The 57671-nt window shown below is 36.8% G+C and carries 60 protein-coding genes, 3 tRNA genes, 1 pseudogene and 1 riboswitch (2 of these 65 cut by a window edge); of the genes and pseudogenes, 4 read left to right on the top strand and 60 right to left on the bottom strand.

Annotation, left to right across the window (positions count from 1 at the left end):
* The 12 genes from WMO42_RS07100 to WMO42_RS07155 form a co-directional block, all read right to left on the bottom strand.
* On the bottom strand, nt 1-351 hold the start of the coding sequence (locus tag WMO42_RS07100; RefSeq protein WP_022501486.1) for a YhfC family glutamic-type intramembrane protease. Its footprint begins 519 nt before the window's first position; the window shows 351 of its 870 coding nt (coding positions 1-351); it begins with the start codon at nt 349-351; its stop codon lies beyond the left edge, outside the window.
* A 180-nt stretch (nt 352-531) separates the two neighbouring features.
* A complete protein-coding gene (locus tag WMO42_RS07105) occupies nt 532-729 on the bottom strand; it encodes a cold shock domain-containing protein (RefSeq protein ID WP_022501487.1) in 198 nt (65 codons plus the stop codon).
* A gap of 93 nt (nt 730-822) precedes the next feature.
* Nucleotides 823-2808, bottom strand: coding sequence for an LTA synthase family protein (locus WMO42_RS07110; RefSeq protein WP_022501488.1), 1986 nt, complete (start codon nt 2806-2808; stop codon nt 823-825).
* Entirely contained in the window at nt 2801-3526 is a 726-nt protein-coding gene (locus tag WMO42_RS07115) for a DUF2225 domain-containing protein (RefSeq protein WP_172678523.1), read from the bottom strand. The genes WMO42_RS07110 and WMO42_RS07115 overlap by 8 nt, the downstream gene beginning before the upstream one ends.
* 34 nt (nt 3527-3560) lie before the next feature.
* A complete protein-coding gene (locus tag WMO42_RS07120) occupies nt 3561-5234 on the bottom strand; it encodes a glutamine--tRNA ligase/YqeY domain fusion protein (protein ID WP_349191891.1) in 1674 nt (557 codons plus the stop codon).
* A 100-nt stretch (nt 5235-5334) separates the two neighbouring features.
* Complete coding sequence (hslO, locus tag WMO42_RS07125) at nt 5335-6210, bottom strand: Hsp33 family molecular chaperone HslO (protein WP_022501491.1); 876 nt, start codon at nt 6208-6210, stop codon at nt 5335-5337.
* 120 nt (nt 6211-6330) lie between these two features.
* Nucleotides 6331-7077, bottom strand: a complete 747-nt coding sequence (locus WMO42_RS07130) for a class I SAM-dependent methyltransferase (RefSeq protein WP_022501492.1) — start codon at nt 7075-7077, stop codon at nt 6331-6333.
* An 86-nt stretch (nt 7078-7163) separates the two neighbouring features.
* Nucleotides 7164-7670, bottom strand: a complete 507-nt coding sequence (locus tag WMO42_RS07135) for an SEC-C metal-binding domain-containing protein (protein WP_349191893.1) — start codon at nt 7668-7670, stop codon at nt 7164-7166.
* Between the two features lie 17 nt (nt 7671-7687).
* Nucleotides 7688-8455 carry a hypothetical protein gene (locus WMO42_RS07140; protein ID WP_349191895.1) on the bottom strand — a complete coding sequence of 256 codons (768 nt, stop codon included), beginning with the start codon at nt 8453-8455 and terminating at the stop codon, nt 7688-7690.
* Nucleotides 8456-8578: 123 nt separating this feature from the next.
* Nucleotides 8579-8803 carry a phosphopantetheine-binding protein gene (locus WMO42_RS07145; protein ID WP_022501495.1) on the bottom strand — a complete coding sequence of 75 codons (225 nt, stop codon included), beginning with the start codon at nt 8801-8803 and terminating at the stop codon, nt 8579-8581.
* Between the two features lie 268 nt (nt 8804-9071).
* Entirely contained in the window at nt 9072-10304 is a 1233-nt protein-coding gene (locus WMO42_RS07150; protein ID WP_090140264.1) for an alanine racemase, read from the bottom strand.
* Entirely contained in the window at nt 10297-11823 is a 1527-nt protein-coding gene (locus WMO42_RS07155; RefSeq protein ID WP_022501497.1) for an amino acid adenylation domain-containing protein, read from the bottom strand. The genes WMO42_RS07150 and WMO42_RS07155 overlap by 8 nt, the downstream gene beginning before the upstream one ends.
* Before the next feature lie 182 nt (nt 11824-12005).
* Here WMO42_RS07155 and WMO42_RS07160 point away from each other — a divergent pair, with 182 nt between their 5' ends.
* Entirely contained in the window at nt 12006-12209 is a 204-nt protein-coding gene (locus WMO42_RS07160) for a hypothetical protein (protein ID WP_022502762.1), read from the top strand.
* A gap of 85 nt (nt 12210-12294) precedes the next feature.
* Here the strand turns inward: WMO42_RS07160 and WMO42_RS07165 are convergent, their stop codons facing one another.
* Nucleotides 12295-13590 carry an adenylosuccinate synthase gene (locus tag WMO42_RS07165; RefSeq protein ID WP_055176681.1) on the bottom strand — a complete coding sequence of 432 codons (1296 nt, stop codon included), beginning with the start codon at nt 13588-13590 and terminating at the stop codon, nt 12295-12297.
* A gap of 704 nt (nt 13591-14294) precedes the next feature.
* On the opposite strand from WMO42_RS07165, the gene WMO42_RS07170 reads away from it, so the two are divergent.
* On the top strand, nt 14295-14477 hold the full coding sequence (locus WMO42_RS07170; protein ID WP_349191896.1) for a hypothetical protein: 183 nt from the start codon (nt 14295-14297) through the stop codon (nt 14475-14477).
* 68 nt (nt 14478-14545) lie between these two features.
* Nucleotides 14546-15412 carry a C39 family peptidase gene (locus WMO42_RS07175; protein WP_022502764.1) on the top strand — a complete coding sequence of 289 codons (867 nt, stop codon included), beginning with the start codon at nt 14546-14548 and terminating at the stop codon, nt 15410-15412.
* 271 nt (nt 15413-15683) lie between these two features.
* Here WMO42_RS07175 and WMO42_RS07180 read toward each other — a convergent pair.
* The 17 genes from WMO42_RS07180 to WMO42_RS07260 form a co-directional block, all read right to left on the bottom strand.
* Nucleotides 15684-15755, bottom strand: a tRNA-Thr gene (locus WMO42_RS07180).
* Nucleotides 15756-15824: 69 nt separating this feature from the next.
* Nucleotides 15825-16436, bottom strand: a complete 612-nt coding sequence (locus WMO42_RS07185; protein ID WP_022502765.1) for a sigma-70 family RNA polymerase sigma factor — start codon at nt 16434-16436, stop codon at nt 15825-15827.
* Nucleotides 16433-17173: a 23S rRNA (guanosine(2251)-2'-O)-methyltransferase RlmB gene (gene rlmB / locus WMO42_RS07190; protein WP_022502766.1), complete on the bottom strand. Its 741-nt coding sequence runs from the start codon at nt 17171-17173 to the stop codon at nt 16433-16435. The genes WMO42_RS07185 and rlmB overlap by 4 nt, the downstream gene beginning before the upstream one ends.
* A 23-nt stretch (nt 17174-17196) precedes the next feature.
* Nucleotides 17197-17652 (bottom strand): ribonuclease III domain-containing protein, encoded by a 456-nt coding sequence (locus tag WMO42_RS07195; protein WP_022502767.1) that lies wholly within the window; start codon nt 17650-17652, stop codon nt 17197-17199.
* Nucleotides 17637-19055, bottom strand: a complete 1419-nt coding sequence (cysS, locus tag WMO42_RS07200; protein ID WP_022502768.1) for a cysteine--tRNA ligase — start codon at nt 19053-19055, stop codon at nt 17637-17639. Before cysS ends, WMO42_RS07195 begins: the two co-directional genes overlap by 16 nt.
* 41 nt (nt 19056-19096) lie before the next feature.
* Complete coding sequence (epsC, locus tag WMO42_RS07205; protein WP_022502769.1) at nt 19097-19765, bottom strand: serine O-acetyltransferase EpsC; 669 nt, start codon at nt 19763-19765, stop codon at nt 19097-19099.
* A gap of 108 nt (nt 19766-19873) precedes the next feature.
* Nucleotides 19874-20428: a 2-C-methyl-D-erythritol 2,4-cyclodiphosphate synthase gene (ispF, locus tag WMO42_RS07210; protein WP_022502770.1), complete on the bottom strand. Its 555-nt coding sequence runs from the start codon at nt 20426-20428 to the stop codon at nt 19874-19876.
* Nucleotides 20429-20527: 99 nt separating this feature from the next.
* Nucleotides 20528-21310: a ZIP family metal transporter gene (locus WMO42_RS07215; protein ID WP_055176386.1), complete on the bottom strand. Its 783-nt coding sequence runs from the start codon at nt 21308-21310 to the stop codon at nt 20528-20530.
* A 2-nt stretch (nt 21311-21312) separates the two neighbouring features.
* Nucleotides 21313-21690, bottom strand: a complete 378-nt coding sequence (locus tag WMO42_RS07220; protein ID WP_022502772.1) for a nitrous oxide-stimulated promoter family protein — start codon at nt 21688-21690, stop codon at nt 21313-21315.
* A 5-nt stretch (nt 21691-21695) separates the two neighbouring features.
* The gene (gene cydC / locus WMO42_RS07225) at nt 21696-23402 is read right to left on the bottom strand and encodes a thiol reductant ABC exporter subunit CydC (protein ID WP_318255826.1); all 1707 of its coding nucleotides are present in this window, start codon (nt 23400-23402) and stop codon (nt 21696-21698) included.
* Between the two features lie 2 nt (nt 23403-23404).
* On the bottom strand, nt 23405-25180 hold the full coding sequence (locus WMO42_RS07230) for an ABC transporter ATP-binding protein/permease (RefSeq protein ID WP_349191897.1): 1776 nt from the start codon (nt 25178-25180) through the stop codon (nt 23405-23407).
* Between the two features lie 578 nt (nt 25181-25758).
* Nucleotides 25759-25832 (bottom strand) — tRNA-Met (locus WMO42_RS07235).
* 50 nt (nt 25833-25882) lie between these two features.
* Nucleotides 25883-25955 (bottom strand) — tRNA-Val (locus WMO42_RS07240).
* Nucleotides 25956-26278: 323 nt separating this feature from the next.
* Nucleotides 26279-27709 carry an adenylosuccinate lyase gene (gene purB / locus WMO42_RS07245; protein ID WP_349153477.1) on the bottom strand — a complete coding sequence of 477 codons (1431 nt, stop codon included), beginning with the start codon at nt 27707-27709 and terminating at the stop codon, nt 26279-26281.
* Nucleotides 27710-27851: 142 nt separating this feature from the next.
* Nucleotides 27852-28526, bottom strand: coding sequence for an HD domain-containing protein (locus WMO42_RS07250; protein WP_349191899.1), 675 nt, complete (start codon nt 28524-28526; stop codon nt 27852-27854).
* A gap of 204 nt (nt 28527-28730) precedes the next feature.
* Complete coding sequence (gene purF, locus WMO42_RS07255) at nt 28731-30158, bottom strand: amidophosphoribosyltransferase (RefSeq protein WP_055306770.1); 1428 nt, start codon at nt 30156-30158, stop codon at nt 28731-28733.
* Nucleotides 30159-30200: 42 nt separating this feature from the next.
* Nucleotides 30201-31070 carry a phosphoribosylaminoimidazolesuccinocarboxamide synthase gene (locus WMO42_RS07260; RefSeq protein ID WP_055306771.1) on the bottom strand — a complete coding sequence of 290 codons (870 nt, stop codon included), beginning with the start codon at nt 31068-31070 and terminating at the stop codon, nt 30201-30203.
* Between the two features lie 224 nt (nt 31071-31294).
* Between WMO42_RS07260 and WMO42_RS07265 the strand changes: the two genes are divergently transcribed.
* On the top strand, nt 31295-31666 hold the full coding sequence (locus WMO42_RS07265) for a PilZ domain-containing protein (RefSeq protein WP_349191901.1): 372 nt from the start codon (nt 31295-31297) through the stop codon (nt 31664-31666).
* Nucleotides 31667-32091: 425 nt separating this feature from the next.
* Here WMO42_RS07265 and gatB read toward each other — a convergent pair whose 3' ends face one another.
* The 30 genes and pseudogenes from gatB to WMO42_RS07415 form a co-directional block, all read right to left on the bottom strand.
* Nucleotides 32092-33522, bottom strand: coding sequence for an Asp-tRNA(Asn)/Glu-tRNA(Gln) amidotransferase subunit GatB (gatB, locus tag WMO42_RS07270; protein WP_349191903.1), 1431 nt, complete (start codon nt 33520-33522; stop codon nt 32092-32094).
* A gap of 15 nt (nt 33523-33537) precedes the next feature.
* Nucleotides 33538-34983 carry an Asp-tRNA(Asn)/Glu-tRNA(Gln) amidotransferase subunit GatA gene (gene gatA, locus WMO42_RS07275; protein ID WP_116444005.1) on the bottom strand — a complete coding sequence of 482 codons (1446 nt, stop codon included), beginning with the start codon at nt 34981-34983 and terminating at the stop codon, nt 33538-33540.
* A gap of 14 nt (nt 34984-34997) precedes the next feature.
* Nucleotides 34998-35291 carry an Asp-tRNA(Asn)/Glu-tRNA(Gln) amidotransferase subunit GatC gene (gene gatC / locus WMO42_RS07280; protein ID WP_022502781.1) on the bottom strand — a complete coding sequence of 98 codons (294 nt, stop codon included), beginning with the start codon at nt 35289-35291 and terminating at the stop codon, nt 34998-35000.
* Nucleotides 35292-35392: 101 nt separating this feature from the next.
* Entirely contained in the window at nt 35393-37138 is a 1746-nt protein-coding gene (aspS, locus tag WMO42_RS07285) for an aspartate--tRNA ligase (RefSeq protein ID WP_055176409.1), read from the bottom strand.
* A 624-nt stretch (nt 37139-37762) separates the two neighbouring features.
* Nucleotides 37763-38065 (bottom strand): Dabb family protein, encoded by a 303-nt coding sequence (locus tag WMO42_RS07290; protein ID WP_055306774.1) that lies wholly within the window; start codon nt 38063-38065, stop codon nt 37763-37765.
* 121 nt (nt 38066-38186) lie between these two features.
* Nucleotides 38187-38711 (bottom strand): nitroreductase, encoded by a 525-nt coding sequence (locus WMO42_RS07295; RefSeq protein ID WP_116444006.1) that lies wholly within the window; start codon nt 38709-38711, stop codon nt 38187-38189.
* A 121-nt stretch (nt 38712-38832) separates the two neighbouring features.
* A complete protein-coding gene (mgtE, locus tag WMO42_RS07300; protein WP_349191907.1) occupies nt 38833-40254 on the bottom strand; it encodes a magnesium transporter in 1422 nt (473 codons plus the stop codon).
* A gap of 744 nt (nt 40255-40998) precedes the next feature.
* Nucleotides 40999-41427, bottom strand: a complete 429-nt coding sequence (locus WMO42_RS07305; RefSeq protein WP_349191909.1) for a GNAT family N-acetyltransferase — start codon at nt 41425-41427, stop codon at nt 40999-41001.
* Between the two features lie 18 nt (nt 41428-41445).
* Complete coding sequence (locus WMO42_RS07310) at nt 41446-42138, bottom strand: response regulator (RefSeq protein WP_318255825.1); 693 nt, start codon at nt 42136-42138, stop codon at nt 41446-41448.
* 2 nt (nt 42139-42140) lie between these two features.
* The gene (locus tag WMO42_RS07315) at nt 42141-43895 is read right to left on the bottom strand and encodes a transporter substrate-binding domain-containing protein (protein ID WP_349191911.1); all 1755 of its coding nucleotides are present in this window, start codon (nt 43893-43895) and stop codon (nt 42141-42143) included.
* 13 nt (nt 43896-43908) lie between these two features.
* Nucleotides 43909-44100 (bottom strand): hypothetical protein, encoded by a 192-nt coding sequence (locus tag WMO42_RS07320; protein ID WP_055176421.1) that lies wholly within the window; start codon nt 44098-44100, stop codon nt 43909-43911.
* A gap of 141 nt (nt 44101-44241) precedes the next feature.
* Nucleotides 44242-44317: riboswitch (cyclic di-GMP riboswitch) on the bottom strand.
* Between the two features lie 444 nt (nt 44318-44761).
* The gene (locus WMO42_RS07325; RefSeq protein ID WP_020993163.1) at nt 44762-45205 is read right to left on the bottom strand and encodes a GNAT family N-acetyltransferase; all 444 of its coding nucleotides are present in this window, start codon (nt 45203-45205) and stop codon (nt 44762-44764) included.
* Between the two features lie 70 nt (nt 45206-45275).
* Nucleotides 45276-46091, bottom strand: a complete 816-nt coding sequence (locus tag WMO42_RS07330) for a class I SAM-dependent methyltransferase (RefSeq protein WP_349191913.1) — start codon at nt 46089-46091, stop codon at nt 45276-45278.
* Between the two features lie 142 nt (nt 46092-46233).
* On the bottom strand, nt 46234-46824 hold the full coding sequence (locus tag WMO42_RS07335; protein WP_349191914.1) for a nitroreductase family protein: 591 nt from the start codon (nt 46822-46824) through the stop codon (nt 46234-46236).
* A gap of 113 nt (nt 46825-46937) precedes the next feature.
* Nucleotides 46938-47279: an arsenate reductase family protein gene (locus WMO42_RS07340; protein ID WP_055306776.1), complete on the bottom strand. Its 342-nt coding sequence runs from the start codon at nt 47277-47279 to the stop codon at nt 46938-46940.
* A 1-nt stretch (nt 47280) separates the two neighbouring features.
* A complete protein-coding gene (locus tag WMO42_RS07345) occupies nt 47281-47499 on the bottom strand; it encodes a hypothetical protein (RefSeq protein WP_055176434.1) in 219 nt (72 codons plus the stop codon).
* Between the two features lie 5 nt (nt 47500-47504).
* Nucleotides 47505-47960, bottom strand: coding sequence for a YaiI/YqxD family protein (locus WMO42_RS07350; protein ID WP_055306777.1), 456 nt, complete (start codon nt 47958-47960; stop codon nt 47505-47507).
* A gap of 18 nt (nt 47961-47978) precedes the next feature.
* The gene (locus WMO42_RS07355; protein WP_055306778.1) at nt 47979-48548 is read right to left on the bottom strand and encodes an HNH endonuclease; all 570 of its coding nucleotides are present in this window, start codon (nt 48546-48548) and stop codon (nt 47979-47981) included.
* A gap of 44 nt (nt 48549-48592) precedes the next feature.
* Complete coding sequence (locus WMO42_RS07360) at nt 48593-48757, bottom strand: hypothetical protein (protein WP_156331054.1); 165 nt, start codon at nt 48755-48757, stop codon at nt 48593-48595.
* 4 nt (nt 48758-48761) lie between these two features.
* Nucleotides 48762-49475 (bottom strand): hypothetical protein, encoded by a 714-nt coding sequence (locus WMO42_RS07365; RefSeq protein WP_242858651.1) that lies wholly within the window; start codon nt 49473-49475, stop codon nt 48762-48764.
* Nucleotides 49476-50075: 600 nt separating this feature from the next.
* Nucleotides 50076-50264, bottom strand: a complete 189-nt coding sequence (locus WMO42_RS07370; RefSeq protein ID WP_147581247.1) for a hypothetical protein — start codon at nt 50262-50264, stop codon at nt 50076-50078.
* A 73-nt stretch (nt 50265-50337) separates the two neighbouring features.
* A complete protein-coding gene (locus WMO42_RS07375) occupies nt 50338-51087 on the bottom strand; it encodes a hypothetical protein (RefSeq protein WP_055306780.1) in 750 nt (249 codons plus the stop codon).
* A 40-nt stretch (nt 51088-51127) separates the two neighbouring features.
* Nucleotides 51128-52075 carry a hypothetical protein gene (locus WMO42_RS07380; RefSeq protein WP_349191918.1) on the bottom strand — a complete coding sequence of 316 codons (948 nt, stop codon included), beginning with the start codon at nt 52073-52075 and terminating at the stop codon, nt 51128-51130.
* A 27-nt stretch (nt 52076-52102) separates the two neighbouring features.
* Entirely contained in the window at nt 52103-53002 is a 900-nt protein-coding gene (locus WMO42_RS07385) for a hypothetical protein (protein WP_349191919.1), read from the bottom strand.
* Between the two features lie 29 nt (nt 53003-53031).
* The gene (fliD, locus tag WMO42_RS07390) at nt 53032-53787 is read right to left on the bottom strand and encodes a flagellar filament capping protein FliD (RefSeq protein ID WP_242858652.1); all 756 of its coding nucleotides are present in this window, start codon (nt 53785-53787) and stop codon (nt 53032-53034) included.
* A 21-nt stretch (nt 53788-53808) separates the two neighbouring features.
* Entirely contained in the window at nt 53809-54585 is a 777-nt protein-coding gene (locus WMO42_RS07395; protein WP_349191926.1) for a FlxA-like family protein, read from the bottom strand.
* A 345-nt stretch (nt 54586-54930) separates the two neighbouring features.
* Complete coding sequence (locus WMO42_RS07400; protein ID WP_349191921.1) at nt 54931-56301, bottom strand: GHKL domain-containing protein; 1371 nt, start codon at nt 56299-56301, stop codon at nt 54931-54933.
* Nucleotides 56298-57011 (bottom strand): LytTR family DNA-binding domain-containing protein, encoded by a 714-nt coding sequence (locus tag WMO42_RS07405; RefSeq protein WP_055176448.1) that lies wholly within the window; start codon nt 57009-57011, stop codon nt 56298-56300. The genes WMO42_RS07400 and WMO42_RS07405 overlap by 4 nt, the downstream gene beginning before the upstream one ends.
* Nucleotides 57012-57229: 218 nt before the next feature.
* Nucleotides 57230-57531 (bottom strand): annotated as a pseudogene (locus WMO42_RS07410) (hypothetical protein); the annotation flags it as partial.
* Nucleotides 57510-57671 carry the 3' portion of a hypothetical protein gene (locus WMO42_RS07415; protein ID WP_349191923.1) on the bottom strand. It continues 3 nt past the right edge of the window, so the window shows 162 of its 165 coding nt (coding positions 4-165); its start codon lies beyond the right edge, outside the window; its stop codon occupies nt 57510-57512. The pseudogene WMO42_RS07410 and the gene WMO42_RS07415, both read right to left, overlap by 22 nt.

A 57671-nucleotide genomic window follows, 5' to 3' on the forward strand; every position in this document is an offset into this window, starting at 1 on the left:
TGCAAATGTCATTGCAACAGCCGCAAGAATTGAATATACAACTGTATATGCTGTACTGTTATTAGTAAATGCTTCATCTATTGATGGGATAAGTGCAAGTGCTGACATAATCAGGTTACAGCATATAAATACAAATATTGAGTATGCAAATGCACCAGCCAGCACATTAACAAAACGTCCATTCCACCTTTTAATGACAACTATAGTAAGCACTATAAATGCCGATAATAAAAGAATTCCGCCTGCTGACAGCATATTCTCTGCTCCTGCAGGTATTCCATTTTCTAAACTGATACCATATTCTTCCACAATAATTCCTCCGTAATATTTATCTGTTATTAATTCTAACATACAATGCACTTCCTATACAATTAACTATATATAAAAAAAATTATAATAATCATCTCCAATATATACAAAAGAGCAGCCACCCAGAAGCGACTGCTCTTTAATAATCTTAATTGTATAACAATATATCTTTTCAAAAATCTATATATAAATCAGGAAAAGGCACACTGCAAACCATTCGGATTATAATTTTGTTACGTTGACAGCCTGAGGACCCTTAGCACCTTCTGTTACATCAAACTCAACAGCAGCACCTTCCTCTAAAGACTTGAAACCTTCCATATTAAGTCCTGAATAATGAACAAAAACATCCTTTCCAGACTCATCACTTATAAAGCCGTAACCCTTCTGGTTATTGAACCACTTTACTGTACCTTTCATTTCAAGTACCTCCAAATTTAATATGTGGTGATTACACCTTTTTCATATTAACATTTTCAATTGTTAGTGTCAATTTATTTATTATAATTCTAATTAATTTGGCACAATATATGTGGTTCTTCCAAGCTCTATCTTATCATTGCCTCTCTGGGCTATTGCTATTTCATCTCCTGATTTGATACTGCGTTTAGGTACTCTTATCATTGTACTACTTATAAGCTCTGCATTTTCCTGCTCTTTATTATTAATGTATACAGTGCTGAAATCATTGAAATTCTTACCGCTTATACATACATAATCCTTATAATCATACACTTCATCTATTGTAATATCGTCAATTCCCATTTTTAAATCTGTGGCTACATAAGGAACTTTTCCGTCATATATCTGTTTATCACCATACAATATATCGTATTCAAGTACCTTTAACTTCTTAAGGTAATCAGCATCATTATGCTTTGCCTGATGGAACTTCATAATATAACCTTCTGATATTCCAAGCCTGTCAAACACTGCAGCTGATAGCTGATATGCCTGAAGATCAATATCTTTCTTCTCTAAACCATAATTAGACCATATAAAATACTCTGTCTGGTATATATCACCATTCTCCATAGTATCATTAGTGAAATTAAATGTTGGAAGATGATCGCCATACATAACAAGTACGGTTTCTTCATTTCTTCTGGATAACATATTAGTAAGTTCACCTATAAATGTATCCATCTCGTGAATCTGGTTAACATAATACTCGAACTGTACCTGTTCCTCTTCATCAAAAAATCCTGAAACTGTTATTCCTGGAATAAAGCCCTCTGGCATTGTCGTTGGATAATCTCCATGTCCCTGAACTGATATAGTAAATATATAATCTGCTCCTTCTGTTGAGTCAAGAGCCTTCTTTATCTGTGCTGTAAGCATTTTATCCTTAGCCCAGCCAAGTGGCGTCTTCTGATAATCACTATCCATATATTCAATAGATGTAAAAGTATCATATCCAAGATGTGAGAATACCTTATATCTGTCATAAAATGTTGCATCATTATTATGGATTGCGTGTGTTGAATAGCCAAGCTTTCTTAAATCATAAGCGGCTGACTCACACGTCTTTGACTGCATAACTGTCCTGTAAGGATATTCACCTGGTCCAAAATCATCAAGGTTAACGCCTGTCTGAACCTCAAATTCAGTATTAGCCGTACCTGCACCAAAGCAAGGCACTGACAGATATCCTGACGAATATTCTTTCATTATCCTGTCAAGATTAGGTGTTGGATTACTTGAAAATGTAACACCCTTTACAAGCTTAGGGTCAAAAAATGATTCAAGCTGTACAAATATTATATTAGGTGAAGTCTCTGATGCGTCAGGTACATTTTCATCAAGCTCATCTTTTATTCCATCAATATATTCTTCTGAATATTCCTTGGACTTGCTTATTCCACGGTCTTTAATACTGCTTGTAAAGCAATACACAAATCCATACTGCTTATATGCCTGTGCAAGATTGCCAAAATGTGTCTGTACATATCCATTAATTATAAGGCTTGCCGCAACCGCATATGTAAGCAGGAATATCACTGCAAACTTAAAGCCTGAATGTAATAACTGCTTATATAATGGCAGTTCCTGTGTATACACCTTTGTTCTTTTAAACAACATTACAAGCCCTGATATAACTGCGATTATCCCGACTACTATAAGTATCATCTGGAATACATTAATATACAGCGGTATGACCTTTATGGCATCACTTATAAGATATATATCCATTGCTGTAAATGGTGTCTTTCGTGAATACAACACTACAAAGTTAATAAATGCTAAAATAATCCACAATACAGCCATAAGCACATATACAAATATTCTTCTCTTAAAGAACAACCCTATTGATAATGTAGTCATTATTATCAAGGTGTTCATAAGAAAGATAACAGGACTTGTGAATATCTTCAAAAGTCCTGTTAATCCTCTGTTATTAAGACATTCAATCACTGCATTTAGTGCAATTGAATACATGAATATATGAAATGTCTCATATGACCATAGCTTTTGAAACACTGTCTTAATTCTATTCATTTGCTTTAATCTGTCCTAACAATCCCCTTGCCTTCTCCTTAAGACCTGCCTGTGCAGACCTGGATGTTACTATTGATGAGGCAAACTGCTTTGCTGTACCATAATCTTTGCATTTTATGCCAAGGCTGGCGAGCAGATAATTAATTGTATTCTCATCCATACCACATATAGGAGGGTATTGTGTCTGAACTGCCTCCTTAAATCCTTTATAGGCATCCTGAATATACTCCTGCTGGGATTTCAGGTGTTGGTTAATTATTTCTTCACTGGCATTCTGGCTTCTAAGTTCTTCAATCCTGCCATCATAAAGCCACGCTAATCTTAAACAAAGATACGCACTTTCACTTATATTAGTACCTGTTATCATCTCCGTAAGAAGTGCCATTTTACAACGTCTTATCGCTACATCATAAGAATAGCTGTCCTCTTCCTTCCATGTAACCTTGAATTTACCTTCAATATTATCTCTGATTAGCTGCCTCTGTTTAGGTGTCAGCTTTCCATAAGTTCTCGGAACTGCCGCATAGCCACAATGAGGACACATAATAATATCATACTTCGTACTATCTATTCCTGTATACAATGGCTTAAGTATGTCGTTAGTTCCTGTATATCTGGCTTTGCCAGTTCTTACCTGCTTAGTAGTAAACTCTTTGTTACATACATTGCATTTCATCGTCTTATCAAATATATAAGACTTTTCATCTTTGATTTCCATATCATTACCTATACTGCCATTATAATGGCATTAATTACTTCTGAAGTTTAAATGAGCTTTTCAATGAAACTATTCTATTGAACACCAATACATTCCCCTTTGAATCCTTGTTGTCAACGCAGAAATATCCATTTCTTACAAACTGGAATCTGTCCTCTGGCCTGGCATTAGCAAGCTCTGGCTCTAATACACAGTTCTTAAGAATTGTAAGTGAATTAGGATTAATGTTCATAGAACCATCTTCATTGTATACACCCTTTTCTTCGTCTACAATATTATCATACAATCTTACCTCAGCATTTATTCCCCTTGATGCTGATACCCAGTGTATAGTTCCTTTAACTTTTCTTCCAGCAAAATTGCCGCCCTTTGTCTCTGGATCGTAAGTACAATGAATACAATTAATATTGCCATTCTCATCTTTATCAACGCCTGTGCATGTTACATAATAAGCATTCATAAGTCTTACTTCATTGCCTGGGAACATTCTGAAATACTTCTTTGGAGGTTCTTCCATAAAATCTTCCCTTTCAATGTATAATTCTTTAGTAAATGGTACTTTTCTTGTTCCCATTTCTGGATTTTCCTGATTATTGGCAACGTCCATATATTCAACCTGATCTTCTGGATAATTGTCAATAACAAGTTTAACAGGATCAAGAATAGCCATCATTCTCTTAACCTTAAGCTTTAAGTCTTCTCTTATGCAGTATTCAAGCATAGGATATTCAACTGAACCCTGTGCCTTAGTAACACCTACAAGATCCACGAACATCTTTATAGATTCTGGTGTAAAACCTCTTCTTCTTAAAGCAGCTATAGATACAAGCCTTGGGTCGTCCCAGCCATCTACAACACCATCTTCTACAAGCTTCTTAATATATCTTTTACCTGTTACTACATTAGTAAGATATAACTTGGCAAACTCAATCTGCTTAGGATTTTCCTCTGGTGATGTCTTATATCCTGTCTCAATAATAACCCAGTCATATAATGGTCTGTGGTCTTCAAACTCAAGTGTACATATAGAGTGTGTTATTCCCTCAACAGCATCCTCAATAGGATGTGCAAAGTCATACATAGGATATATGCACCACTCATCACCTGTTCTGTGGTGTGTCATATGTGCAACCCTGTATATAATAGGATCTCTCATATTGATATTAGGAGAAGCCATATCAATCTTAGCTCTTAATACTTTCTCTCCGTCTTCATACTTACCTTCCTTCATCTCTTCAAAAAGCTTGAGATTTTCCTCTACAGAACGCTCTCTGTAAGGACTTTCCTTGCCCGGCTCTGTAAGTGTTCCTCTATACTGTCTTATCTCCTCTGCTGAAAGGTCATCTACATAAGCCTTTCCCTTCTTGATAAGTCTGATAGCAGCTTCATACATCTGTGGAAAATAATTAGATGCAAAAAGAACATCTCCATTCCATTTAGCACCAAGCCATTCAACATCCTTCTTAATAGAGTCTACGAACTCAACCTTTTCCTTTGTTGGGTTAGTATCATCAAATCTCATATTAAACTGACCATTATATTCCTTGGCCAGTCCATAATTAAGTAATATTGATTTGGCATGTCCTATATGAAGATATCCATTAGGTTCTGGTGGGAATCTTGTGACTACCTTCTGGCAATGTCCCTCCTCAATATCCTTATCAATAATCTGTTCAATAAAATTCTTTGAAACAGTCTCGTTATCCATTAGTAAGTTCCTCCTAAACAGTTCCTGCTTAATCAATCCATATTAAATTAATAATACAGCAATTATATAATAAATTCAAGAAATAGCTGATTTATATTCATTATCTTGCTTTAATAAGCATATCCTTTAACTCATCAACGCTGAATTTGTAGTGGCTGTTACAGAAATGGCAGTTTACCTCTATTGGTTCACCCTCATCTATCATCTTCTGAAGCTCCTCTTTACCAACACTTATTACAGCCGCACTTACTCTTTCCTTAGAGCAGTTGCAGTAGAATTCTGTAGGAACTGTATCAAGTATCTGTAAATCCATATCTCCTAATATATGCTCTAATATATCCTCTGGTGTCATACCCTCATCAAGCATATTAGTAACCGACTTAATCTCTTTAATTCTCTTTTCAAGCTTGTCTATAAACTCATCTGTTGCATTAGGCATAAGCTGTATAATAAATCCGCCAGCTTCTCTTACTGTGTTGTCCTTATTCATAAGAACACCAAGTCCTACTGATGATGGAACCTGCTCACTTGTTGCAAAATAGTATGTCAGGTCATCAGCTATCTCACTTGTTATAAGAATAGTATCTCCAACATAAGGCTCTCTTAAGCCAATATCCTTAATTACACTTAAAACACCGATACCAACTGCACCGGCTATATCCATATGTCCATTCTTTAATGGAAGCATAACCTCCGGATTGGCAACAAAGCCCTTTACATGTCCATTAGGCTCTGCTGTTACTGTCATCGCACCAATTGGTCCATTTCCCTTAATCTGGACAGTAAGTATATCTGAATCATTCTTCATCATTATTCCCATCATAGCTGCACCCGTAAGAAGTCTTCCAAGTGCCACAGTTGCTATAGGGCTTGTATTATGATCTTTTCTTGCTGTTTCAACAACACCTCTTGTAGTAGCCGCAAATGCTCTTACCTGTCCATTAGCGGCTGTTGCTCTTACTATATAGTCTTTCATAACATTCCTCTTTCCTGTGCATATTTCAGTGCACGATTCACTATCTGCGTATTACATAACTCATTATTACTTTTGTTATATAATACTTTATTGCTTATATGCGTGCATAATGGCACGCAGCTATTTTTCTATTATATAATACAGCCTTTCGGAATTATCATCAGGTGCATTATGTGAAAATGCATCATATACATTCCTGATTTTAAGTCCCGCTTTTTTTACAGCATCAGCTACTTCTCCCAAAGTAAAACCATGCTGGTAGTGTTCTTCCTCAAATCTGTCAAATGTTCCATCTTCATTTCTTACGAATACGGCAAGCTCATACTCATTATTAGAACTTTCCTCATCATAATAATTGTCCCATATAAACGCTGAATCTTCCCTATTCTCAGCATATGTATTATCAGCTAATATATCCTTAAAAAAATGTATTGTCTTTAAATCAAATATAAATACTCCTCCCTGTTTCAGGCCTTTCTTTACACATTTAAACACATCACACAAATCATCATTAGCTGTTATATAATTCATTGAGTCACCAATACTTATAAATGCATCTGTCTCATATGGAACTTCGAAATCCCTCATATCCTGACAACTGTATATTATCTGCTGTCCGCTGTCATATGTCTTGTCACTTGCTATAGAAAGCATATCCTCAGATAAATCTACTCCTATGCAGTTATACCCCTCTTTATCCAACATTCTTGTCACTGTGCCTGTACCACAGCCAAGGTCTATAACTGTATTATCTTTGTCTATACCATTCTCTTTTAATAATTCTACTAAATACTCTTCCCATTCGTCATATGGTATATTGTCCATATACTCATCATAGACATAGGCAAATCCTGTATATGCTTCCATATTATCTCCAATTCGCATAAATTCAAAAGACCTGCGGGTAGTCTTAAGACTACCTGCAGGTTAACCGACAAACTGTTTATTACCAATTAAGCGTTCTTTCCACAGCACTGTTTGTACTTCTTACCGCTTCCGCAAGGACATAGATCATTACGTCCAATCTTCTTGCCCTTAACGATAGTTCCTGATAACTTCTGCTTCTTGTATAAATCTTTTCTTGTAGCTTCATCAAGAAGGTTATCCCACTGTGGAAGCTCATATAACCAATCTGCCTTACAAGCAACCATATTGTAGTAAAGTTTTTCTTTGTCATAATCAAGACTTACTTCTGTATCCTCTTCCATTGTCTCAATTGGATTAGGAGTTTTAAGACTGTCATTGATTCCATCAAGAAATCCTGTCATAAGAAGCACTTCCACTCCATACTTATCAGCAAGTTCTTTAACAGTTCCTTTAACTACTGTATCCGGATCTGCAAGAATCTGCTCATATATAGCCTTTTCCTGTGTAAAATAGCTTCCCCAGAATTCGTTAGCTGTCTTATTATCCATCTCTGTCTGGTAAGCAAGATTTCTCCATGTATCTAATAATGCCATTATATTTAACCTCTCTTTTAAGTAAACTGATTATATACAGAAGCTGAAACATAGCTGTAGCTGCCATCAGAGCCATAAAGGTTCTGTGTCTGTAACTTAGCTAATGTAGTAGCCGAACTACTGTATATAGATGCTGCACTGTTAGCAACAGACTGTCCAAATGAGCCTGCACCAGCAAATGCCGACTTAGCAACTGACATATCCGCTGCCATAAATGTGTCTTTGTCAATAACGAGCTTGTTATTGCTGTCAACGCTTATTCCAAGTTCCTTTAATACCTTGGAATTAGCTTTGGTTGTATTAACCATATTAGATGCTGTTCTTAATACACTTGTATCAGAAGAGTCACCTGTCGCATCAATCATAGAATTATAATCTTTGACAAATGCTGATACAGCCTTATAGATTGCATCTGCGTCATACTTATTCTCTGTTGTTCCATCTTCATTAGTAACAGACTTCTTCTGCCATAAAGATGTCTTTCTTAAATCAGTTGCATCATTAACAACTGCCTTTGAAGCATCCTTAGTCTTAGTCGCATTAATCTTCTGTGATGAAATTGTTGTTGCACTGCTGTTATCTGTCTTAGATGAACCGCTGTTTGATGAAACAGGATTCTTAGCATAATAAGACTTTAATAACTGCTTGTAAGCACCTGTCTTAATTGAATTGTAAGTACTAAGATCAAGACTTCCAATTCCAAAGCTGTTATTACTGCTGCTTGAATTAAGACCAGAAAACAATGTTGAAATTGAACTGGAAGTATAAGCTGAAATTGTTGCCATAACCATTCCTCCTTGTCTGCTGACTTCGGCCTCCGTGCCTTACATACATACTAACTTCAATTAACTTATTAATGACTATCCTTAAACGTACCACGCTCTAAGAACAGCCATATATTATGTTAATTACTCAGAAAGACGCTGAATCATATCCCACATAGCTTCTGCTGAATTAAAATTCTCAGGTACAATATCAACAGGAGTAATATTGATATCAAATGTGTCATTTAATTCACCTACAATTGATACAATATCAAAAGAATCTAAAATTCCATCATCTACGAGTGTATCGCATGTTTCGTAATCCACATCTGAATTAACCTCTGTCAAAATATCCAATAACTGATCCATTATAAAAAACCTAGCCTTTCTTAATAAAAATATCGTCATGAATAGTTAAATTGTTAACTTCCACCATCTAAAATAATTCCATTATAATATAAGGCAGCTACAATTAAGCACTCTGCCCTCACTAAAAACAGGAATCCTATCAGATACAAAATATAACATATGTATATATTAAGTCAAGCATATTTTATATAAATTATTATCATATATTGTATAAGCTGCAATATCCCATACAGATTATTTCGTATCAGCCATATTTAATCCAGTAAATTTAACTCAATAAATTCTGTCTTGAATTAATTCTGTCTGAACATATTACATCTCTGTACACTTCCACGCTTCCGTCTTTATTGCAGGCTGTTATAACAGGCATCTTCCTGCTTAAGAAAAGATATATACCCTCTGTTATTGAATATGCTCCGATATTGTAAAATATTATCTTGTCATTACATTCCGGTGTGCCAATTGGAAGATTCTTAACAATGAGATCTGCAACTGTACAGAGTGAACCACATATTGTCCATTTCTCATCATCTGTTCCGTTAAGCTTTGACATTACATTTCTATCCTTAACTACTGTTCCATCTGCTTTTACATATGAATATGCCGGTATCTTCATAGCCATAGCCTGTCCATAATAATTAACATGGTTAATGCCGCCATCAACTATTACATACTGCTGTCCCTTGTTCTTCTTAATATCGGCAATTCCTGTTACATATATACCACACTCAGCTACAAGATATCTGCCCATTTCAAGTGTTATGCTGTACTTTGCCTTGTAATTTTCAAGTAAAGCTGCAAGCTCCTTTAACATATCATACTTATTATCATATGCCGCATCGCCAAAATATGATACCGGAAGTCCCGGACCATACTCTAATTCTTCTGCTTTAAAGCCATAATCTGCATAAAGGCTGTCGCAAAGTCCGTCAAGCCACTCTATTTCTGACTTTATAATATCGAACTTTTTCTTCTGTGTACCTGTATAACACTGTACACCACGAATATTAAGTTCTGGATATTTCTCCCTGTTCTTAACAATATCCTTAATATCTTCCTCATCAAGTCCGAACTGGTTGCCGCTTGTTACTCTTAAAAGCACATCTATTGTAACTTCAGCTTCCCTTGCACATTCTGATAAAAGGCTATACTGTTCCTTTGACTCTACTGTATAAACACCAACTCCGCCGCAATCATTTAAAACGTGGCATATATCAGCTTTCTCCTTATTAACACCGGATAATACAATATCTTTCATATTGACCTTCTCTCGCTCGCATATTGCAAATTCTCCCGGTGAACACACCTCATACTTAGTATTAAGATGTTTAAATGCATCTACAAAAAATGGATTAGCTTTCATAGCATAGCAGAGTGTAACCCCTTCTCCTAATATAGCCTTTATCTCATTAATTCTATTTTCAAGTGCTTCTTTATCTAATATATACAATGGTGTTGAATGTTGGTCCGCTATCTCAATAATTTTTTCTGTACTAAGCATTATATTCCTCCATTAAAGCTTTTCTGTCTATCTTTCCATTTTTAGTAAGAGGCATTGACTTTACGTTAATCATAACCTCCGGAATCATAAATTTAGGAAGTTTGGATAAAAGATAATGAGTGAGTGACTTATTATCCTGCTCCCCCTCATAAAAAGCGTATATCTTATTCTCCTCCTGCTGGTATATACAGCAGGCTCTCTGTATGTTATCCATTGAATTAATAGCCATATCAAGCTCTCCTAATTCAATTCTGTGTCCATTGTGCTTTATCTGGAAGTCCTTTCTTGACGAGAAACACATTTCCTTATTATCATTATAATATCCCAAATCACCAGTTCTATATATAATTTCATTATAACTGCCATTAAGCGGGTTCTGGACAAATGCACTGTCTGTCTTTTCTTTATTGTTAAAGTAACCCATTGTAACCGCTGTTCCTGATACACATATCTCGCCTGTCTTATCAGCTTCACTGTTCTTAATAAGTTTATCATTCTCATCTAATAAGAATACTCTCTCATTAGGAAATGCCTTGCCCATTGGAAGGACATCATCAATGGCAAATTCCCTGTCTATAATATAATATGTGCAATTGCAGGTAATCTCTGTAGGACCATATACGTTGGCAAATAACGCATCCTTATAATATTCTCTCCATATATTAAGGTGCTTTATAGGCATTACCTCACCTGAGAATATAACTTTATTAATTGCCTTTGGCACTTTATAATCAAAGCCCTTAAGTGTAGTTATTATACATAACGCTGATACAGCCCATATAAGAGTTGTAACATTGTTATCATCAAGGTAGTCTAAGAGCCTTGTCGGGAATGAGAACATACTCTTTGGTATAATCTGGAGTGTTGCTCCGCATTTTAAGCTTGAATATATATCCTTAACTGATACATCAAAGTCAAATGGTGCCTGATTACCAATTACATCCTTGTCTGTTATTCCAAATATATCTGTAAAACATTCTATAAAATCTATAACCGAACGGTGGTTTACAACAACTCCCTTAGGTACTCCTGTAGAACCTGATGTAAATATTGCATATAATGGATCTATATCAAGAGCATTTGCCTTAATATCCGAAAGCTTCTTTCTGTCCTCATCTGTAACCTGTGCTTCAAGCAGGTCTTCAATGTATACAATATTGCCTGTAAACTCGAGCTTTGCAGCCTTCTTCTCATTCTTTCTGTTAGTAACAATAATATCCGCCTGAAGAGTATCAAGTATGCTGTGAATTCTCTCTGCCGGATGTGCTGGCTCTAAAAGCACATAAAAATTGCCTGTCATTACTACACCCATAAATGCCGCAAGTGTAACACAGCTTTTATCCATATATATAGGAACTGCCTTTCTTGCTCCTGTGTACTTAAGAAGTGCAACAGCTATTGTTGTCGCATTATCTACAAGTTCTGTATATGTCATTGATGATACATTATCAGCCACTGCCGTCTTTAATGGAAACTTTTCTTTAGATGTATACAAATAATCCAATACATTCTTTGTCATAATCACTACCTCTGTTAATACCTTTCTCTCACATCTATGAGCCGCCTGATAATCACAGCACTCATATAATTATATTTCTTTATACATAACTATATATAGTTAATAATTATATCCCTTTTATATATAATAAAAATATGATAACATTTCTATATTATTAAATCCATTAGAAATGAGGATAATTTATGAAAAAATTCAAAAAAGCCGCCGCACTTATAATAGTTATAGCGTGGGGCATATTACTGCTTACAACCTTAATCACAGCATTTATTGATAATGAAACAGCACATACTTTATTCAAAGGTCTTATCTTTACAGATATTGTTCTTCCCATCGTAGCCTACGCTATGATGCTTATGTACAAATATCTGTCCGGACGAAACCATTAATTATATATAACCAATCTATTTAACGCAAATTTGCCGTATCTGATAATCTTAATGACTACAGATACGGCATTATTGTTATTATTAATTATTTGCTGTATGAGCTTACTCTGTGAATAATCTCGTGTCTTCCTGGTCCATTCGATACCATTGTTATAGGTGCTTCTATCTCTTTCTCGATAGCTTCTACATAATCACGGCATTCCTTTGGAAGATCTTCGTAATTCTTAATTCCTCTTATATCGCATTTCCAGCCTGGAAGTGTCTTTAATACTGGCTTAGCCTTCTCAAGCTCTGAAGTAGTTGGGAAGTCCTTAGTAACCTTTCCATCTATCTCATAGCCTACACACATAGGAATTTCATCAAGATATCCAAGTACATCAACTACTGTAAGAGCAACTTCTGTTGTTCCCTGCATACGCACACCATAACGTGTAGCAACTGCATCGAACCAGCCCATTCTTCTTGGACGTCCTGTTGTAGCACCGAACTCGCCGCCGTCACCACCGCGCTTTCTTAACTCGTCAGCTTCCTCTCCGAATATCTCACTTACAAATGCACCAGCACCTACTGCTGATGAGTATGCCTTAACAACTGTTACAACATCTGTAATTGAAGCTGCTGGAATACCAGCACCAATAGCACCATAAGGAGCAAGTGTTGATGAAGATGTAACCATTGGATATATTCCGTGGTCTGGGTCTTTAAGTGAACCTAACTGACCTTCAAGAAGAATCTTCTTGCCTTCCTTAAGTGCCTGATGAAGATAAGCTGATGTATCACATACATATGGCTTAACCATCTCTTTGTATTCCATAAGTGTATTAAATATATCTTCTTCATTAAGAAGTGGCTGATGATAAAGATGTTCAAGCATTACATTCTTTAATGTACATACATTGGCAATCTTCTCTTTAAGGGTATTCTCATCTCCAAATAATTCACTTACCTGAAAACCAATCTTAGCATATTTATCTGAATAGAATGGAGCAATTCCTGACTTAGTTGAACCAAATGACTTACCTGCAAGTCTGGCTTCTTCATATGTATCAAAATCTATATGATATGGCATCATAATCTGTGCTCTGTCTGATACAAGAATCTTAGGCATTGGAACATTCCTGTCTGTAAGACTTTTAAGTTCCTTTACAAGGTATGGAATATTTAATGCAACACCATTACCGATTACACTTGTAATATGATTATAAAATACTCCTGATGGCAGGAGATGTAATGCAAACTTACCATAATCATTGATGATTGTATGTCCAGCGTTACTTCCTCCCTGGAATCTTACAACGATATCAGATTCTTCGGCAAGCATATCTGTAATCTTACCTTTACCTTCATCTCCCCAGTTCGCACCAACAATAGCTTTTACCATAGCTTCCTCCATTCTGCTAGTTCCTAATATAGCATATAACATTAGTGGCCTGTAAACAGAAAACCACAACTGATATAATAACACAAGTTGGCAGTTTCAATCAATGGGTTTATGAAAGAAGTTTACAAAAGTAGTTTAATTATTCTGAAAAACAAGCAAGTTCATTATAATAATATGTTCTTGAACTTCATATGTATTCTGCATATCAAATTATAATTAGTCACACCATAAATTAGAATGATTGCTGTTTTACGATTGAGCTTTAAGGCATTTTTATATATAATTATCATAATTGTAGGCGTTTGCGAAACTCGGTTATATAGACGGCTGCATAGTGAAAAATTAACAAATCATAAGAAGACATTTTGGAGCCGCCGGCACTTAGCGACTGTATTGTAGTCACTTAGTACCGTTGCGAGCGACAAGTAGCAAAAGCGTGTCTTTGTTGATTTTGTTGATTTTTCACATATTTACAAGTGTAATACTGAGTTTCACAATTACCTATTATCATAATTGTATACGGAGGTGGCTAATGCGTAATCGTAATAACAAATATTTTTCTCCATCTTCATTTGAACAAATTCTTAACAATGGTGAAATTGAAGAATTAAAAGAATGGTTATTATTTTTAACAAAATGTCCTTTAGGCACTAAGTACTATAGTTGATTTACTTCCTCTAATTCAGGAGAACGGAAGTGTATGTGTGCTTCTTGCAGCTATGTTTGTCCAGCTTCATATTCTTGCTGTAACTGGACAGACCTCATATTTAAGATTGTCAATCAACAACTGCGAGAAAGCTGTATCACGAACGGACTACACGCTTAATAAAGACTGTCTTAACGTGCTCAGTGCGTGGTGTGCATTATATGATGACAATCGGATATAAAACCACCAAGGAACTACATATATTAAGAAATTAACATTAATTATTAATAAAGGAAAAGGATTTTATATATGGCAGGTAACAATAAAGCCGCTAAGAACAAAAAGAACAAAAAAAATAACAAGAAACGAAAAAATATATTAACAACCTTTATACTTCTTATATCTATTACTGCCCTGTGTCTGGTTATTGGCATATATTACCGTGATAACCACAAACAAAAGGAGGACGACAACACTGTTGTGTTAAATGTTGACAGCACACTTGAAACTCTTTCTGTTGACCCGGAAAGAATTAAATCAGCAATACTTGAACACACTACAAGAGCTGCAGAGAATTACGAATATCCTAATTCTTTCAGCCTTGATATTCCTTTTGTGAGCCAGTATCCTGAACTTCCAACAGGCTGTGAGATAACATCATTGACAGAGGTGCTTAATTATCTTGGCTATGGCATTGATAAAGAAACTCTTGCAAGAAATTATCTTGATATGCGTGACACTGTAACGCAAGGGTGTTTCGTTGAATATTTCTGGGGTTCTCCGTGGAAGACAACAGGCAGCGGCTGTTTCGCTCCTGCTATTGCTAATGCCGCCAACTCATTTTTAAAGAGCCAGAATTCGTCTTATTCAGCATACATAATGAGTTACTCACCGGTTGAGGATCTGTTTACCGAATTGTCACTTGGACATCCTGTTATTGTATGGACAAGCTATAATTATAATGACCCCGATGTTAAGTATAATGATGTAACACTTGATGATGGGACTGTATTTACATGGCCTCGCAATGAGCATTGTGCAGCACTTTCCGGATATGATATTGACAGAGGGGTCGTGACATTAGCTGACCCGACTTATGGGATTGTGGAGAGGTCAATGGAGGAATTTGTTACTTATTATCAGAAGTATTATTATCAGGCGGTGGTGGTTAGGTGATTTTACTTAATTTGACTGTCTGCGTGCGGCTTAAAGCATATACTTGATTTAGATATTCAAACAGCCTACGCACACGGCTAAAAGCGTGTGCATAGATTTGGTTAATTGCAACAGTAATAGCTTTGCTATTTCTGTTGTCGCGGTACTCGTCTAATACGTAGTGACACATGGAATTGGAGATATGTGAATGTTGAGGGGTGGCGAACGGACGCTTGTACAGTGTCACATTTGTGAATTATGTGACGGTGGTATTGTACTCGTTACTCGCGCAAGCTATTGAGGGGAATTGGACCCCCGACCTCTTCATTACCAATGAAGTGCTCTGCCACTGAGCTACAATAGCATAACTGCTGTATTTTACAGCAATTTTATTTATATCATTTTTGTAATGATTAATCAAGTATATTTATAGCTAATCTACAATTATTTTTATCTTGTTTCTTGAACGCTGTATTGCGTTGTCTATTGATTTGGGTGTCTTGCCTAGCTGGTCGGCTATTTTTATATAGTCGTTGCCTTCCATAAGGAGTGTTACTACCTGTTTCTCGAACGGGCTCAATGACTCGAAGGCTTTTTCTTCCAGATTGTCTGTTACTTCCCTGTCAATGTATAGTGCTTCTGGATTTTGTTCACTGTCGTGTACTAATGTATCCACAAGCTTCATATCTGACTCATCGTCTGATTTGTTCGCTGGCGTATCAAATGATACATAGGAATTAAGAGGGGTATTTTTCTTGGCATTAGAAGCTTTTACTGCATTCATAAGCTGTCCGTTAATACATAGTGAGGCAAATGTAGCAAACGAAGCTGCCTTTAGCTCATCATATGTTGTGACTGCCTTATAAAGTCCTATCATTCCCTCCTGTATAAGGTCGTCTTTATCCCCGCCGACTATATACATAGCATTCGCTTTTTTTCTAACAAGATTCTTATATCTTTCCATAATCTCGTCCACAGCTCTTGCATCTCCGTCACGATACATACTTACAAGTTCTTCATCTTTGTACAACTCATAATGCTTCATACCATTCTCTGCCTTACTATTTCAAACGCCATAACTCCTGCCGCAACCGAAGCATTAAGAGAGTCTATATCTCCCTTCATAGGAATTGAGGCAACAAAATCACATTTCTCTTTTACAAGACGGCTTACGCCATTGCCTTCATTGCCTATAACAAGGCCTATCGGTCCTTTTAAATCAAGGTTATACATAGTTTCGCCGCCCATATCTGCACATACGAACCACAAGCCCTCTTTCTTTAATGCCTCAATAGTGTTAGCTATATTAGTAACCTTGGCTACTGGTGTATAATTAATTGCACCTGCTGATGTCTTGGCTACTGTCGCTGTAAGCCCTACAGCTCTTCTCTTAGGGATAATAACACCATGTGCTCCTGCAAGATTAGCTGTTCTTATTATTGCACCAAGATTATGTGGATCTTCAATCTCATCAAGAACAAATATAAATGGTGCTTCGCCCTTGCTTCTTGCAGCTTCTAATATATCTTCAACTTCTGCATATTCGTAAGCTGCACCTATTGCAACAACGCCCTGATGGTGTCCTGTATTGGCAAGTCTGTCAAGTCTTTCCTTGTCCACATAGTTAATTATTGTTGAAGTCTTCTTAGCTTCTCTTACAATACTCTTTATAGGACCGTCCTGACAACCATCAAGAATAAACAGCTTATCAATTGTCTTTCCAGAACGAAATGCCTCAATGACTGCATTACGCCCCTCAAATGTTAATTCCTTATATCTCATATTTATGAATTCTAACCTTTCTTTTATGCCTGTTTATTATCATTTTCAAGCCAGTCAAGTGCATCTTTAATAAGCTCGCACATTCTTTCATACTGTCCTGACAAATACAGATAACCCATAAGTGCCTCAAAGCCTGTCGCCCTTCTATAATCACTTATGGAAGCATTCTTGGCTGATGTGTAGGATTTGGCATTTCTGCCTCTCTTGTATACACTTCCTTCTTCCTCAGTAAGCTTATCTTCAAGATAACCTATCATCTTAGACTGTGACTCAGCCTTGACAATACTGCTTGCAGCCCTGTTCATCTTATTAACCTGTGTATTGCCAGCAGTAACTATCTTAGTCTTTACTACTAAGTCAAATATACTGTCACCTATATACGCAAGAACAAGTGGGGAAAGCTGTCTTGGACTTACACTTTTTAGTCCAAGTACATCCCATATGTCACTTGTCAGGTTATCTTTTATGCTCTCTTCCATCTGACACCTTCTCTTGTATCCTCAAGAATAATTCCCTTAGCCGTAAGTTCATCTCTTATCTCGTCAGCTCTTGCAAAATTCTTATCTTTTCTTGCCTGCTGTCTTTCTGCGATAAGTGCTTCTATATCTTCATCAAGAAGTTCTTCTTCCTTAATAACCTTAAGTCCTAATATATCCGCAAGTGTAACAATACTTTCCTTTAGTGCTGTTATATATTCCTTAGTATTGTCCTCTGATGAATTAGAATTAGCAAGCTTAACTAATTCAAATACTGCTGATATTGCATCAGCTGTATTAAAGTCGTCATCCATAGCAGCTTCAAATTTACCATAAATGTCTTTAGTTGAATCTATTACCTTCTTCTCATCTTCTGTCATAGCACTATCTTTAGCACTCTTTTCAAGATGTGTAAGATTAGTAACTGCTGTGATTATTCTGTCAAGACCGTTCTTGGCTGCCTCCATAAGGTCATGGCTGAAATTAATAGGATTCCTGTAATGTGCTGAAAGCATAAAAAATCTTAATACCTGTAAATCATATTCCTTTGAAATATCTCTTACTGTAAAGAAATTACCTAATGACTTAGACATTTTCTTATTATCAATATTAAGGAATGCATTGTGCATCCAGTACTTGGCAAACGGAACTCCGTTAGCAGCTTCTGACTGTGCAATTTCATTCTCGTGATGCGGGAATATTAAATCCTCACCGCCTGCGTGAATATCTATCTCATCTGCAAGATACTTCTTAGACATTACAGAACACTCTATATGCCAGCCCGGACGTCCTTCACTCCAAGGTGACTCCCAATAAGGCTCTCCGTCCTTCTTTGGCTTCCATAATACGAAATCAAGTGGATCTTCCTTCTCATCTTCACCTGATACCTTAAGCTTGTGTGCATCATCTCTATGTCCAGCCTCTAAATCATCTATATTCTTCTTAGAAAGCTTTCCATAACCCTCAAAACGTCTTGTTCTGTAATATACAGTACCATTCTTCTCATAGGCATAACCTTTATCGATAAGTGTCTTTATCATATCAATCATACCGTCAATTTCCTGTGTAGCAAGAGGATGTGTTGTTGCTGGCTTAATATTCATTCCAGCCATATCCTTTTTACATTCCTTAATATAACGCTTAGAGATTTCTTCTGCTGTAACTCCTTCTTCTATAGCCTTCTTAATAATCTTATCATCCACATCTGTAAAGTTAGATACATAATTAACATCATATCCCTTGTACTCAAGATATCTCCTTACTGTATCAAACACTATCATAGGTCTTGCATTACCAATATGTATAAGGTTATACACTGTTGGTCCGCATACATACATTTTAACTTTGCCTTCTTCTAATGGCACGAATTCTTCTTTACTTCTTGAAAGTGTATTATAAATCTTCATAATAACTTTGATCCTTTCTTTATGTCGGTAAAATTAATCTTCTATTCTTCTATATTTCTTGGCTCATTAACAAGATTTTCAAGATGTGCGATACGTTTCTTAAGCTTCTTATTCTGCTCCTTAAGATATTCTATATCGCTCATAACCGGGTCTGGAAGATGTATCTGGTCAAGATCTTCAAGCACTCTTACATCACCTCTCATAACAACTCTGCCAGGGACACCTACAACTGTTGAGTTAGGTGGCACATTTTTTAATACTACTGAACCTGCACCTATCTTACAATTATCGCCTATAGTCACAGAACCTAATACCTTAGCACCTGCACCAACCATTATGTTGCTTCCAAGTGTCGGATGACGTTTGCCCTGCTCTTTGCCTGTTCCACCAAGCGTAACTCCCTGATAGAGTGTTACATTATCTCCTATAATAGCAGTTTCACCGATGACAACACCATGTCCGTGGTCAATAAATAACCCTTCGCCAATAGTTGCACCTGGGTGGATTTCTATTCCTGTCTTTCTTGCTGTTCTTTGTGACAGCTTTCTTGCTCTGTAGAAATGCCCTTTCTTATAAAGCTTATGGGCTTTTCTGTACTTTAATAATGCCCAGAAGCTTGGATAAAGGAACACTTCCATTTTACTTTTAATCGCAGGATCCCTATCCATAATGACAGCCATTTCCTGCTTTATAAAATCTAAATATTTCATATCTGATAACTTCCTAACTAATTAATCTTAATCTATTATATGATATTTAATCACAATCAGATATGCTGAATTCCTAATAATTACTCAATTGTAATCCTGTGACCAGACTTACTCCTGTGTTCTTCTTGCAGCACATCCATTACAGCCGCTGCAACAGTTAGTCATATCCGAATCACCATATATATAATTAGACACTGACACAAGACTGCATATAGCCTGTGAGGATATGCCCTCACCTGTTCCTGTAAAGCCAAGACCTTCTTCTGTTGTCGCCTTTACATTAACACAGTTGACATCAATCTTTAATGCCTTTGCAATATTCTCTCTCATTGTATCTATATAAGGACGCATTTTAGGCTTCTGTGCAATAATTGTAGCATCTATATTCTCGATTATATAATTATTCTTATCAAGAAGCACACCAACTTCCTCTAAAAGCTTAATGCTTGATATGCCCTTGTAAGCATCATCTGTATCTGGAAAATGCTTTCCTATATCTCCAAGTGCCGCGGCACCTAAAAGTGCATCCATAATTGCGTGTAATAATACATCTGCATCTGAATGACCTAATAATCCTTTCTCATAAGGAATCTCTACTCCACCGATTATAAGTTTTCTATCTTCAACTAACTTATGAACATCATAACCTAATCCAACTCTCATCTAATAACCATACCTTTCTCAGTACGCATAAGCCTATCAATATCATATCCTTATAAGTAAACCACATTTTAGTAACATTTACAAGTTCCTAATACACATTTATCCTAATGCCACATCTAACATCATCATTATTCCAAAACCTATCGCAAATGCAATTACTCCAATATTAGAATGCCTCCCCTGTGACATCTCCGGAATAAGTTCTTCTACTACAACATATATCATAGCTCCAGCCGCAAAGCTTAAAAGATATGGCATTGCAGGTGTAATTATTCCTGCTGCCAGTATCGTTACGAATGCAGCTACAGGTTCAACCACGCCTGACAGAAATCCATACAGAAATGACTTTCCCCTGCCAAGCCCGTTAGCTCTTAGCGGCATTGATATAATAGCTCCCTCTGGGAAATTCTGAATTGCTATTCCAACCGACAGCACAAGTGCCGCCATTGCTGTAATTCCTGAATTGCCAAGCAGAAAGCCCGCATACACAACACCAACTGCCATCCCCTCAGGTATATTATGAATTGTCACTGCAAGGACAAGCATAGTCGTTTTTTTTAGATTAGTTCTTGGTCCTTCCGAAACCTCACTATTAATATGCAGATGAGGCGTTATATTATCAAGCAGCAGCAAGAACAGCATACCAGCCCATAAACCGACAAGTGCCGGCACGAACGCAAATCTTCCCATACTTTCTGACTGTTCAATTGACGGAATAAGCAGACTCCATACAGAAGCTGCAACCATAACTCCGGATGCAAAGCCTGTAAGGCTTCTTTGTATCCCATCTTTCATATTCTTCCTCATAAAAAACACACAAGCTGCTCCTAGTGTTGTTCCCAATAAAGGAATTAACACCCCATATACCGCCTCAATTCTCATATTTAATATTCACTTTCCTTTCTTAGCCTTTTCTTCTCACGCATTGTTGAAACAATGTGATGAATAGCCGCAACCGGATGATGAAACATCATTCTCGGTCCTGAAAATCTCATTACTGCTTTTATCTTTCCCCTCATCTCCTGATTATAGCAATGTACCTTGCAGTTAGCACAGAATGTCTTAGTTTCCATAAATGGGCATTTATCACTTCTTAATCCTGCATACTCAGCAAGCTCCTGACACTCAGCACACAAGCCATTTTTATTGATACTGCCCTTATTATATTTATTATGATGATTTTTCTTACAATATAACGCTATCATATAAGAAACCATCTGCTTCTCTTTTTCTCTCTTTTTATTAATATCTGTCTTTTTCATAATTATTAACTCATTCGCCCATTCTCTACGGAATATATCTTATCCGTAATTCTCATAGTTGACTGTCTGTGTGACACCAGCACAACCGTCTTATTCTGTCTTTCCTCATTAAGCGATTTAAGGATAACCGCCTCGTTAAGACTGTCAAGATTGCTTGTAGGCTCATCTAAGAGTATTAAAGGTGCATTATGAAGAAATACCCTCGCAAGTCCTATACGCTGTTTCTCTCCTCCCGAAAGTGTATCTCCCAATTCTCCTACAGGTGTATCATAGCCCTGTGGAAGCGACTGTATAAAATCGTGTATGGAAGCTTTCTTGCAGGCATTCACAATTTCTTCATCTGTCGCATCAAGCTTTGCAATTCTTATATTGTTCTTTATGCTGTCGTGAAACAGATGTGTATCCTGTGTCATAAAACCTTCCATATCCCTTAAGTTAGAAGTGTTAATATTCTTAATATCACTGCCTGAAATACTTATTCTTCCTTTATCTGTATCCCAGAAACGCATAAACAGCTTAAGAAGCGTTGACTTTCCGCTTCCGCTCTTTCCTATTATTCCAGTTATTTCACCCTTCTTAATATCAATACTGAAATTATCAAGTATAGTTTCTTCTCCATAGGCAAATGTAACATCTTCCGCATTAATACCTTCAAATTCAATTTCTTTATTACCCGTAAGTTCCTCTATAACCGGTTCTTCATCTAATATATCAAGAACTCTGTTACCTGCCGCAAATGTACTCTGCAATGTACTTCCTAACGCCGCCAGCGCCACTGCCGGTCCAAATGATGAGAATAATGCAATAGTAGTAAGGAGTACACCATCAAAGCCTATAATACCGGCATAATAAAGCTTAACACCTGCAAGAAGCATAATTATGTCAAATACCAGTATACACACATTAGTAACCGCTGTATTAACACCAGACACATTCTTCATTCTTCTTGCATCTTCTGATAAATCATCTGTCCTGCCATTCATAAGTTCAAGACGTTTAGCACCATTGCCATACTGTATTGTCTCAGAAGCACCTCTTAGGCTTTCAAGCACGAAGCTGCTGAGTTCTCCCGACTTAGTTCTGTATCTTAAACCATCATCTCCGCTTGCCTTAGATGCAATAAGCGGTATCACAACACCTACACATGCATATGCTATAAGTGCAATAAGTGCCAGCGACCAGTGAAATGAGCCTATATAACAACACATAATTATTGTATACAATACAGCTATCGCAATAGGTGATATTGTATGTGCGTAGAATACCTCAAGAAGCTCTATATCCGAAGTTATTATAGATATAAGGTCGCCTCTGTCCCTGCCCTCAAGCCTGGCTGGACAAAGCTTTCTTAATGCCCTGAATACTTTATCTCTTATTATTGCAAGTAACTTAAATGCTATAAAATGATTACACGACTGTTCTGCATATCTGAAACCTGCCCTTACAAGTGCGAACACAATTACGCACACGAATATCACACCAAGTGTGAGTCCTGTATCATACCCTGATACATCGAGTATTGCATAACCACCGAATATTGTTATAAAAGAAGCACATAAATGTCCTGCAAGTCCCATAAGAATTGCCACCGCCATATAACCGGCAAGCGGTTTTACAAGACCTATAAGCCTTAACATTACATTTAATCCACTACGTCCGGATTTTCCGTCTGAACTATTAACAATATGCTTATTATTATCCACCTTACCCATATTTATGCCTCATTTCCTGATGTTCTTTTTTCAACATTATCTTTAAAACCGTAATTCTCAAGCTCATACTGTACATTCCATAATCTTGAATATACTCCATTTTTTGCTAAAAGCTCATTATGCTTTCCAGCCTCTGCAACTCTGCCAGCTTCAAGCACATATATATTGTCTGCATTAACTACATTAGCAAGTCTGTGAGATATAAGAATCACTGTTTTAGTCTTTGCAAGATTAAGCACCTCTCTCATAATATCGTCTTCGCTCTCCATATCAATGTTAGAAGTTGCCTCATCAAATATATATATATTTCTGTCATGCATAAGTGCCCTTGCAAGTGCAAGTCTTTGCCTTTGTCCACCCGAAAGATTAGAAGCCTGTTCATTAAGCTTCATATCAAGTCCGCCCTCAGACATAACAAAGTCATATAGATTAACTCTTTTAAGAACATCTAACATATGCTCATCTGTCGCTTCCGGATAAGCAACAATAAGGTTATCCCTTATCGTACCTTTAAACAGATAGCTCTGATGGCTTATATATGTAACATTTTGCATTAGTGAAGCCTCGCTTATATCAGAAAGCTTCTCACTTCCAATCCTGATATCTCCTATATAACCCTTATTGCGGTGCATAAGTATTCCTGCAAGCGTTGATTTACCACAGCCGCTCTCACCGACAATCGCTGTAAAGCTCTTATCAGAAAATGTCATATCAACACCTTTAAGAATTTCCCTGTCTTTCTCATACGAAAAATGTACATTTTTTAATTCTATATTTTCATTGGCCGGAAACTCATTGCTTCCTTTATCCTCTTCCTCAAGTGCAAGAAAATTAAATATCTTATCACTTGCCGCCATTCCATTCATAGCTATATGAAAGAATGAGCCAAGCTGTCGCATTGGAATAAAAAAATCCGCTGATAAAAGTATAATCAGAAGACAGCCTGCCAGATTAATATTACCATCACTAAACTGCGTCACAGAAAGAATAATTCCAAGAGCTGCTCCTCCATATGCAACAAAATCCATTATTGTAATAGAATTAAGCTGCATTGTAAGCACTTTCATTGTTATCTTTCTGAACTTTTCTGACTCCTTGTTCATCTGTATGTTCTTATAATCATCTGCCTGATATATCTTTAAAGTTGTAAGCCCTTCAAGATTTTCCAAAAATGTGTCGCCAAGAGCTGTATATTGTGACCAGTATTTAGATAAAAGCTTCTTGGCCCAGGTCTGCACAAATGCAATTGATATTGGTATAAGCGGTACGCATATAAGCAGAACTACTGCCGAAACCACATTTATAGTGCATATGCAAACAAATAATGTAAGCGGTGCAAGCATAGCATAAAAAAACTGGGGCATATATGCTCCAAAATATGTTTCAAGCTGGTCTACACCTTCAACTGTAACCTGTACAAGTTCTGATGTCTTAACCTTCTCATTATATGATGCTCCCATACGAAGAAGCTTTTCATATATCATCTGTCTTAAATTTCTCTTTACTGTCTTAGATGACAGATAGCTCATCTTTGATGAACCAATATTACAAACTGCCCTTACAATAACGCATACTATAAGACTTATCACCATAGCTGCCATACTAGAAAAATTATATTTTCCTATTCCACTGCCACCGTCTATAAGGCCCGCAATAAATGTTGTTATTATCGTCATAAGCACAATATTAGAAACCAGAGCCAGCCATTGGAATATGACATTTCCTGCTATATATTTTTTACTCTCAGGTATTGTCTGAATTAATTGTTTCTTTATCATCGATACGTCCTCTCTAATTACAGTTAGTGTTATTAAACTTAATTATAATTTATCTTAATATCACGCATTATGTCAAGATGCAAAGTATTACCATTTTATAAATAAAAGGAATGTGCAAAGCACATTACTGTGCCGAGCACGGTCGCTTGCGGCAAACTACTTCTTCGTGCGAGTGCTCATCATCGGCACATAGTGCCTTTTATGTAATAGGAAATTCTAATAGAATTTCCTATTACATAAAAAAATCCCCTTATGAGCCGTTCTCTCATAAGGGGCAAAATTCATAGCTGCTTATGCTATGATGAAAGGAGGGAGAATTCACCTATAATTAAAATAATTGATGAATTCGATATGAAAAAAAATAATCTTGTAAAAAGTATTTGTAATGGTGTATTTAAAATAGCATATTGTATTTGATTTTTCAAGATGTTTTATGTAATTTCACCGATATTTACAATAATAACATATTTTGATTGTGCACATTTCACAATCAATCCACAGATACTGCACAATTAAACCACTATTTTTGTAATAAAATTACATAAAAAAAAGAACGCAAACGCGTTCTTTTACAGTAGTAGCGAGAGAGGGATTTGAACCCACGACACCACGGGTATGAACCGTGTGCTCTAGCCAACTGAGCTATCTCGCCATATATTATATTGTATGCAAACCACATACATTAGGACTTAATGTCCTAAGTGGGACCTACAGGGCTCGAACCTGTGACCCTCTGCTTGTAAGGCAGATGCTCTCCCAGCTGAGCTAAGATCCCGTTCGCTTTGTTAGTGTTTCGTGTCTCACGAACACTGCTTCGCTATTATAATATTAAAATGCACTATTTGTCAACTACTTTTTTCAAAAAAACGCAAAAAAAATACAATTTTTTCTTTTTTTATTATCCGTAGAAAAAATGGCTTGTTTTGCGGCACTTACAGACTTTTATACCAGTGCATTCAATATGAATAATAATGACCGCCACATATTCATATACATTTAATGCAGCAGTCATTATTATAATTATAGTTCTTATTTAACCTGACAATGTTACTTATATATACATTTATCTGATATATACCTCAATCTGATATATACGATTTATACATTAATCTGAGCTGTAAGCCCAAGTATATCTGCGTTATCATCAAGTATTGGCTTAATAACATCTTCAAGGTATTCATCAACCTGCTCTCTTGAACGTCCAACATACTTAATTGGGTCAAGCTTAGCCTGAAGCTCTTCAAGAGTAACTCCAAACATTGGATCATCTGCAATAAGCTCAAGAAGATTATTATCAAGGCCTTCCTGCTTAACTCTCTTGCCAGCTATCATTGAAAGTTCTCTTATTCTTTCGTGAAGTTCCTGTCTGTCTCCACCAGCCTTAACTGCATCCATCATAATGTTCTCTGTAGCCATAAATGGAAGCTCTGCCATCATATGCTTAATAATAACCTTGTCATATACAACAAGTCCATCAACAACATTAAGGTAAAGATCAAGTATTCCATCAACTGCAAGGAAGCCTTCTGGTACAGAAAGTCTTTTATTAGCTGAGTCGTCAAGTGTTCTTTCAAACCACTGTGTGCTTGATACTATAGCTGGGTTAAGGGCATCACAAAGTACATAATCTGCAAGTGAAGCCATACGTTCACTTCTCATAGGATTTCTCTTATATGCCATAGCTGATGAACCTATCTGTGACTTCTCAAATGGTTCTTCAACTTCCTTAAGGTGCTGTAATAATCTTATATCATTAGAGAACTTATGTGCTGATGCAGCAATGCCTGCAAGAACATTAAGAACTCTTGTATCAACCTTTCTTGAATATGTCTGTCCTGATACTGGAACACACGCCTCAAAGCCCATCTTTGTGGCAATCTTCTTATCTATCTGACGAATCTTATCCTGATCTCCATTGAATAATTCAAGGAATGAAGCCTGTGTACCTGTTGTTCCCTTACAGCCTAAAAGCTTCATTGTTGATAATACATAGTCAAGATCTTCTAAATCCATAACTAATTCATTAAGCCATAATGTAGCTCTCTTTCCAACTGTTGTTGGCTGTGCTGGCTGAAAATGTGTGAAAGCAAGTGTAGGCTGTGCTTTATATTTGTCAGCAAACTTAGAAAGTTCGTTAATAACATTAACAAGCTTCTTACGAACAAGCTTTAAGCCCTCTGTCATAATTATGATATCTGTATTATCACCAACATAACAAGATGTAGCACCAAGATGAATTATTCCCTTAGCCTTAGGGCACTGAAGACCATAAGCATATACATGTGACATAACATCGTGACGTACTTCCTTCTCACGCTTCTTCGCATCTTCATAGTTAATGTCATCCTGATGAGCCTTAAGTTCATCAATCTGCTCCTGTGTGATTGGAAGTCCTAATTCTGCCTCTGTTTCAGCTAATGCAATCCATAACTTTCTCCATGTCTTAAACTTCATATCCGGAGAGAAAATGTACTGCATCTCTTTGCTTGCGTATCTTTCTGCAAGTGGTGTCTGATATCTGTCGTTCATTCCTGCAATCCGCCTTTCTTAAATTGTCATAATTCTTATAATTGTAGCCGGCTATTATTAACCATCAATACAGCATATATAGAATATACTGAACACTACTTATTAGATTGTACCATATATATTCTATTCATTCAATATGATGTCAGTCCTCTTTTATTTTTCCATTTTCAACATTTGGCTTGATAAAATTGTTATACGCATAATCCCACAAAGTCTCTGAACCATCTTTAGTATTCTCATTTCTTTTAAGTATCTGATTTAAGTGGACACATTTTTCTTCCCAGCTTCTTCCACCAGAAGCATTATTAAGCATTACAGGCTGTATATTATCAAGTGTCCTTGCAAACTTTGCCTCAGGTGTCTTTCTTTCCTCGAATTCGTCCCAAAGCCCTCTCATATATTCAGCCTGGTCGCTTGGAAGAAGCCCGAATATTCTGTCTGCAGCAGTTAATTCTCTCTGTCTCTGTGTCTTCTTGCCATCCTCATCATATGCGTAAGTATCACCAGCATCAATCTCTACTATATCGTGTATAAGAAGCATTGTCATAGTCTTTAACACATCAATCTTTTCATTAGAATACTCGCTTAACAGCACCGCCATAATTGCCATATGCCACGCGTGTTCAGCATCATTTTCTTTCCTTGAAGCATCTGCAAGATATGTCTGTCTTCCTATAAGTTTCTCTTTATCAATCTCCTCTATAAATTTAATCTGTTTAATTAATCTGTCCTGATTATTATTCTCTTGATTATTATTCTGTTTATCGTCTTGATTATTATTAATCTTGTAATTATTATCCTGACCGCTATTCTTCATTAATTATTCTCCCCGGTATTAATATTGAAATTTTAAAAAACGTGCAAAGCATATTCCAATAGCAAGCATAGTCGTTTGTGACAAACCATATCATCGCATGAATGTATATCATCGGCATATAGTGCTTTTTTACGTAACAGTAAATTCTACCGTGATTCCCTATTACACAAAAAGGGAGGGCTTTACCCTCCCAATCCGGTTATTTTAACCCATCTCGCCACGAATATCTATTTCTGGTGGTTCAATTGGATAATTACCTGTAAAGCAGGCATCGCAGAAGCCTGTCTGATTACATATCATTTCACTTAATTTATCTGTTTCAAGATAGCCAAGAGAATCTGCTTCTATGTACTTGCAGATTTCATCAACTGTTCTTCCTGATGCTACAAGCTGATCCTCTGATGGTATATCAGTACCAAAATAGCAAGGATGAAGGAATGCTGGAGAACTTATTCTTACATGTACCTCCTTAGCTCCTGCCTGTCTTAAAAGATTAACAATTCTGCGGCTTGTTGTTCCTCTTACAATAGAATCATCTATCATAACCACTCTCTTGCCTGCAACTTCCTCTTTCAACACGTTAAGTTTAACCTTAACGCTCGACTCTCTCTGCTCCTGCTTTGGCTTAATAAATGTTCTTCCAACATAATTATTTTTTATAAAAGCATTACCATAAGGAATACCTGACTCCATAGAATAACCAAGTGCTGCTGGATTTCCTGATTCCGGAACACCTACAACTAAGTCTGCTTCTACTGGATGTGTCTTTGCAAGTATACGACCAGCATTAACTCTTGATTCATATACTCCCATACCATCTATCCTGCTGTCAGGTCTTGCAAAATATATATATTCAAATATACATCTTGCTGTATTCTTCTGGCAGAGTGATGTATCTGACTGTATCCCATCTTTAGTTATCGTAACTATCTCTCCTGGTAATACATCTCTTATAAATTCAGCACCTACTGTATCAAGTGCACAAGTCTCTGATGATAAGAAATATGTATTGTCTCTCTTTCCTATACAAAGAGGCTTGAAACCAAATGGATCTCTTGCTCCGATAAGCTTTCTAGGACTCATCACTATAAGCGAGTATGCACCCTTAATCTTCTTCATAGCATTTTTAACAGCTTCTTCTACCGTAGGTGTATTAAGTCTTTCTCTCGCTATTAAATACGCAATAACTTCTGAATCAATTGTAGTCTGGAATATAGCACCTGTATATGAAAGTTCTTCCCTTAATTCAACCGCATTAAGAAGGTTACCATTATGTGCCATTCCAAGTGTACCCTTAACATAATTTAATACAAGTGGCTGTGCATTTTCTCTTGTAGAACTTCCTGCTGTAGAATAACGAACGTGTCCAACACCAATATTACCCTTTAACTTCTCTAAATTCTCAGAATTAAACACTTCATTCACAAGTCCCATATCCTTGTGGGAAAGAACCTTTCCCTTAGGACCTTCTGTATCACTCACAGCGATACCACAACTTTCCTGTCCTCTGTGCTGTAATGCAAACAAGCCATAATATATCGTTGACGCAATATCTCCACAATCGAAGTCATATGCGCCAAACACTCCACATTCTTCGTGAAGCTTTCTGTCATCAATATAACTGTCGTTCATATATACCTCTGTCTTAGTATTCGTATTAGCAATGTAATCAAATTAGAAATCTTCACCTGTAAGAAGCTTATATGCCTCTTTGTACTTTTCTACTGTCTTGTCAATGATATCATCTGGAAGAAGATAATCACTATCAGGGTTAGCAAGAAGCCAGTTTCTAACGAACTGCTTATCGTAAGATGGCTGTCCCTGTCCTTTCTTGTATCCTTCTAATGGCCAGAAACGTGAGCTGTCTGGTGTAAGCATTTCATCACCGATTACAACTTCGCCATTCTCATCAAGACCAAATTCAAACTTAGTATCAGCAATAATAATTCCCTTGCTTAAAGCATATTCTGCGCACTTCTTATAAAGTGCTATTGTAGCATCCTTAATCTTAGTTGCATATTCAAGACCCTTGCCTGGGAACTTCTTCTCTAATACCTCAATACTCTGCTCAAATGAGATATTCTCATCATGGTCACCGACCTCAGCCTTAGTACTTGGTGTATAGATTGGCTCAGGAAGCTTCTCTGACTCTTCAAGGCCTTCTGGAAGCTTAATTCCACAGACTGTACCATTCTTCTGATAGCTTGCCCAGCCGCTTCCTGTTATATATCCTCTAACGATGCACTCGATTGGAAGCATAGTTAACTTCTTGCACATCATACTTCTTCTTGCATACTTTTCATTCTGGAAGAATTCCGGCATATCATTAACATCAACAGATATCATATGATTAGGAATAACATCCTTAGTATAATCAAACCAGAATTTAGACATCTGAGTAAGAATTGCACCCTTATCTGTGACCTTATTCTTTAAAATGTGGTCAAATGCTGATATACGATCTGTTGCCGCTATAACAAGCTTATCTCCTATATCATACACTTCTCTTACTTTGCCTTCATAAAGTAACTTAAACTTTTCCATGATCGCATCCATCCTTTTAAATTATAGTAATAGTGAATTTAATTATACACTCAACAACTAAAAATTATATAACAGTACACTACCAAAATCAATAGACAATACTTGCATATTATTCTTAAAAATTGTATTATTATAGAAAATCTTTATACAATATGTTTTATTTATTCAACTTTTTTATGTATTCAGATTATTATTATACGCAATTGTAGATGGAGGATTGTACTATGAATGATGGAATTGAAAAAAGACGCTATAACCGCCACAAGGCGAATTTAACATTAAATGTGTCTAAGCTTTTTAAGCAGGATTACATCAATATAAGAAATCTCGACTCACCTATAAATATAACTGATATATCAAAAGGTGGAATCGGCTTTCGCTCAAAAAGCATTTTACCTTTAGATTTTTATTTTGATGCTGTGTTACAGTTAGATGATGAAAAAGACCCAATAAACTGTGTTGTCAAAATCATCCGCTGTCAGCCAGTAGATAACTCAGACCTCTACGCCTACGGCTGTGAATTCGTAGGAATGTCACCCGTCACAGGTAACACTGTAGACAACCACAGCTCACACACCGAGCCCCCACAAGCCTAATAACCCAAGTGAAATAATTCACACTAAACAGTGGAATAACCCACACAGAATAACCCCAAACATATAAATCCAAATATATATTTTAGTATATTTTTATCAAAAAAGAGAGGCGGTACACCCCTCTCTTTCTGTTTATCTGTCTATCTCCAAATACATTTAACAAAATATGTTCACCACTCCAGCCCCGCAACCATCGCAGTCCGCCAACGCACAGATTGGAGAAACCGGCGGAAGCATAAAAAGACGATGGGGAGCCGCCGGCACTTAAGCGCTGTCTTTTAGCGCTTTAGTACCGCTGCGAGCGACACTCAGTGCAAACGTGTCTTTGTTGCTTCCGCCGATTTCTCCAATCGTCCGTCCGCCGTCCGCCGCACTCTGCACCTTGCCGCTTCCCACATCGTCTTTGTTAAACATATTCCCAAAATCTACAGCAGCTCTTTTAAAAGCTTATTAACCATTCCCGGATTAGCCTTACCCTGCATAGCCTTCATAGTCTGGCCTACAAGGAATCCTATAGCCTTCTCCTTGCCTGCTCTGTAATCAGCTACTGACTGTGGATTATCAGCTATAACCTTCTCAACAGTTGCCTTAAGTGCACCTTCATCATTAACCTGCTTAAGTCCGTGTTCTTCAATATACTTATCTGGATCAATATCCTCATCAAATATCTTCTCGAATATTTCCTTAGCAACGTTACTGTTTATAGCACCCTCATCTGCAAGTTCAATAATCCTTGCAAGACTCTTAGGTGAGAATGCGATATCCTCAGGATCCATATTCTTTTCCTTTAAAATACGCATAGTCTCTGTAATAAGCCAGTTAGATACTTTCTTAGGCTTATTGCATAAAGCTGTTGTTTCTTCAAATATATCAGCAAGCTTCTTAGAATCAGTAATCATATTGATATCATAATCAGGAATTCCGAATTCTTCCTTATAACGAAGCATTTTCTCATCCTTAAACTCAGGCTGTGCTTCCTTAATAGTATCAAGCCATTCTTCGCTTATGTGGATTGGTACAAGGTCTGGGTCTGGGAAATATCTGTAATCCTGTGCATCCTCTTTAGAACGCATAGCATAAGAATATTCCTTATCATCATTCCATCTTCTTGTTTCCTGAACAACCTGTCCACCAGCTTCAATTATATCTATCTGTCTGGCTGTTTCAGCCTCAATAGCTCTCTGGATAGCTGAAAATGAGTTAAGATTCTTAGTTTCTGTTCTTGTACCGAATTCAGTGCTGCCTTTTTCTCTTACAGAAAGATTTACATCAGCTCTCATGGAACCTTCCTGTAACTTGCAGTCAGATGCTCCAAGATACTGGATAGTATTTCTTAACTTAGTAAGATAAGCAATAACCTCTTCTGCATTTCTCATATCTGGCTCAGATACGATTTCTATAAGAGGCACACCTGAACGGTTATAGTCAACATAGGATACATCCTCCCATTCATCATGTATAAGCTTACCTGCATCCTCTTCCATATGAATCTCGTGGATTCTTATAGACTTCTCTGTTCCATCTTCAAGCTTTACTTCTACATGTCCATCACGGCATATAGGCAGATAAAGCTGTGATATCTGATAATTCTGTGGATTATCAGGATAGAAATAATTCTTTCTATCAAACTTGCAGTCTCTTGTTATAGAGCAGTTAGTTGCAAGACCAACCGCCATAGCATACTCTACTACCTTCTTGTTAAGAACTGGAAGAGAGCCTGGCATACCTGTACAAACAGGGCATGTGTGTGTATTAGGTGCTCCACCAAATGCTGTTGAACAGCCGCAGAATATCTTAGTCTTTGTAGCAAGCTCAACGTGAACTTCAAGACCAATAACTACTTCATAATCTTTCATTGCCTGACCTCCTCCTTATTCAAATCTTCCTCGTGCCTGCTCATATGAGTATGCAGCACGTATTATATTATTTTCCTTAAAGCAGTCACCTATAAGCTGTACACCTATTGGAAGCCCCTTAGAGTCCTTTCCACAAGGTACACTTATTCCTGGAAGACCTGCAAGGTTAACTGATATTGTATATATATCGCCAAGATACATCTTGATAGGGTCTGCTAAAGATGAGCCTATCTTAGGTGCAGTTGTTGGTGCAACAGGTCCAAGTATTACATCATACTTTGCAAATGCTTCATCAAATGCTTTCTTAATAAGAGCCTTTACTCTTAATGCCTTTAAGTAGTAAGCATCATAATAGCCTGAGCTGAGTACGAATGAACCAAGCATTATTCTTCTCTTAACCTCAGGTCCAAAGCCCTCTGAACGTGTCTTCTTGTACATATTGTGAAGACCTTCATACTCACTTGTCCTGTAACCATACTTAACGCCATCGAATCTCTCAAGGTTAGAGCTTGCCTCAGCGGCAGCTATTGTATAATAAGTAGGTATAGCGTACTCTACAAGGCTTAAGTCGAATTCTTCAACTATGGCACCCTTTTCTTCAAGCACCTTAGCTGCCGACATAACAGCTTCCTTAACCTCAGGATCAAGTCCATCTCCAAAGTAATCTCTTGGAATACCTATCTTAAGTCCCTTAACATCATCTACTAAAGCCTTTGTAAATGCTGTATCTTCTCTCTTTACTGATGTAGAATCCTTATCATCCTTTGCTGCTATTACCTCCATAATAGTAGCACAGTCTGTTACATCCTTACATAATGGTCCTATCTGATCAAGTGATGAACCATAAGCTATAAGTCCATATCTTGAGACAGTACCATAAGTAGGCTTCATACCTACAACACCACAGTAAGATGCAGGCTGTCTTATAGAACCACCTGTATCTGAACCAAGTGCCGCAAAGCACTCATTTGCTGCAACTGCTGCAGCTGAACCACCTGATGAACCACCAGGAACGTGCTCTGTATTTCTTGGATTCTTAGTTGCTCCGAATGCACTTGTTTCTGTTGTTGAGCCCATGGCGAACTCATCCATATTAGTCTTACCGATAATAACTGCACCTGCCTCCTGAAGTCTTATAACTGCTTCAGAAGAAAATGTTGGAACAAAGTTACCGAGTATTTTAGAAGAACATGTTGTAAGCATGCCTTCTGTACACATATTATCCTTAATAGCAAAAGGTACACCAGCTAAAGGTCCCGTAAGCTTTCCAGCCTTGATATCATCGTCAGCCTTAGCTGCTGCCTGTAATGCTTTTTCCTTGTCAAATGTCACATAGCAGTTAAGCTTGTCTTCAGACTTTTCAATCTGAGCAACAACAGCCTGCATAGCTTCTACCGCTGTCACTTCACCTGCCTTAATCTTTGCAGCAAGTTCAACGGCTGTACAATCTAATAAACTCATAGCATTTCCCTTTCTTATTCAACAGTCTTTGGAACTATAAATCCATATTCGTTAGCTTCTGGTGCATTGGCAAGTGTAGCCTTGCTTCCATCGCCGTTAGTAACAACATCTTCCCTCATAACATTATTAACAGGGAATACGTGTGACATAGGCTCAACGCCTGTTGTATCAAGCTCGCCAAGCTTATCTATATAATCAAGCATACTTGCCATATCCTTCTTGGCATCCTCTTTTTCCGACTCAGAAAGCTCAAGCTTAGCAAGAATACCTACATATTCGATAGTTTCATCACTAATCACATTAGCCATAACATATCATCCTTTCTATTATGTCAGACAGGTTTGCGCCCTCACGCGCAAATCCTGTATGGAAAAATCTTTGTTTTGTTTTTATTAGTGGATTTTTTCCATTAGTCCCTGACCTTAATATGAACCTCTCTTAACTGCTGTTCTGTTACCTCATTAGGTGCTCCACACATAAGATCCTGTGCTGTACCACTCATTGGGAATGGAATAACCTCACGGATATTCTCTTCATTTCTAAGAAGCATAATCATACGGTCAACACCTGGTGCCATACCTGCATGTGGTGGTGCACCGAACTGGAATGCGTTGTAAAGTGCTCCAAACTTAGCCTTAAGTACTTCTTCATCATATCCGGCAATTTCAAATGCCTTAACCATAATCTGCATATCATGGTTACGCACAGCACCTGATGATAATTCAACACCATTACATACGATATCATACTGATAAGCAAGAATATCAAGTGGATCCATAGTATTAAGTGCTTCAAGACCACCCTGTGGCATAGAGAATGGATTGTGTGTGAAACCAATCTTCTTAGTTTCTGGGTCTCTTTCAAACATAGGGAAGTCATTTACATAACAGAATCTGTATGCATTTTTCTCTATTAAATCAAGACGTGTGCCAAGTTCGTTACGAATCTGTCCTGCAAAGAATGCAGCCTTATCTTCCTTATCAGCGATAAAGAAAATAGTATCTCCTGCCTGAAGTCCTGCAAGTTCCCTGATTTCGCCTTTAAGTTCTTCTGGAATGAACTTATCAATTGGTCCCTTATATGAAAGGTCTTCAAGAACCTCAAGGTAACCAAGTCCACCCATACCAATTCCTGTAGCGAACTTAAGAAGCTTCTCGTGCTGGCCCTTTGAAAGCTTAGCGTGAACATTGATAGCTCTTACAGTCTTATTCTGGAATGGCTTGAATGTACATTTATTGAAGAAATCGGACAAATCTATAATTCTAAGTGGGTTTCTAAGGTCTGGCTTATCTGAACCGAATTCAAGCATAGCCTGCTTGTAGCTTATAATTGGATAAGGAGCCTGTGTTACAACTGAACCCTCTGGTGCAAACTTTGCAAATGTCTCTGTAAGCACTTCTTCACCAACTGCAAATACTTCTTCCTGAGTAGCAAAGCTCATCTCGAAGTCAAGCTGATAGAATTCTCCTGGTGAACGGTCAGCTCTTGCATCTTCATCTCTGAAGCAAGGAGCTATCTGGAAATACTTATCAAAACCAGATACCATAAGAAGCTGCTTGTACTGCTGTGGTGCCTGTGGAAGTGCATAGAACTTGCCCTTATATTTTCTTGATGGAACGATATAATCTCTTGCGCCTTCTGGTGATGAAGCACAAAGAATAGGTGTCTGGATTTCAAGGAAGCCCATATCTGTCATCTTCTGACGAAGGAATGAGATAACCTTTGAACGGAATACCATATTATCCTTAACCTTAGGGTTTCTTAAGTCTAAGTATCTGTACTTAAGTCTTACATCCTCTCTTACTTCCTTAGATGTCTGGATTTCAAATGGAACCTGCTGGTAAACCTGTCCTAATACTGTAATCTTCTTAGCTTCAAGTTCAATAGTTCCTGATGGAATTTTAGGATTGTAAGTTTCCTCATCTCTCTGCTCCATAATACCATCGATACTGATACATTCTTCCTTCTTAATACCCTTTAAGAGTTCTGGTTCACGGATAACTACCTGTAATACTCCGTACATATCTCTTAAATCGATGAATGAAACTCCACCGTGATCACGGATGTTCTCAACCCATCCTGATACCTTCATCTGCTTTCCAATGTCGTTCTCACTTACATTCTGTAATGTGACATCTCTGTAAATGTTTGCCATCTTGATAATAGCTCCTTTCTGATTGCTTTATATTGTTAATGTGTGTCTTGTTGCAGCTGATAAATATATTGTTCCTGCTTTCTGCAAAGGCTGTAACGATATAACTTAGTGGCAATCGTTATCTGCACGCAAAAAATCCCGGAATGCCTTACCAGCATTCCGGGACGAATAATACATAATTATCCGCGGTACCACCCGCATTGAACGAAATCCGCTTCTGAATAGCTGTCATCTAGAAACTTGTCATCAATAACTTAACCACTCAGGCTTCTTATCATTCCTCTTTAAGTACTTAACGCGTACAACGTAATAACCTACATATATCACCTGCCTGTCTATAACAGCTGCATGCATACGCATTTCATAACATATTCCAAGGACATTGATATAATTCAGATATTCAACTCCAGAGTGTTCCTCTTGACAATTCCCTGTGTATGCTTTCAGTCGGTGGCATCACTTTCCTGTCAGGTTCCATGAAAAGAAGTCTCTTTCCCAGTCTTTAATATATTTATATAGATAAATAATAGCATATCCTTATGAATCATGTCAATCTATAACTTTATTTTTCCATTTTTAAAAATTATTATGATTCAATTTCTGAAGTCTATTCAATAATTAATTCTACACTTCATAATCAAGGCAGGATCTTACTGCCGTATATGGACGTACCTTTCCATCTGCTATGGCAACGTGAAGCGGATTAGTGCTGTATGCCTTAAGAGCATCTGCATCTGTAAATGTTGTATCAAGCATAACATCTACTGTTGATGTTGCTAAACCATTGATATTAACCTTTATATCTACAAGACCCGGTATATTTCCTGCAAGTCCTTCAAGACCTTCCTTAATACCTGCCTTTACATTTTCCTTCTCTTCTGCTGTAAGTTCTTCCTTTAACTTCCACAATATAACGTGTTTAACCATATATCTTAATCTCCTTTTCTATCAGTTTCTTTATTCTTCCATTTCTTTTTCCTGCATTTTTATCTGTTAAATATCAATTTGCAAAACTATTAAATGTATAATTTCATCAAAATATTAAAAACTATGCTCTGTATACCCAGTTATCTTTTCTTGGGTGACACTGAGGTTCTTCTCCATCTACATAACCAAGTATACAATGTCCGATTCCTTCATAATCACCTTCTATGCCGAGTGATTTAAGTATCTCTCTGCCTTCTTCGCTCTCAAATTCTTCCTTAGCTCTATGTATCCAGCAGCTATCCACACCAAGTGCGTGTGCCTCAAGCATAAGATTCCCCATAACCAGAGTACCATCATATATATATGTAGGCATACTCTTATCAGCAAGAACAACAAGCACAACTGGTGCACCATAAAATGGATCAAAATCTTCTGACTTTCCCATTATTCTAGAATTCATCTTAGAAAGCTTATCTCTTAATTCCTTGTCAGTAACTGCAAGTATAATTGGCGACTGTCTGTCCATTCCTGTAGCCGCATATGTTCCCGCTTCAATAATTTTATCTATAATCTCCGCAGGAACCATATCATTTTTATACTTTCTTACGCTTCTTCTTGTCTTAATAACATCTAATATATCACTCATAGTGCGCTTCCTTTCTATAATTATATTTATATGATGTCGGGGTCAAAAGCCCCCGACTTTGATACCTACGAATTGTTCCGTGCTACGCACTTCCATAATTCTGGTATCATTTATATATCATTTATCCTGTTATATGAAGCATACCGATAAGCACAACCGCAGCCAGTCCATAATATGTAACAACTGCAACAAGATCATTAATTGTTGTTATAAGTGGACCAGAAGCTACAGCAGGGTCTATCTTTATCTTATGGAAGAACATTGGTGTAAGCACGCCAATAAGGCTTGATATAAGCATTGCCAGCAGTAATGATACACCTACACAACCCGATATTGCAAATGCATAATGTACTGGCTTGCCCTTAACAAGGGTAATATATATTCCTAGTAATATAAATGCCATAGAACCAAGCAGTAAGCCATTAGCAAAACCAATTCTCATCTCTTTTAACACGAATTCAAGCTTCTGCTTAGCTGATATATCTTCGTCCATAAGAACTCTGATTGTAACGGCAAGTGACTGCGTTCCAACATTTCCCGCCATATCAAGTATGAGTGACTGGAAGCATACAATAATCGCAAGCTGTGACACTACATTTTCAAATATGCCAACTACAGATGATACTCCCATACCAAGGAACAGTAATAGAATAAGCCATGGAAGCCTTTTCTTCATACTTGCAAAAAGTCCCTCTGTAAGGTCATTCTCCTCTGTCAAACCGGCAAGCTTTGCATAATCATCGCTCATCTCTTCATCTACCGCTTCTATGATATCAGAAGATGTGATAGCACCTATTATTTCTTTGTCTTTATTTAATACTGGAATTGAATCTTCGCTGTAATCCTTTAAATCTTCGATACATTCGCTCATCTTTTCGTGAGCATATACATATGGATATGATGTACTTATTATATCCTCAAGCTTCTGGTAATCTCTTGCTACAATAAGATCTTTTAAATCTATTGCACCATAATATATGTTATTATCATCAACCACATATATTGTATTGACGTTATCATTTTCTTCTGCCTGTGCAACAAGCTCTTTCATAGCTTCCTTTATTGTAAGCTTATTGTTTATGCATATGAAATTAGTAGTCATCTTACTGCCAATCTCATCATCATCATATGAATAAATCAGACACACATCATCTTTGGCATCCTTTTCCATATGTGATATAAGTGCCTGTCTTTCTTCTTCTGATACATTATCAAGAATATCTACAGCATCATCAGCATCCATTTTTTCAAGGACATCTGCCGCCTCATCTACAGATAATTCTGTCATAAATTCTTCAATGTATTCAGGTGTATCTTCCAGATATGAGAAAATCTCTGCCGTCCAGTCTACACCAAGAATCTTGTAAAGCCTTATTCTTGTATCTTTGTCCAAAAGCTTAATTGCATCTGCTATATCATTCTCGTGATATTTAGATAACTTCCTGCGGATTAATTCATCAGATTTACTACTTCTAAGGACTCTAACAATATCCTTGCTATAATCCTTATGCATAACTACATTTGATAGAATCTTATTCATCATTATTCTCCTTTCATTATGGCAAGAACAATGACTAAGATTAGAAAATACGCGACTTTAACAGACTATTGCACACGTCCCTTAAGAAACGCAGACAATAGCTTTGTCGGCTTATAATCTATGTCATTGTTCCCTATTCGAGGACTATCATGCCCGTCCATTATCGTCACCTCACTTTTAATATATTGTATATTAAGAAAATATATTGAACACACCAATCTAATATACCCAATATATACTCTTAACATTTGTCGAATTAATTGTATAATCTCATTTTCTGACTGTCAACTAAAATCATTGTAAAATATTATCATATACCTCTCATATACTAGTTACAATCAACCAGGACATACTTACATTCTTTGCAAACATTATTCATTTACAGTTTTTAATTCCACTTGACGTCATATAGGTTCCTGCTAATATTACCAATACCGATATAACTGCAATAATGCCGGAAATGAAATCTCTGATGCCATTTTCTATTATATCTTTTTGCTGAACCCGCTTTATACTTTTCGCCACAGATAAGAAGTACCGGACAACTGATACGATATTGCAGGTCTGCTTTGATTGCCTCAGCAAGCATTCTGTAACCAAAACCCTTTTGCAGTTCCATATGGTTTAGGGGCTGGCGCTATTGATGCATCTGTAAACCATTATGTGGCCAATAAACTGATTAATTTTATCTTACATCAATTTGGAGGTTTACTTTATTAAATTATTGTGAGTCAGACAAATATGAATCTACTGATTCCATACCATTATAAATTCCTTTTCGCCTGTGTTATCGTCCACACTTTCGGATTGAATACTAAATTTCTCACGTAAATAAAATTTGATTGCTTTCTCATTTTCCTGATAGACACTTAATTTTAATTTTGATTTGAATTCCTTTGCATGATTTAGAAGTTGTTTTCCGATACCTTTTGATTGCATTGTTTCTTTTACAAAAACACCTTCGATATAGTCATCATTCAATCCAATGAAGCCATCTATCTGCTTTGTACAGTCATCCTCATGTACATATATTTCTGCGTGAGGAAGCATTTCTCTTACCATATTGCAGTTAGTACGCCAGTAATCGGACGGTATGAAATGATGTGCTTGAATATTCGTATCAAGCAATATCTGCATCACTGCGTCTATATCGTTATCGCTGTATTGTCTTACCAATTCTCTATCTCCTAACTACTACTTATTTCTTGTTCCAAAAGTGGAAGTATCTACATACCTTAAAATCGTTTTTATAACTTCATCAATCACAATCGGCTTTGACAAATGCGCGTTCATTCCTGCATCCAGTGATGCCTGAACATCTTCTGCAAATGAATTAGCTGTCATTGCTATAATAGGAATGTTTTTTCCATCCGGTCTGTCATTCATTGCCCTGATTACTTTTACAGCTTCATAACCATTCATTTCAGGCATCATGATATCCATCAGGATTACATCAAATGTGCCTTCCGGATGATTTCTGAAAATCTCAACGGCATTCTTTCCATCCACAGCTCTTTCTACATTCATCCCGAACTCTTCCAACTGCACGGTAGCAATCTCTGCATTCAGTTCATTATCCTCTGCAAGAAGGACATTCACACCTGTAAGATTTACCTTTTCAGAAAAACCTGTGTCTGACTTATTACATTCCTTATCTGTAATTTCCAAAGGAATATCGACAGTAAATGTAGTTCCCTTATGCTTTTTACTCTGCACGGAAATGGTTCCACCCATCATATATATATACTTCTTTACGATAGCCATCCCCAGTCCAACTCCATGGTACTGCGTTCTCACATCGGAATCTTCCTGTGCAAACTCCTCAAAAACTTCTTTTGTAAATTCCTCACTCATGCCAATACCAGTATCCGAAATGCGGTAACGCATATTTATATATCCAATGCAGAATCTGTAATGTTTTTCACATCCGCCGGTACCGGATTGTAATTCACTTTTCCACTTTCGATGCTGGTCAGATCTAATATATCATTGATCAGCGACAGTAAATGCTCTGAGCTTTCGTCAATCTTTTCCAGACAATTTTTCACTTCGTCTGACGGATTGTTTTTCATTGCAATACCGGTAAATCCTATGATTGCATTCATCGGTGTCCTCATATCATGGGACATATGTGACAGAAATGCTGTTTTTGCCTTGTTTGCAGCCTGTGCATGCTCTGCCAGTTCCGCCATTTCCTCAGTTTTCTTCTGTTCCGCCTTCTGAGCTTTTTTTCTTGCACTAAGATGCGCCATTGTCACAGCCATAGTAGTCAGCAGTAATCCAAAAATAAGAAGAACCAAAACAGTAACAACAGGATACAGACGGATCCAGTCAACAAATGTCAGATCTGTTGCTTTGTATGTGGTATACTGTGCTGCAAGATCTTCAACAAGATTTTGGGGCATGGCATACATTGCTTTCGTCAGAATACCAGCCAGCGCATGGTTCTCATTTGATGAAATTACCATACGGTAGGTGAATGTAGGCTGTTCCAGCATAGTATATGTCATGGTGCCCGTAGTGTCACTGTTCACAAACGCCTGTGCCATGTAATAGTAGACGAATGCAGCATCTGCTTTACCCTTACGGACAGCTTCCATCATTTCCTGTCGGTTACTGCACATCAGTTTTTCTGCATCGGGTGCCATTGCATCTGCAATTGAATTTGCTACTGTCTGGTCAACAGTAGCAACAGCATTAATTTTTCCATCAAAGTCACGCCGTGTCACCCTTGCCAGCTGCATCGTAATGAAAGGTGCAGTAATCCCCCATTTTTTCGTCTCAGCATAGTTATCTGTTTCCAGGCGCGCATCGATGCTAATATCTGTAGTATCCTTATTTTTCTGATAGGCAATATACTCATCTCTGGTGACAGGTGTAAGAAACTCATAGGAAATCCCGGCATAGTCTGCAATTTTCCGGAAGTAATCCGGGATTATACCCTTCATCTCACCATTTTCATTATAAGAATATGGATAACGGGTCGGATCACACAGAACATGAAGCGGATTGTCCTTGGAATACTGTGAAATAATACTTTTTTCTTTCTTGGTATATTCCAGATTCTTAGTTTCTATGCTTTCATAATTTTTATTATAAAGTGTCGTTTTCCAGTCGCCCTCAACTGCATTCATCTGGTCGATTGCATAATTGATCTCATTCAGCAATTCTGTATTACCTTTTTTAACCATGACATAGAAATCGCTGCTGTCAAATTTATCCACGATACGCTCATTGTTTGTTTTTCTCAGAGAACTAGCAGCAATAGCATCAACATTTCCACTCTGAAGAGCTTCCTCCATCTCTGCTGTCGTATCAAAATAAAATGGATCATATGTAAATCCTTTGTTGCCTGCAAAATCCGCAAAACTCTTTATCTCGGAGCTTCCATTAAAAAGTGCCACACGCATACCGTTGTAAGTACTGTAATTGCCATCCACAATCGTGCTGTTGTCACTGCGGACGGTCAGAATCCCATTATTGGTTCCGATCGGACGTGAAAAATCAAACTTTTCTTCTCTTTCCGGTGTTTTGCTGGGAGATGTTACCATATCAATCTCGCCATATTCAAGCATCTGCTGCATATCATCCCAGCTCTTATCATATCCGACATATTCGTAATCTACATCCCAATAACGGGCCATCAGCCGAAGAAAATCATAGCCATACCAAGTCCGGTTCCCTGTATTTTGTTTGTAATGGAACTTTCCGCACGGGTAAACGCATCAAAAATTCATCTGCTGCAGTCTCTGCACCGTTTCGCCATTCAATACCATCCAGGTTTGTAAACTCACCGATTGCCACAGCCTGGATGATTTCATTATTAGACCAGTCTTCACCAAGATCCATGGAATACTGACACCACTGCTATCAGACAACGTTTTGCCTTTTTCATACTTTACATATTTCTTTCCTGATAAAATCATTATTGTTACGTCTGTGAAATAACTCCGTAAAAAAAGCACTGTCAAACAGACAGTGCACGTCATTTTATGCAACTAGCTGCCATTTTAAAGGCCCTGTAGCTTTGCGTCCCAGACTTTCATCTGGTTTGCCGATTTCCTTATTATAGCTTTTAAACTTATGCAAAAAAACTGGTTTCATTATACTATAGTGCTCTACTGTACACAAGAAAAACATTACCGTTTTAACTTGTTAAGGAGCTGGGGAATGAACCCGCATATAAAAAGCCGGATAACTTCAGGATAATTCAGGACGAAAGTGACATAGCTTCTCTTACTTAGACAATATTTACCACATTTAATATGAGGAATGGAGTAACATTTAATGTGCTAAACAACAGTCAACGGCAAATTCTTTTCCGACCAATCGGCAATCAATTCGGGATGTACTTCCGCTAAGCTGTTACTCATATCAAAACCTCCACTTCCTCTGTGATTAGAGTATATGAGGTTTTGGCTTTTACTTATAGTTTACGAATGTCGGTAAAATTAAAAAGCCCTTTGAGAAAAGGATTTCTCCTCTCTCAAAGGGCTTGGTAAACTGGAAGTTATAAACATCTTTGCAAATATACCATATCTATTAACTGTACACCACACTCATAAATTGGGTGGTCATAATTGTCCGTAAAGAAATTCGGAATATTGTGAGATCGGACAAATCCGCATTTTTCATAAAACGGTACGGTCAACGGGCTGTCACCTGTTCCAACCTGCAAAATAGAATATTCATCTGCATATTTACTTACAAGGAAGTCAATCAATGCTTTCCCATAGCCCTGTCCTTGATTCTGAGGATCAACTGCAATATTTTTAATTTCAAGTATTCCATTATCTTCATCAGTAACGACACATTCAGCTTTTACATTACCATCTTCAAGTACATACATAGTACCTTTTTCAAGATAGTGATCAATCATATTTTCCTGCTCATCAGCTAATAACAATAATGCTATAAATTGCTTTTTATTCTCATTCACTTCTCGGATTTTCATATCTATTACTCCGTCAAATTCCAATTTTAACATCAGACGTGTGGTTTTACATTCACGTATAAAGATTCTTTCACATGCTTTGTTCGTCCTTTTCAAATATCAGAATCTTCTGCGTAACCTTTTTTGCAATAGGTAATAACGCCAAAAGTCTGTATGCAGATGAAAATAACTCCATGCCACGAAGAATATTATCATCTTTTATTTTATGATACCCTGTTGTCATATTCCCAAGGTCTTCAAAATGATCTGCACCGAAGACAAATTTTGAGCCTGTTTGCTGTATGGATTTTTCTGTTCCTTCTTTCTTTACCCATGACTTTGCCAGACATTCCATAAGAATACAGGCATTATCAAAGTTGTCCTTTATTATTTTTAATATCTTACCGTTTTCTTCTGCTGTCAGATACATTGATAATCCTTCAATGATAAAAAGCATTTTCCCCCGCACTTTTACTTCTTTTGACCATGCAGGGTCAAGTGCAGAAATTCCTATCGTAGAAACACGTCCTGATTCCTCGAAAATCTGATTGCGGATTGCTATCGTTTCTGGCAGGTCCAGATTGTACCATGTAATTTTACCATTATCCATACGATAAAATCTCGTATCCAGACCACAGGCAATATTAACCACCGTACAATCAGGATTTTTCTCTATAAAATTCTTTACTAATTCATCAAAAACTACCGTTCTGGCAATTACCCCTTTCCCCATCGTAGAATCCCTAGCCGCTGTAGAAAAATCATAATCAATTTTATCGACTAATTCTACCGCCTTTGCATCATAGAATTTATTATGTTTACTTTTGGAATATTGGGCTCTGGCATAAAAGCTCTGGAGCATTGTCTCAGCACTGCCACTGATAGTAGGTTTTATTCTTTCACTCATATATTTACCTTTTTTACAATATAATTAGTTGCGGCTAACTTGATTGTAACACATTTTATGAAAATAAACAATTCAAATTAACGTGTCTTGGAGTGTCTTGGAGACAGGCCCCATAAACTTCTTAAACTGAGAAATCTCTCATCTACCTGAATTCAATTATATCTTCAAATGGTTTTCTTGGTCTTTTATCTGGAGATTCATCCGCAATTCCAACCGCAACCAATCCAGTCAGTTGGCAGTCAGTTCCAATAAAATCAACAAGATCATTGTATGCAAAGCATGTATTTGCAATCCACAAAGTACCTAATCCATACCCTGTTGCTGTAAGTATCATATTTTGAATGGCAGCACCTATAGATAATGAGTCACAGATTTCTACAATTCTCTTTTCATTTTCTATGCCAGAAAATGGTGTCTTCTGATTAGTATTAAGCACAGCAATTAGACATGGTGCCTCCTGCATGATTCTTACAGTATTCTCAGCATCTGGTATTGCAAATACCCATTCTGGCATTAGTTCATGGCTGATCTTTTCTGCATTAATACCTTGCTGCATTACTTCAACCAATTTGTCTTTTTCATCTCCCTGATATACGATAAATTTCCATGGCTGTCTGTTCTTAGCAGATGGAGCAAGTGTAGCGCTGTATATCATATCTTCAATTATGGTTTTATTAACTCTATCTGGTTTATATTTTCTTATGCTTCTTCTATCTTCTATTTCCTTTATCATGATTTTTTACTCTTTCTCACTTATGAAGGCTCATTACTGCTTTTATTAATAAGATTCCCGTAAAGCTGTTGTATTTCATTAAAATCTTCTATGTCTGCTAAGCCAAATTCCATTTATTCCCACACTTTCCAGATATCAGGCTGATATCCAAGAGTTGATGCCCTGCCATTTCTTACTACCGGCGTTTTTATAACCTGTGGATTTTCAAGCACCTTTTCTAATTTATCCTCATCTGCCGTGTATTTGATAAGTGCAAGGGTATCTTTATCCTTACTTTCCCAGTTAATCATATTTTCCAGTCCACCATTAACCTGAGCAACTGAATTAAATTCGCCCTTGCTCATTCCCTTTTCTTTCATATCAATAAACTGGTACTTAATACCTCTCTCCTTAAAGAAACGCTCTGCCTTTTTTGTATCATTACATTTCTTAGTTCCAAATATCTGAATGTTCATCTTAATATTCCTTTTCTATTTTTTCGTTAATTCCATACATTTTCTTGAAATTATCAAGGTCTGCCTCACTCCTAATCAGCATAACCTCTTCTATCTTACCTGTATGAATATCCTTAAATCCAGCTACCTGTTCACCAGTGCATATACTGGCCTTAATTACTGGTCTTTTGCTATCTTTATCATAAGAATGCACTATCTTTTTCTTACTAAATAATCCCATTTACATTACCCTTTCTTTGTCTGTGCCAACAGCACAAGTTTTTCAAACGACTCTGCAAAATGAATATTATCCTCATTTGACCTCTTTTTATGTCCCTTTATATGGTTTTTACTGCTTGCTCTTTTCGCACATTTAGTTATGTGCCTCTGCATAAGCATCTGATCTATGTTGTCGGTAGTATACCACTTTCCTGACTGATGAATTGCATATGCACCCTTACTCAACGCCATAGCTGCAACCCCATAATCCTGTGTAACAACTATGTCATCACGCGTACATAAGTTAACCAGCTTAAAATCAACTGCATCAGCCCCTGCGCTTACTGTTACTACATCACTATAATCGGATGTAAGCACATGATTAGTATCACATATAAGCGTTGTTTCTATATTGTATTTTCTAGCTATGTTCTCTACTATCCGTATGACAGGACATGCATCCGCATCTACATATATGTGCATTATTACCTCTTTTAACAATTAATCGATTTTTAAATCAGTTGACAGCTTATACCATCTCTTAATATAAGCATCCTCAAATAACTCAAGATTATTTTCAGTTAGTTTTACAAAAAGTTCCGTAAGTCCGTCATACTCTGCCATATCACCTGCCGGGTATAGTTTCCAGTTTAATTGCTTTAATGTCCAGTTACTTTTTATTGAATTATGAAGCATTGAAGTAGTTGCAAAATTAGTGCTGTTATCAGCACCGCCGTTGGCAATCGGTACAATATGGTCAATTGTAGGTATAAGCTCCCAGTATGCATTGTGGCACTCTTCCATCTTCCAGTGAGACTGATATGGAAATGCATCCGGCATATAAAATGATAATACCTTTAACATACCAGGATTAACAAGTTTTTCTCCACTGTATCTGTCAATAAATCCATCTCTTACAAACTGCTCATACTTTTCCTTATCTGTGTAATTTCTCCCTTCGGGTATTATCTTCTTAAACGGATATTCCTTATTTATTATGTTCTTTGCATTATCTATCCTACCGTCCAATATGCTTAGGGCGCTAAGTTTAATAGCAGAAACTTTATCCATTAAATCACCCTCTATCCTTAAACCTAAATCCTTATAATTTCCTGTTATATGCTCATATTCATAGGTGTCCTTACTTCAATGTTTAGTATCTCATTTGTTATTCCCTCTCCTATAATCATAGCCTTCACCCGTGCGGTAATGTTTCGCTTGGCTATATTGATTTCTTCATCTGTAATTTGGTCTATCTGCTTATTAATATCATACATCATTAATCTATCCCCAGTTTTCATTAATCATTTGCATATTTATCAATCCAGTTTTCCCCATCGTATTCACCAATCTGAACTTTAAGCCTATCCAAAAAGTCTGATAAAAGCTTATTATCATCTTCTCCTCTTGCAAACCATACATTCGATTGACCAAAACCAAATGCCACCCTTTTTTCTTCCTTGGCACTCTCCAATATGTCTTTCTTCTCTGTGATCTTGGAAGTAACACACAATCTGATTTCTTTGCTATTGCATTGTATTCCTGTATCCATTCACCTGAGACACAATTACTATTGTCTGTATCTGACCTGTACTCGTAATCAAACGCCATAGTTTCATAACGCCTGTATACAGTTACATTCTTATACCAGCCAACAACATAAGTTTCTTTGTCAAATGAATCTGGATATAATGCACAAAAAATAACTAATACATCATCCACCTCTGTCTCATTCTTAAGATTCATGCAGTCTTCAATCTTTTCGATATTAAGCTGGTTTCTTTTTCCTGCAGAAGTTGTCTTTGTCTCCACAAATCCAAGGCAGTAATCCCCGTCCGGATATCTGCTGTCAATAATATGTGCCGGCATAAAATTATATTTTTCGTGTGCATCAAGTGTTTCCTTTACATAAGAACCACCATTCTTAGGTTCATCAATACAACGAATAATTCCCTTATAATAATTCATCCATGCAATGTTGCAAAATAGTACCCTCAAAATATTCCCCTTTCTCCTAAACGATTACATTAACAGATGTATTTATTATATCATACTTTTAAAAATAAAAGTAACAAAATCACTTTATATATTACTTTGTCATCATTGTTTCCACTCTGGATATACCGTATGCACATAACCGCTTATAACACAAGTTTTCTATAAAAAAAGACATGTCAATATTACTCTCTTAATAGAACATATCAACATGGCTTCGTTTTTACTTAATACCTATCTTTCTTAATAATGGCGAGCAGTTTTTACAGCTCCAATATCAGTCATTTGACGAAATACTATTATCATCCGTTACTTAATGATATCATCTAGATTTATGTCAGATCAATATAAACTGCATCTATTTCATGCGTCCTTTACATCCTGCGGAGCATTCGGACCAATCATATCAAATGCTTTTTCGTTATAATCCGTATCTTCCATATATGGATTTATACTCTCATTTTCCTGTTTGGCACGTTCTGTACTAAATTGAGGAATATCATTCTGTCTGCGTCTGTTTTCATATGGCACACCATTCATAGAATAGTTGGAACTAATCTGTATATATCAATACTCCTTTTTATTTGAATTGCATTATTATCATTAGGCTTTCACTTCAAAAACTGATCTTTTCTCCAGATAATCTGGTAATTCTTTTAATTCAGAATTCATATCATTCTTTACTGCATTATATTCCTTACAGTAAATGGAATAAAATTCATCTTTTCTTGTAAGTTCTGCCGGAGTCATTTCATATCCCCAGCCGGCACCGGTATTTAACAATACACTCACACCCTGACTCTGAATTTGAACACCATAACCACCTGATGTTAAAATAGTGAATTTTTCCTTTTACCGACCCCTCTTATGCCTTAATATCAAAACTTGATCTATCAGGTACAGAAATACTCACAGATCCTGCTACAAGGCTTTGTGTCATACTTTTTACATCAGTACCAGTTACGGATAAGGTATAATCACCCGTTTCCTTTCTTTCTGCCGATTTTTCTGCACGTTTCTTTGCAGCTTTTTCTTCCTCTGCTTTTTTAGCAGCACTTTTCTCTTTTACCTTTTCCTTTGTTTCTCTGTTCTTTTTTGCTTTTCGTTCAGCATTCTTTTTCGCTATTTTCCCATCTGGATCATTTGTACCAGATATTGCCACCGAAATATTTCCGTTTTCATCAACCTTATAACTCAGATTTGTCAAAGTATCCAAACATCCATTCACCGCACTTTTTGCACAATCTGGAATGGCTGCTAAGTTTTCCTCCAGATACTTTGCTTTTTCCGGATCATTCATACACTTCTGTAAAAATGCACTTGAAACGGATACTGTTGTCGGAACCCCTTGCATTGAAGTCAGCCCTATATTCATATAATGGTATTTTCCTTGCAAGTATTTTGAATAATCATTTACATTGCTATACCCCGTCTTAATCTGCTCTGTTTTTGTCACACCGGGACGTGATGTTTTTAATTCAACTGTACTTGTTGTCACGTTGTCGTCTTTTGTATTTGTACTATCCTTTTCACTATCTGTTTTTTTAACAGTATTCTTGTAATTTGAAGCATAATACGATGTGCAACTGCTGTTATTGATACCTGTAATTGCCATAATCCTACCTCCCTGTTATTGAAACTTAAAATAATTTCTATTATATTGAACGACTTGGATATTTAATTTCCGTTGATATAAATTCATCTTCTGCCGAAACATTGATATGCCCACTGCTGTCAATAGCATACTCTTTACCATAAACGGAAAACGTATCTCCTTCTTTATATCCGATTTCTATCCAGTTTATATCATTTAACTTTTTTATCTTTGCATCAACATTTATGGTCTTTCCTGATTCCTGCAATAAATAAGTGTGTTTTCCTGCTCCCGCATCTATAGAAAAGAATCCCGGAGAAATCCCAACTTTCTCACAGACTGACAGTACTTCCTCATTACTGTAGAGATAACCCCACACACTCTTTCCCTGTGCCAGATCAGATAAAATATTACTTGCTTTGCGCATTTCCCACTTATAATTTGTCCCTTTTTGATTTGTATTCTCTGCAAGCAACGATTCCGAGGCTGCCCAGCCTATCCTTCCATTATTGACCGTCCATGTATATTTACCACCACTTGATGTTGTCCATGAATAATAACTTTTATTACTTAGTACCAGAGAATTATTCTCAACACAGATGCCTGACAAGGTGCTTGCATTCATTTTCGATACTGCATAATTAGGTACTACCTGTCTGCTCCCATTAAGTTCAAAGGAAATAACCCCGTATTCCTTAAAATCAGAATTATATCCACAGGAAACATTCTCCCCAAAATTGATTGCATCCAAAATAGCACTTGAATTATTATAGTTTGCAAAATAATAAGCCAATTCATTGTTAGAAATATTCGCATTTTTATCTATCAGTGCAGCTATGGATTGCTTTGAAAAGCCTCTTGCAGCATCAGAAATACTTAAACTGTCCTGTTTTTTATTATTTCCTGCTCCAAGCAACATCAGTATTGCTTTTTGGTGTATTCCTGCCTCTGCCTGCTTTGAATATGTCAATAGCTGGTTTACTGTGTTTACATCTGTCACTGCCTTCATAATTATTCTCCAAACCCTTTTTCAACATTAAACGCCAAACATATGTTGCAATTTGCCCAGCATATTATTTACTCTGCCTTCAACAGCTTCTGGCTGTTTCCTTAATTCATACCTGCTTCCATAGTAATCATTTAGACGGTCTTTCATTTCATTACAAAATAATTTTTGATCTGTTTTACCATTTAAAAACTGATTGCAGATACCACTTATCTCTTTCTTCTCATTTGCATAAAAAGCTGTCTCATCTGAGATTATTTCTGATTTGTACTTATAAGCTTCTGTTTTGCTCCCTATTCCAACAACCATATAATCCGGTGTCATTCTCTCCATGATAGAATCGCGTGCCGACTCATTAAAATGAACATATTCGTCAATCATGTCTGAAAAACCTGCTTGTAATTGCTCTGGAACATACATTTCATTTACTTTCCTTAGTCCCGCTTCACTTGCACTTAACAAAAATACAGATTCATAGGAAGTTCCTCTATATCCCTCCTGAGCATTCAAAAAATCTACATCTGCTGTCATTGTATTAATCTTCCCTTTTAAATCTTTCATTTCATCTTCTGTCAAATATTCAAAAGCATTTTCGTCCAGCCATTTTTCAAAAACCTCTGACTGATTTTCCGAACAGCCTTCAAACGCACTTTGTTCTCCAGAAATGGAAGTTGCTTTCAAATCTAATTTGAATAAATTTTCACATTTGTATTCTGCTGGTATTTCTTTTATCTCTCCATTGATTGATGAAAAATGCATTGCCTGAAAATCTGAGACTTTATCACGAGCAGTCTCAACTAACTTTCTTGCTGAATCACTGATTTTCACATCATCCTCCGAAATAATATTCTGAGGAACAGTTGTTTTCTTCTCAACCATATTTTTTATCATCTCAGGATTATTAATATACCTATTTCCTTGAACTTTCATAGCAACCTCCTTAAGTTAGTCCACACTTTCTATACTTCTTTATCTATCTTGCTCGATGTCAAAGAAGAATCCGTCTTAGAGTACGTACCATTATTTGTATAGGTTGCACTCGCCCGGTTTGCAGCATTCGATATACAAGTTGCTTTCTGCGATATTTTGCTTACAAAAGAATTATATCCTGTAAAGACCGTTTTCAGCGAACTGATATCTGCCTGCTTTAAAGCATCCTCATCTAATTCCAACTTGTTTCCTTTTCCTATGGTAATACCTATTTTGGCAAGCATATTACTGTTTTTGTCTGTCATTCCAGTCATCCATGAAGCATTTCGCAATACATCCTTTGTATTCGATTCTCCTGCTTCCTTAACTACATCATTATAATCTTCAACAAAAGATTTTACTGCCTTGGTAATTTTATCCCAGTCATAATCCTCTACCTCAATCTCTTCCCCCGTTTTTTCATCTTTCTTTTTTATTTTCTTTTTTTCCCAAAGAGATGAGTCATTCAAAGCATCTGCTGATTTTTTCAGAGAATCTGCACTTGTTTTCATCAAGGTAAGTTTTTGTGAAGTATCACCTTTTCCCGATAATTTTTCAGCATCCTGTTTTGCATAATATGCTTTCATAAGTTTTCCATAGCTTCCATTTTTGATTGCAGCATAATCAGAAAGCATATTTGTATTGCCTACTGATGAACTATCTGACGTTCCACTAAACAAAGCTGAAAAATCTACATTGCTGTTATATTTACTTGTATAATCACTAAAACTTTTGATTTCTGACATAACACCAGCCTCCTTTCCGAACTATAAACGTATATCTATCGGTGTATATACTACCGACTGTCCACTTTCTGATGCTGGATGTTTTATTGTTTCTGCTGTTTCTATTTTGACATCTGCATTCTCTGATGCATCTGTTGTCGTATCTGCATTTTCCTGTGTATTCTCTGCTTTCTGCGTTTGATCCTTCTTTGTTTCTGCTGCATCTGTACGGTTGTCTGCCTTTGCTGCTTCTTCCATCGATTTATTTGCATCTGAAAGTGAAGACATCTGTGATGCTGTTGCAGACTGCGCTTTTGCCTGCAAATCTGCCAGTTCTTCTTCTTTCTTTTCGGTATTGCCTTTTCCAGCATCCTGCTTGATTTCAGACTCAAGCACACCGGCTCTTCCTTCCATCTGTGTTGCCATACTACCCTGCACTTTTGCTTGCTTCATAGATGAATCTGCGGAAATCATTGCCCGCATACCTGCCTGTGACAAGCCTGTTCCTTTCTTTGCAGATGTGTTTTTTGTACCAGCCACCATATCATCCATAGATGATTTTTTACTCTGCTGTTCCTTTCTCTGTTCAATCTGGTGCTGTCTTAACTGTTGATTGAGATTTGTAATTTCCTGTTGTATCTCCTGACGTTTCTTCATCTTATCCTCTAATGACAGTTCTTCATTTGATGATAAGTCCTGCAATTTCTGCTGTGCATTTGCAATCTGATTCTGAATATTTTTACTCACAGAATCATTCGCCTGTGCCATTCCCATTGCTCCTGTCTGCGTATTCGTTCCGTTAAATCCATTAATTTTCATCATTTTAATCCTCCTTGTTTTGCGAAGCAAAATGCGACTGTCCATACAGGAGCAGAGGATTTTACCTCCTTGAGCTAATACTCTGAAATCCGTTTCCTGAAAATCTGTATAACATAATTTCTCTTTATTTTTTCTTTCGGCATATCTTTCTTCACAATAAACCGTGATGTTGTGAACCGCCCTTTTTTCGTTGTGAAGCAGTCTGAAAATGCTTTTCAGACTGTCGCAGTGCTCCTCAAATATTGTTTGCAAGCAACATATTTTCATCGCTACCTGTGCAAAAAAAGTACTACATATTTCTGTAATTTCTGTAATTTACAAAATACATAGTGCCAATTTATTTCTTTATTCTACCTGCATCATAATGCTAAGGATTACTTCCTCATTTCCCTGCTCCAAAGATATATCTCCCATATACATTCTGGCAACCCGGCGAATGTTATTCAAACCAATTCCATGTTCCCTCCCAGATTTGGTTGTTTCTGGCAAATCGCTATCACCAAAATTAAGCTGACCCCCAAAACTGTTTTTTATGGTTATCATAAAGATACTGTTTTTCCGAAAAGAAGAAATACTGATATACGGATCATCTCCACTTACATTTTCCATACAGTTATTCAAGGCATTATTCATGATCACACTCAAATCAAATGCATTTAACTTCGTATTATGCGGATAATGAAAATCCGACAGAAACCGAATCTGCCTTTCTTTTGCTTCTCTCAGCTTTTCCATCAAAATGACATCAATTACCGGACTTCCTGTCTTTATTTCCGGAGATACCTCGTCCCATTCATTTTTCAGATGTTCCAAGTATTCTGTAGCATCATCCATATTATTATGTGCCACGAGATGTTCCAGTGTCTGTATATGATTTCCCATATCATGGCGCATGGAGCGGATATCCCGATACAACTTTTCGACTTCCCCAATATACTTTTTCATGTCACTGATCTGATTTAATACCAGCTCTTGTCCCCGCTGTTCTTCCTGCATCTCTTTCCAGTTTTGGAACATTACAATCACAACAAGAATAGCGACTATGGAAATCAGATAGTGTAAAAAGCTTAAAGCTCCATAAAATCCATATGTATCAATCAAGTTCTTTCCAGTATCTCTTTCGTATATCATGAGATAATATTGTAAAATGCCATACCCAGTGACGCCTACAAGCGAAGGTATAATAAGCATTACCATCTCTTTGACGCTCATTTCATCTTTTTTGTATATATACGCTTTATTGATCAGTCCTATTGCAACCGCAATAAAAGCAATACAAAGTACAATATCCAAAACTCTGGTTCCAACATATAGTCCGTATTGCAACCACACTTTTTCTGCACTCATATTCCGAAATACAAGTGCTTTTGTAACAAGATCATCAAGTCTGCCTGCCATTGCAACCGTTAACCATCGGATAGAAAAGAACGTAATTGCAAGAAATATTTTCTGATATATATTTCTTCTGTCCTCTACATACATTGCAAGAAACGCTGCTATAACTCCAATCAGATATGCGGAAAAATTATCAATCTGTGGCGGAATCATATATAAAACAAGCATAATCGTAATATAAACAATACTGACTGCCACAGCCCCTTTTTTCTTTTTTATATAGGGACAAACAAATTTTCCAAAATAGATTCCTGTAATCATAAGGAGTGCAATAACAGAAATTTTCGATGTAACCATCCAGCATTTTTCTACCAAACTCATCCGATTTCTTTTCCTTTCCTCTGATTATATTTCAAATATTGTTTTACAAACTCAGAATAATTCTGTTTTGCAATCAATGCAGTTCCATTTTCCATCGTCACACAATTTGCATCATATTTCTTAACATATTTGAAATGTACGAGGTAGGCTCTGTGTGTACGAAAGAAATCTGCTCCCGCAATTTCACTCAGTTCCTGCAATTTTCCATAATATTCAATATTCGTATCCCGTGTATGGATAATGACTTTTCGATTATATACCTCGGCATACACAATATCCTTCAAAAACACTTTCATATGGCTTCCTCCGGACTGCACCATCATGTATTTTTCATCCGATTGATTTTCAGAATATTTTTCAATACTTCTGACTGCACGTTTCACAACTTCCTCAAATTTTTCATCTGAAAATGGTTTCACCAGATAATGAAATGCTGCAACATCAAATGCCTGAAAAACATACTCCTCCACAGCAGTTACAAATATCAATACCATTCTTTCATTTTTCTGACGCAGAATCCTTGCCGTTTCCATTCCATCCATTCCTGGCATCTGAATATCTAAAAATAGAATATCCGGCTCACAACCACTTGCAATCAATTCATCACCAGATAAATATTTATCTATTACTGCATCCGGTAATAATTTCTTTATTTTTTCTTCTAATATCAATCCTATAGATTTTTCATCATCACAGATTGCTATTTGCATCTTGTCACTTCCTTACTTACATACAATTATATTTATTATATCGGAAAAGTTCTTTAAATAGCTAGCCACCATGTTGTGAACAGACCTTTTTTTGATGTGAAATAGAATATCACATATATCGCTTTATCTGCTTCCTGCTAATTTGTTTTATCCGACACACGCTCCTTGGAGTGACTGTATCTATCAAAAAAAGAAGTCAGCAGTTTATTCACGCACTACTGACTTGGCAAAGACGTAAAACCTCCCTGCTTCTCCACTTTGTAATGTGCCTCCAATGCACGCATTTCGCTAACACCACTGGATTTTCATCCGTCGAATCATCCGCATATTTAAGACAATAAGAAAGACCTGTACCATTACCTCCTGTCCACAACATATTATCTGTTGTGAATATCTGGTATACCTTTGGTGTTTCAGCCGTATAAAATGTATTTTCCGCAGATACAGGGGCTTTCATATTATTGCCTTTTTGTTGTCGGTACATTGAAGATACCGTATTTAGACCAGAACCAATGTGCATACTTCTGTTCCTCCAATCAGCTTAAAAATATCTCTATATTCTAGACCACTTCCTGCCTTAACTTTTTTTTGAATACACATGAAAGGGATTTTCTCCTTGGTGTGAATGACCATCGGTTTGTCATCAACCTTTCTAATTTT

Origin of the sequence: Lachnospira sp. CLA-JM-H23 (assembly GCF_040096425.1) — a bacterium.
Classification (GTDB): domain Bacteria; phylum Bacillota; class Clostridia; order Lachnospirales; family Lachnospiraceae; genus Lachnospira; species Lachnospira rogosae.

Coding starts and splice junctions, on each gene's coding strand:
- fliD (WP_242858652.1), bottom strand. CDS start 53,787: ATGTCAGAAATCAAAAGTTTTAGTGATTATACAAGTAAATATAACAGC.
- WMO42_RS07350 (WP_055306777.1), bottom strand. CDS start 47,960: ATGCACATATATGTAGATGCGGATGCATGTCCTGTCATACGGATAGTA.
- WMO42_RS07325 (WP_020993163.1), bottom strand. CDS start 45,205: ATGAAAATCCGAGAAGTGAATGAGAATAAAAAGCAATTTATAGCATTA.
- WMO42_RS07355 (WP_055306778.1), bottom strand. CDS start 48,548: ATGGATAAAGTTTCTGCTATTAAACTTAGCGCCCTAAGCATATTGGAC.
- WMO42_RS07265 (WP_349191901.1), top strand. CDS start 31,295: ATGAATGATGGAATTGAAAAAAGACGCTATAACCGCCACAAGGCGAAT.
- gatB (WP_349191903.1), bottom strand. CDS start 33,522: ATGAAAGATTATGAAGTAGTTATTGGTCTTGAAGTTCACGTTGAGCTT.
- WMO42_RS07380 (WP_349191918.1), bottom strand. CDS start 52,075: ATGAAGGCAGTGACAGATGTAAACACAGTAAACCAGCTATTGACATAT.
- WMO42_RS07215 (WP_055176386.1), bottom strand. CDS start 21,310: ATGAGAATTGAGGCGGTATATGGGGTGTTAATTCCTTTATTGGGAACA.
- WMO42_RS07135 (WP_349191893.1), bottom strand. CDS start 7,670: ATGGCATTATTAGATACATGGAGAAATCTTGCTTACCAGACAGAGATG.
- WMO42_RS07160 (WP_022502762.1), top strand. CDS start 12,006: ATGAAAAAATTCAAAAAAGCCGCCGCACTTATAATAGTTATAGCGTGG.
- WMO42_RS07320 (WP_055176421.1), bottom strand. CDS start 44,100: ATGGATCTTGGTGAAGACTGGTCTAATAATGAAATCATCCAGGCTGTG.
- hslO (WP_022501491.1), bottom strand. CDS start 6,210: ATGAAAGACTATATAGTAAGAGCAACAGCCGCTAATGGACAGGTAAGA.
- WMO42_RS07250 (WP_349191899.1), bottom strand. CDS start 28,526: ATGAAGAATAGCGGTCAGGATAATAATTACAAGATTAATAATAATCAA.
- purF (WP_055306770.1), bottom strand. CDS start 30,158: ATGAACGACAGTTATATTGATGACAGAAAGCTTCACGAAGAATGTGGA.
- WMO42_RS07375 (WP_055306780.1), bottom strand. CDS start 51,087: ATGGCAATTACAGGTATCAATAACAGCAGTTGCACATCGTATTATGCT.
- WMO42_RS07310 (WP_318255825.1), bottom strand. CDS start 42,138: ATGCGTTACCGCATTTCGGATACTGGTATTGGCATGAGTGAGGAATTT.
- WMO42_RS07260 (WP_055306771.1), bottom strand. CDS start 31,070: ATGGAAAAGTTTAAGTTACTTTATGAAGGCAAAGTAAGAGAAGTGTAT.
- epsC (WP_022502769.1), bottom strand. CDS start 19,765: ATGAAATATTTAGATTTTATAAAGCAGGAAATGGCTGTCATTATGGAT.
- cydC (WP_318255826.1), bottom strand. CDS start 23,402: ATGGGTAAGGTGGATAATAATAAGCATATTGTTAATAGTTCAGACGGA.
- WMO42_RS07185 (WP_022502765.1), bottom strand. CDS start 16,436: ATGAAGCATTATGAGTTGTACAAAGATGAAGAACTTGTAAGTATGTAT.
- gatC (WP_022502781.1), bottom strand. CDS start 35,291: ATGGCTAATGTGATTAGTGATGAAACTATCGAATATGTAGGTATTCTT.
- WMO42_RS07105 (WP_022501487.1), bottom strand. CDS start 729: ATGAAAGGTACAGTAAAGTGGTTCAATAACCAGAAGGGTTACGGCTTT.
- WMO42_RS07145 (WP_022501495.1), bottom strand. CDS start 8,803: ATGGATCAGTTATTGGATATTTTGACAGAGGTTAATTCAGATGTGGAT.
- WMO42_RS07395 (WP_349191926.1), bottom strand. CDS start 54,585: ATGAAAATTAATGGATTTAACGGAACGAATACGCAGACAGGAGCAATG.
- WMO42_RS07385 (WP_349191919.1), bottom strand. CDS start 53,002: ATGAAAGTTCAAGGAAATAGGTATATTAATAATCCTGAGATGATAAAA.
- aspS (WP_055176409.1), bottom strand. CDS start 37,138: ATGGCAAACATTTACAGAGATGTCACATTACAGAATGTAAGTGAGAAC.
- purB (WP_349153477.1), bottom strand. CDS start 27,709: ATGAACGACAGATATCAGACACCACTTGCAGAAAGATACGCAAGCAAA.
- WMO42_RS07360 (WP_156331054.1), bottom strand. CDS start 48,757: ATGATGTATGATATTAATAAGCAGATAGACCAAATTACAGATGAAGAA.
- WMO42_RS07155 (WP_022501497.1), bottom strand. CDS start 11,823: ATGACAAAGAATGTATTGGATTATTTGTATACATCTAAAGAAAAGTTT.
- WMO42_RS07220 (WP_022502772.1), bottom strand. CDS start 21,690: ATGAAAAAGACAGATATTAATAAAAAGAGAGAAAAAGAGAAGCAGATG.
- WMO42_RS07165 (WP_055176681.1), bottom strand. CDS start 13,590: ATGGTAAAAGCTATTGTTGGTGCGAACTGGGGAGATGAAGGTAAAGGT.
- WMO42_RS07330 (WP_349191913.1), bottom strand. CDS start 46,091: ATGAGTGAAAGAATAAAACCTACTATCAGTGGCAGTGCTGAGACAATG.
- WMO42_RS07120 (WP_349191891.1), bottom strand. CDS start 5,234: ATGGATAACGAGACTGTTTCAAAGAATTTTATTGAACAGATTATTGAT.
- gatA (WP_116444005.1), bottom strand. CDS start 34,983: ATGAGTTTATTAGATTGTACAGCCGTTGAACTTGCTGCAAAGATTAAG.
- WMO42_RS07400 (WP_349191921.1), bottom strand. CDS start 56,301: ATGAGTTTGGTAGAAAAATGCTGGATGGTTACATCGAAAATTTCTGTT.
- WMO42_RS07340 (WP_055306776.1), bottom strand. CDS start 47,279: ATGAACATTCAGATATTTGGAACTAAGAAATGTAATGATACAAAAAAG.
- cysS (WP_022502768.1), bottom strand. CDS start 19,055: ATGAAGATTTATAATACACTTTCAAGAAGTAAAGAAGAATTCGTGCCA.
- ispF (WP_022502770.1), bottom strand. CDS start 20,428: ATGAGAGTTGGATTAGGTTATGATGTTCATAAGTTAGTTGAAGATAGA.
- rlmB (WP_022502766.1), bottom strand. CDS start 17,173: ATGAGATATAAGGAATTAACATTTGAGGGGCGTAATGCAGTCATTGAG.
- WMO42_RS07315 (WP_349191911.1), bottom strand. CDS start 43,895: ATGGCCCGTTATTGGGATGTAGATTACGAATATGTCGGATATGATAAG.
- WMO42_RS07290 (WP_055306774.1), bottom strand. CDS start 38,065: ATGGTTAAACACGTTATATTGTGGAAGTTAAAGGAAGAACTTACAGCA.
- WMO42_RS07295 (WP_116444006.1), bottom strand. CDS start 38,711: ATGAGTGATATATTAGATGTTATTAAGACAAGAAGAAGCGTAAGAAAG.
- WMO42_RS07335 (WP_349191914.1), bottom strand. CDS start 46,824: ATGATAAAGGAAATAGAAGATAGAAGAAGCATAAGAAAATATAAACCA.
- WMO42_RS07230 (WP_349191897.1), bottom strand. CDS start 25,180: ATGATAAAGAAACAATTAATTCAGACAATACCTGAGAGTAAAAAATAT.
- WMO42_RS07130 (WP_022501492.1), bottom strand. CDS start 7,077: ATGGAAGCATATACAGGATTTGCCTATGTCTATGATGAGTATATGGAC.
- WMO42_RS07140 (WP_349191895.1), bottom strand. CDS start 8,455: ATGGCAACAATTTCAGCTTATACTTCCAGTTCAATTTCAACATTGTTT.
- WMO42_RS07195 (WP_022502767.1), bottom strand. CDS start 17,652: ATGGAAGAGAGCATAAAAGATAACCTGACAAGTGACATATGGGATGTA.
- WMO42_RS07115 (WP_172678523.1), bottom strand. CDS start 3,526: ATGGAAATCAAAGATGAAAAGTCTTATATATTTGATAAGACGATGAAA.
- WMO42_RS07175 (WP_022502764.1), top strand. CDS start 14,546: ATGGCAGGTAACAATAAAGCCGCTAAGAACAAAAAGAACAAAAAAAAT.
- WMO42_RS07345 (WP_055176434.1), bottom strand. CDS start 47,499: ATGGGATTATTTAGTAAGAAAAAGATAGTGCATTCTTATGATAAAGAT.
- WMO42_RS07405 (WP_055176448.1), bottom strand. CDS start 57,011: ATGCAAATAGCAATCTGTGATGATGAAAAATCTATAGGATTGATATTA.
- WMO42_RS07150 (WP_090140264.1), bottom strand. CDS start 10,304: ATGCTTAGTACAGAAAAAATTATTGAGATAGCGGACCAACATTCAACA.
- WMO42_RS07110 (WP_022501488.1), bottom strand. CDS start 2,808: ATGAATAGAATTAAGACAGTGTTTCAAAAGCTATGGTCATATGAGACA.
- mgtE (WP_349191907.1), bottom strand. CDS start 40,254: ATGATGAATAAGATTCTATCAAATGTAGTTATGCATAAGGATTATAGC.